45 protein-coding genes and 1 riboswitch are annotated in these 57671 nt (G+C 47.8%); of the genes, 22 read left to right on the forward strand and 23 right to left on the reverse strand.

Annotation, left to right across the window (positions count from 1 at the left end; genetic code table 11):
• The first annotated feature begins 133 nt into the window (after positions 1-133).
• Genes QZ331_RS05330 through QZ331_RS05345 form a run of 4 tightly spaced genes read left to right on the forward strand, consistent with a single transcriptional unit; the run spans position 134 to position 3092 of the window.
• Entirely contained in the window at positions 134-493 is a 360-nt protein-coding gene (locus QZ331_RS05330; protein WP_294628708.1) for a hypothetical protein, read from the forward strand.
• A 53-nt stretch (positions 494-546) separates the two neighbouring features.
• On the forward strand, positions 547-1332 hold the full coding sequence (locus QZ331_RS05335; RefSeq protein ID WP_294628710.1) for a hypothetical protein: 786 nt from the start codon (positions 547-549) through the stop codon (positions 1330-1332).
• A complete protein-coding gene (locus QZ331_RS05340) occupies positions 1322-2572 on the forward strand; it encodes a hypothetical protein (RefSeq protein WP_294628712.1) in 1251 nt (416 codons plus the stop codon). The genes QZ331_RS05335 and QZ331_RS05340 overlap by 11 nt, the downstream gene beginning before the upstream one ends.
• A 16-nt stretch (positions 2573-2588) precedes the next feature.
• Positions 2589-3092, forward strand: coding sequence for a 3'-5' exonuclease (locus tag QZ331_RS05345; RefSeq protein ID WP_294628714.1), 504 nt, complete (start codon positions 2589-2591; stop codon positions 3090-3092).
• A gap of 99 nt (positions 3093-3191) precedes the next feature.
• On the opposite strand, the gene uxuA is transcribed toward QZ331_RS05345, so the two are convergent.
• The 4 genes from uxuA to QZ331_RS05365 all read right to left on the reverse strand — a co-directional run bounded on the left by uxuA (position 3192) and on the right by QZ331_RS05365 (position 6831).
• Positions 3192-4361: a mannonate dehydratase gene (gene uxuA / locus QZ331_RS05350; RefSeq protein ID WP_294628715.1), complete on the reverse strand. Its 1170-nt coding sequence runs from the start codon at positions 4359-4361 to the stop codon at positions 3192-3194.
• Positions 4362-4408: 47 nt separating this feature from the next.
• Positions 4409-5221: an SDR family oxidoreductase gene (locus tag QZ331_RS05355; RefSeq protein WP_294628716.1), complete on the reverse strand. Its 813-nt coding sequence runs from the start codon at positions 5219-5221 to the stop codon at positions 4409-4411.
• A 22-nt stretch (positions 5222-5243) separates the two neighbouring features.
• Positions 5244-6314 carry a substrate-binding domain-containing protein gene (locus tag QZ331_RS05360; RefSeq protein WP_294628718.1) on the reverse strand — a complete coding sequence of 357 codons (1071 nt, stop codon included), beginning with the start codon at positions 6312-6314 and terminating at the stop codon, positions 5244-5246.
• 229 nt (positions 6315-6543) lie between these two features.
• Positions 6544-6831, reverse strand: a complete 288-nt coding sequence (locus QZ331_RS05365) for a YtxH domain-containing protein (RefSeq protein WP_294628720.1) — start codon at positions 6829-6831, stop codon at positions 6544-6546.
• Between the two features lie 219 nt (positions 6832-7050).
• On the opposite strand from QZ331_RS05365, the gene QZ331_RS05370 reads away from it, so the two are divergent.
• The 8 genes from QZ331_RS05370 to QZ331_RS05405 all read left to right on the forward strand — a co-directional run bounded on the left by QZ331_RS05370 (position 7051) and on the right by QZ331_RS05405 (position 16707).
• Positions 7051-8253 carry an MFS transporter gene (locus QZ331_RS05370; protein ID WP_294628721.1) on the forward strand — a complete coding sequence of 401 codons (1203 nt, stop codon included), beginning with the start codon at positions 7051-7053 and terminating at the stop codon, positions 8251-8253.
• Between the two features lie 16 nt (positions 8254-8269).
• Complete coding sequence (locus QZ331_RS05375; protein WP_294628723.1) at positions 8270-9373, forward strand: DUF4421 domain-containing protein; 1104 nt, start codon at positions 8270-8272, stop codon at positions 9371-9373.
• 94 nt (positions 9374-9467) lie between these two features.
• A complete protein-coding gene (bioA, locus tag QZ331_RS05380; protein ID WP_294628725.1) occupies positions 9468-11873 on the forward strand; it encodes an adenosylmethionine--8-amino-7-oxononanoate transaminase in 2406 nt (801 codons plus the stop codon).
• 16 nt (positions 11874-11889) lie between these two features.
• Positions 11890-13044, forward strand: a complete 1155-nt coding sequence (locus QZ331_RS05385; protein WP_294628727.1) for an 8-amino-7-oxononanoate synthase — start codon at positions 11890-11892, stop codon at positions 13042-13044.
• Entirely contained in the window at positions 13041-13700 is a 660-nt protein-coding gene (locus tag QZ331_RS05390) for a pimeloyl-ACP methyl esterase BioG family protein (protein WP_294628729.1), read from the forward strand. Before QZ331_RS05385 ends, QZ331_RS05390 begins: the two co-directional genes overlap by 4 nt.
• A 10-nt stretch (positions 13701-13710) precedes the next feature.
• Complete coding sequence (bioC, locus tag QZ331_RS05395) at positions 13711-14478, forward strand: malonyl-ACP O-methyltransferase BioC (RefSeq protein WP_294628731.1); 768 nt, start codon at positions 13711-13713, stop codon at positions 14476-14478.
• Complete coding sequence (bioD, locus tag QZ331_RS05400) at positions 14475-15119, forward strand: dethiobiotin synthase (RefSeq protein ID WP_294628733.1); 645 nt, start codon at positions 14475-14477, stop codon at positions 15117-15119. The genes bioC and bioD overlap by 4 nt, the downstream gene beginning before the upstream one ends.
• 88 nt (positions 15120-15207) lie before the next feature.
• The gene (locus QZ331_RS05405; protein WP_294628735.1) at positions 15208-16707 is read left to right on the forward strand and encodes an L-lactate permease; all 1500 of its coding nucleotides are present in this window, start codon (positions 15208-15210) and stop codon (positions 16705-16707) included.
• Positions 16708-17095: 388 nt separating this feature from the next.
• On the opposite strand, the gene QZ331_RS05410 is transcribed toward QZ331_RS05405, so the two are convergent.
• From QZ331_RS05410 to QZ331_RS05435, 6 genes are all read right to left on the reverse strand, one after another.
• Positions 17096-17644 (reverse strand): hypothetical protein, encoded by a 549-nt coding sequence (locus tag QZ331_RS05410; RefSeq protein ID WP_294628736.1) that lies wholly within the window; start codon positions 17642-17644, stop codon positions 17096-17098.
• A 289-nt stretch (positions 17645-17933) separates the two neighbouring features.
• Positions 17934-20354, reverse strand: a complete 2421-nt coding sequence (locus tag QZ331_RS05415; protein ID WP_294628738.1) for an ABC transporter permease — start codon at positions 20352-20354, stop codon at positions 17934-17936.
• Positions 20351-21067, reverse strand: coding sequence for an ABC transporter ATP-binding protein (locus QZ331_RS05420; RefSeq protein ID WP_294628740.1), 717 nt, complete (start codon positions 21065-21067; stop codon positions 20351-20353). The genes QZ331_RS05415 and QZ331_RS05420 overlap by 4 nt, the downstream gene beginning before the upstream one ends.
• A gap of 22 nt (positions 21068-21089) precedes the next feature.
• Positions 21090-23495 (reverse strand): ABC transporter permease, encoded by a 2406-nt coding sequence (locus QZ331_RS05425; protein ID WP_294628850.1) that lies wholly within the window; start codon positions 23493-23495, stop codon positions 21090-21092.
• A gap of 12 nt (positions 23496-23507) precedes the next feature.
• Complete coding sequence (locus QZ331_RS05430) at positions 23508-24755, reverse strand: efflux RND transporter periplasmic adaptor subunit (RefSeq protein ID WP_294628742.1); 1248 nt, start codon at positions 24753-24755, stop codon at positions 23508-23510.
• Positions 24756-24957: 202 nt separating this feature from the next.
• Complete coding sequence (locus tag QZ331_RS05435; protein WP_294628744.1) at positions 24958-26259, reverse strand: TolC family protein; 1302 nt, start codon at positions 26257-26259, stop codon at positions 24958-24960.
• 325 nt (positions 26260-26584) lie between these two features.
• Between QZ331_RS05435 and QZ331_RS05440 the strand changes: the two genes are divergently transcribed.
• From QZ331_RS05440 to QZ331_RS05455, 4 genes are read left to right on the forward strand one after another with little or no spacing between them, the layout of a single operon-like run.
• Positions 26585-27943 (forward strand): sigma-54 dependent transcriptional regulator, encoded by a 1359-nt coding sequence (locus QZ331_RS05440; RefSeq protein ID WP_294628746.1) that lies wholly within the window; start codon positions 26585-26587, stop codon positions 27941-27943.
• A gap of 5 nt (positions 27944-27948) precedes the next feature.
• A complete protein-coding gene (locus QZ331_RS05445) occupies positions 27949-29202 on the forward strand; it encodes an ATP-binding protein (RefSeq protein ID WP_294628748.1) in 1254 nt (417 codons plus the stop codon).
• Between the two features lie 59 nt (positions 29203-29261).
• The gene (locus QZ331_RS05450) at positions 29262-30290 is read left to right on the forward strand and encodes an AI-2E family transporter (protein WP_294628749.1); all 1029 of its coding nucleotides are present in this window, start codon (positions 29262-29264) and stop codon (positions 30288-30290) included.
• A 47-nt stretch (positions 30291-30337) separates the two neighbouring features.
• The gene (locus QZ331_RS05455) at positions 30338-31510 is read left to right on the forward strand and encodes a glycosyltransferase (protein ID WP_294628750.1); all 1173 of its coding nucleotides are present in this window, start codon (positions 30338-30340) and stop codon (positions 31508-31510) included.
• Between the two features lie 9 nt (positions 31511-31519).
• On the opposite strand, the gene QZ331_RS05460 is transcribed toward QZ331_RS05455, so the two are convergent.
• Both QZ331_RS05460 and QZ331_RS05465 read right to left on the reverse strand, forming a co-directional pair.
• A complete protein-coding gene (locus QZ331_RS05460; RefSeq protein ID WP_294628752.1) occupies positions 31520-32764 on the reverse strand; it encodes an ABC transporter permease in 1245 nt (414 codons plus the stop codon).
• A gap of 22 nt (positions 32765-32786) precedes the next feature.
• The gene (locus QZ331_RS05465) at positions 32787-33986 is read right to left on the reverse strand and encodes a pyridoxal phosphate-dependent aminotransferase (protein WP_294628754.1); all 1200 of its coding nucleotides are present in this window, start codon (positions 33984-33986) and stop codon (positions 32787-32789) included.
• 179 nt (positions 33987-34165) lie between these two features.
• On the opposite strand from QZ331_RS05465, the gene QZ331_RS05470 reads away from it, so the two are divergent.
• Together QZ331_RS05470 and QZ331_RS05475 are read left to right on the forward strand one after the other, a co-directional pair.
• Complete coding sequence (locus QZ331_RS05470; RefSeq protein ID WP_294628756.1) at positions 34166-35401, forward strand: fucose isomerase; 1236 nt, start codon at positions 34166-34168, stop codon at positions 35399-35401.
• Between the two features lie 382 nt (positions 35402-35783).
• Positions 35784-37805, forward strand: a complete 2022-nt coding sequence (locus QZ331_RS05475) for a polysaccharide lyase family 8 super-sandwich domain-containing protein (RefSeq protein WP_294628758.1) — start codon at positions 35784-35786, stop codon at positions 37803-37805.
• 7 nt (positions 37806-37812) lie between these two features.
• On the opposite strand, the gene QZ331_RS05480 is transcribed toward QZ331_RS05475, so the two are convergent.
• From QZ331_RS05480 to QZ331_RS05495, 4 genes are all read right to left on the reverse strand, one after another.
• Positions 37813-38661: a histidinol-phosphatase gene (locus QZ331_RS05480; protein WP_294628851.1), complete on the reverse strand. Its 849-nt coding sequence runs from the start codon at positions 38659-38661 to the stop codon at positions 37813-37815.
• 49 nt (positions 38662-38710) lie between these two features.
• Positions 38711-40579: an ABC-F family ATP-binding cassette domain-containing protein gene (locus QZ331_RS05485; protein WP_294628760.1), complete on the reverse strand. Its 1869-nt coding sequence runs from the start codon at positions 40577-40579 to the stop codon at positions 38711-38713.
• Positions 40580-40582: 3 nt separating this feature from the next.
• Positions 40583-41383: a DUF3805 domain-containing protein gene (locus QZ331_RS05490; protein WP_294628762.1), complete on the reverse strand. Its 801-nt coding sequence runs from the start codon at positions 41381-41383 to the stop codon at positions 40583-40585.
• Positions 41384-41745: 362 nt separating this feature from the next.
• Positions 41746-42939: a hypothetical protein gene (locus tag QZ331_RS05495; protein ID WP_294628763.1), complete on the reverse strand. Its 1194-nt coding sequence runs from the start codon at positions 42937-42939 to the stop codon at positions 41746-41748.
• A 183-nt stretch (positions 42940-43122) separates the two neighbouring features.
• Here QZ331_RS05495 and QZ331_RS05500 point away from each other — a divergent pair, with 183 nt between their 5' ends.
• The 3 genes from QZ331_RS05500 (at position 43123) to QZ331_RS05510 (ending at position 46642) form a co-directional block, all read left to right on the forward strand.
• Positions 43123-43812 (forward strand): response regulator transcription factor, encoded by a 690-nt coding sequence (locus tag QZ331_RS05500; protein ID WP_294628765.1) that lies wholly within the window; start codon positions 43123-43125, stop codon positions 43810-43812.
• A 10-nt stretch (positions 43813-43822) separates the two neighbouring features.
• Positions 43823-45604, forward strand: a complete 1782-nt coding sequence (locus QZ331_RS05505; RefSeq protein ID WP_294628852.1) for an ATP-binding protein — start codon at positions 43823-43825, stop codon at positions 45602-45604.
• Between the two features lie 90 nt (positions 45605-45694).
• Positions 45695-46642 (forward strand): DUF5106 domain-containing protein, encoded by a 948-nt coding sequence (locus QZ331_RS05510; RefSeq protein ID WP_294628767.1) that lies wholly within the window; start codon positions 45695-45697, stop codon positions 46640-46642.
• Between the two features lie 89 nt (positions 46643-46731).
• Here the strand turns inward: QZ331_RS05510 and QZ331_RS05515 are convergent, their stop codons facing one another.
• Genes QZ331_RS05515 through QZ331_RS05525 form a run of 3 tightly spaced genes read right to left on the reverse strand, consistent with a single transcriptional unit; the run spans position 46732 to position 51555 of the window.
• On the reverse strand, positions 46732-47496 hold the full coding sequence (locus tag QZ331_RS05515; RefSeq protein WP_294628769.1) for a DUF4465 domain-containing protein: 765 nt from the start codon (positions 47494-47496) through the stop codon (positions 46732-46734).
• 23 nt (positions 47497-47519) lie between these two features.
• Positions 47520-49508 (reverse strand): YncE family protein, encoded by a 1989-nt coding sequence (locus QZ331_RS05520; RefSeq protein ID WP_294628771.1) that lies wholly within the window; start codon positions 49506-49508, stop codon positions 47520-47522.
• 4 nt (positions 49509-49512) lie between these two features.
• Positions 49513-51555: a TonB-dependent receptor gene (locus QZ331_RS05525; RefSeq protein WP_294628772.1), complete on the reverse strand. Its 2043-nt coding sequence runs from the start codon at positions 51553-51555 to the stop codon at positions 49513-49515.
• 201 nt (positions 51556-51756) lie between these two features.
• Positions 51757-51970, reverse strand: a riboswitch (cobalamin riboswitch).
• A 367-nt stretch (positions 51971-52337) separates the two neighbouring features.
• Between QZ331_RS05525 and QZ331_RS05530 the strand changes: the two genes are divergently transcribed.
• The gene (locus QZ331_RS05530; protein WP_294628774.1) at positions 52338-53717 is read left to right on the forward strand and encodes a tryptophanase; all 1380 of its coding nucleotides are present in this window, start codon (positions 52338-52340) and stop codon (positions 53715-53717) included.
• Between the two features lie 97 nt (positions 53718-53814).
• Here the strand turns inward: QZ331_RS05530 and QZ331_RS05535 are convergent, their stop codons facing one another.
• The 4 genes from QZ331_RS05535 to mutY form a co-directional block, all read right to left on the reverse strand.
• Positions 53815-54447 (reverse strand): 4'-phosphopantetheinyl transferase family protein, encoded by a 633-nt coding sequence (locus tag QZ331_RS05535; RefSeq protein ID WP_294628776.1) that lies wholly within the window; start codon positions 54445-54447, stop codon positions 53815-53817.
• A 15-nt stretch (positions 54448-54462) separates the two neighbouring features.
• Positions 54463-55815, reverse strand: coding sequence for a gliding motility-associated protein GldE (locus QZ331_RS05540; protein ID WP_294628778.1), 1353 nt, complete (start codon positions 55813-55815; stop codon positions 54463-54465).
• A gap of 77 nt (positions 55816-55892) precedes the next feature.
• The gene (ssb, locus tag QZ331_RS05545) at positions 55893-56345 is read right to left on the reverse strand and encodes a single-stranded DNA-binding protein (RefSeq protein WP_294628780.1); all 453 of its coding nucleotides are present in this window, start codon (positions 56343-56345) and stop codon (positions 55893-55895) included.
• An 85-nt stretch (positions 56346-56430) separates the two neighbouring features.
• A complete protein-coding gene (mutY, locus tag QZ331_RS05550; protein ID WP_294628782.1) occupies positions 56431-57480 on the reverse strand; it encodes an A/G-specific adenine glycosylase in 1050 nt (349 codons plus the stop codon).
• Between the last annotated feature and the right edge of the window lie 191 nt (positions 57481-57671).

The raw sequence follows: 57671 nt of genomic DNA on the forward strand, positions 1-57671 counted from the left end.
TTTGTATGTGAAATATATCAACTGTCTGTGAAGATAGTTGATATATTAGTTTTAGAGGGGGATATCGGCAGAAGTTGATATTTTTTCGTAGTTTTGCGAGTAGAAGATATTTTCACTCAAAGAAAACAACCTTATGGAACATCAAAAGAAGAAATACATTCATTGGCTATGTGCCACGGCGGCAGTAATGTTCGTCTTACCTTTTGCAGTAGCCCGCCTGGCTTCGGAATGTAGCGGTATGGCGTTGTGTATGCTATTGTTCTTAATCCTCAATCCGATGTATTCGCTCCTATTGGGGAGCCATTGCGGAAGCGATATCAAGCGGATGTGGAATCTTCCGTTGATTTCTGCGGTGATGTTCCTGTCCGGAACGTGGTTGTTCTTCGATATCAAAGAGGTGTGGTTCATTATCTATGCGGCAATCTATCTTGTATTAGGCTGGACGGCGATGTTCGTAAGCAAATATCTTGGAGATATCGGACGGAAGCAATAACTTTGCAGAAACCTTAAAACAACAAGCGATTATAGAACATTCAGAATATACCAATGAACAACGACAAGCATCCCGGAGGGATTCATCCGTACAGAGCCTCCCGAAAGGAACAATTCGTACTCGTTACTGAGAACGGCAAAGAACGAACCTCCAACGTCACTGACGAACGGATATTTCAAGCTGTCTATGAAGTAAACTCCCATTCCTTAGTCGGACTGGAGAAATGCGTGCCGGTGGCGATAGGGTCTTCCGCCTATGTGTTTGCCATGTCCTACAACGATGATTCCCTGTTTGCTGTCCATATCGACATCAAGGGGTGCATCTTGCGTGTGTTGCATCCGGAGTGCAGCCCTGAAACGGCGGTCGACCGGCTGTGCGACTTCTTCCATTCATCCCAAGTGCCCGACATACAGAACTGGGAATGCGAAGAACTGACAACTGTTCCGAAAAAGCCCGAAACCCATCTGACCGTTGACGGAGAAGATTTCCGGTTCTTCGATTTTACAGATGTCATGGCAGCACTCGAAAATATCAGGGACGGTAAATCGAAATGGCTATACCTCAACCATACAGGAGAGAATGGCGGATATATGGAAATCCACCGTTGCGACGACAGCGAGCCGCTTGCCTACAAGGTGGAATGGGTAAAGTGGGCAGAAGAGCCTGTAGCAACAGGATGCCGCGCTGTCGTCACCGATTTCAAATCCTTGTACAACTGGCTTTGGGATATTGCCCTCAACCGGAAATATCCCGAACTTTCGTCCACATGGACACAATTTGATGTAAACGATTATTTTCAAAAATTAGTTTTTAGATTTCTCGATAATCATGAAAGGTAAATACAGTCTGCCGGTCGTTAAGGCCGTCGATTTAATTTGGACAAGTTTCGATAAGGAAGAGATGCGCCGAGGGTATGAGATGCTGCTTCAAGCCGGACAGAAAGGCGATGCCGACGCCCTCTGTTTCATTGCTCGTTGCCATATGGGCGAAGAATATGTGTGGAGCGGAGGCGGTTTCGCTACTGACGACGACAATGCTTCGCTGCTAATGCAGAGAAGTGCACTTATGGGTAGTGCCACGGGAGTGTTGTGTGCCGTGCGTAGCGGCAATTTCACCCCTTCGGTGGAACGCGGAATGCCTTTCGCCTCGTTCAAGGAAGCGTATGAAGAGGTATTGGCACAGGCCGAACGCGGCAATGCTTTCTGCCAATACCTGATAGGCAACGTCTACTATTGGGGCGACTACCTGATGGTAGAACCCGAACTTGCCCAGCAATTCAAAAATGTGGAAGCATACAACAAGTTTGCCTACCCCATCGCAAGAAAATACTACGAACAGAGTTTCAGAGGACGCATCACTGCCGGCTGGGGAAACTACCGCAACATCTGGAAATCGGGCTTATCTCCGGAAAATCCGGAACTTTACGAATCCTATTTCATCCAACTTGCCGAAATCTCGCCAATCGTATGCTGTTCCTACGGAATCTATCTCGATACCGAGAAGAACGATAAACAAGGAGCCTTGAGTTATTACATCCGCGCAGCTCACAGAGGAGACATACAGGCCACCTTCAATGCCGGATGTTGCTACGACCAGGGTTCTGGCGTGGAACAGGACGTCGATATGGCTTTCCGTTTCTATGAAATAGCCGCCATCGGAGGAGAAGCAAGCGCCCAATGGCAGGTAGGCTACTATTATTTCGACGGCTGGGGCAGTGTGGAGCAGGATTATGCCAAAGCGGCTTACTGGTTTCAACAGGCTTACGAAAATCCCAATGGCAATTGCGAACTCAGATCGGCAGCCTATCTCGCCATTTGTTATCAGGACGGATTGGGGGTTGTGCAAGACTATGATATAGCGTTTTCCTATCTTGAAGTGGTAGAAGACCAGACAGACGAATTGTGGGACCCTATCAATGCAATGGTACTCAACGCCCTGGGAGTCGCCTATGCCTACGGACTGGGAACAGAGCAGGATATCGAACTGGGACGGGAGAATTTGGAAGCCGCCGCCGAGTTGGGTTCGGAAACAGCGAAAGAGAATCTGCAATACTTGAAGCAGCAAGGTTTTATACAGTAAAAAGATAATAGGATTCATGAGAGACTTTGCAGCAATCGACTTTGAAACAGCCAACGGCAAGCGTACCAGTGTATGCAGTGTCGGTGTCGTCATTGTAAGAGACGGTAAGATTGTGAATAAAATCTACCGTCTTATCCGCCCCGCCCCCAACTATTACACGCAATGGACAACAGCCATTCACGGACTGACCTACAACGACACAGTAGAAGCCGAAGATTTCCCCTATGTATGGGCGGAAATCAAGCCATTGATAGAAGGTTTGCCACTCGTGGCGCACAACAGTTCTTTTGACGAGGGGTGTCTCCGTGCTGTTCACGAATTGTATGGGATGACTTATCCCGGTTATAAGTTCTATTGTACTTGCCGTGCTTCGAGAAAAGTATTTGGAAAAGAACTGCCGAATCATCAGTTGCACACAGTAGCAGAACGATGTGGATACGACCTGACCAACCATCACCACGCACTATCCGATGCAGAGGCGTGCACCGAAATCGCATTGCTCATCATTCCCGAACCATAGGAAACGGAAAAGAGACAAAAACACCCATAGAAAAAGCACTACAGCTATCACTCCAATCGGGAATAGCGTAGTGCTTTTATTACAGAATACCAATTTATATTAAAGAATAGACTTGGCAATACCCATCTCCAAACCACGAAGTTCTGCCAATCCGCGAAGGCGTCCTAAGCAGGAATATCCCGGATTTGTCTTTTTCTTCAAGTCATCAATCATCTGATGTCCGTGGTCGGGACGCATGGCGATAGAGCATTTACGACGTTGTTGCAGCAGAATAAGAGCCTTCATCACGCCATACATATCCACATTTCCTTCCAAGTGATTAGCTTCGTAGAAGTTACCCTCTTCGTCACGCTGTGTACTACGCAGATGAACAAAGTTCACACGGTCTCCAAAGCGTTCCATCATGCCGGCAAGGTCATTATCGGCACGTACACCGAAGGAACCTGTGCACAGGCAAAGACCGTTGGATTCGTTAGGCACGGCTTCTATCAGTTTTCTGAAATCCTCTTCCGTACTTAAGATACGCGGCAGACCCAAGATTGTATAAGGAGGATCGTCTGGATGAATCACCAACTTCACTCCTACTTCATCGGCAACGGGAGCTATCTCCTTCAAAAAGAATATCAAGTTGGCACGAAGTTTTTCGGCGTCGATGTCATTGTAACGGTCGAGTGCTTCCTGGAATTGCTCTACGGTGAAACTTTCTTCAGAACCCGGAAGCCCAGCAATCATATTGCGTACCAAAAGCTGCTTGTCGTCTTCGTTCATCTGCTCAAAACGAGCTTTCGCTTTGGCAATTTCTTCCGGAGTATAGTCTTTTTCCGCATTCGGACGTTTCAAGATGAATAGGTCGAAAGCCACAAAGGCAGCTTTTTCAAAGCGGAGGGCTTTGGAGCCGTCGGGCATGGTATAGGCAAGGTCGGTACGTGTCCAGTCCAATACAGGCATAAAGTTGTAGGTTACTACCATTACGCCGCATTTTGCGAGGTTACGGATGCTTTCCTTGTAGTTTTCGATGTATTTCATAAAGTCACCTGTCTGTGTCCTGATGTGTTCGTGTACAGGTACACTTTCCACAACAGACCATGTCAGACCTACTTCTTCAATCATTTGCTTGCGCTTCATGATTTCTTCCACTGTCCACACTTCCCCATTCGGAATGTGATGAAGCGCGTTTACTATACCGGTAGCACCAGCCTGCTTAATATCCCACAAACTCACCGGATCGTTAGGACCATACCAGCGCCAGGTTTGTTCACATAAATACATAGTATTGTTAAATTAAAAATTGAGAATTAAAAAATAAGAGTTGAGTATTAAATGGAGAATGCGTCGAAACCACCGTCAATAACGGCTACCGTACCTGTCACGAAATTAGAAGCATCACTAATCAGATAATGGATGGTTCCATAAAGGTCTTCCGGTTCGCCGAAACGATTGAACGGAGTATGGGCGAGGATTGTCTTTGAACGGTCAGTCAGAGAACCGTCAGGATTGGTCAGCAGCGTACGGTTTTGTTCGGTCAGGAAGAAGCCCGGAGCGATGGCATTTACACGCAGGCCGTTGCCGAATTTCAGAGCCAGTTCGCCGGCCATATATTTAGTGAAGTTAGCAATAGCTGCTTTTGCCGCACCGTAACCTACCACACGGGTGAGCGGACGGAGTGCCGATTCAGAGCAGAAGTTTACAATAGAGCCTTTCTTCTGTTCTACCATGACTTCGGCAAATACCATCGTAGGCAATACTGTACCAAACAGGTTGAGGTCTACCACCTTCTTGAAAGCGTCAATCTGCAAATCGAAGAAAGTCTTATCCGGCGCGATTGTCGCACCTGCCATATTACCACCGGCAGCGTTCAGCAATACATCAATGCGGCCGTAAGCCCTCATTATTTCTGCCTTGTTGCCCTCCAGGACTTCTTTGTCCATTACATCGGTGTAAAGGAACATCGCTTCGTTTCCTTCGGCCTTGATGCTTTCTACCAATGCTTTTCCCGCCTCTTCGCTTCTGTCGAGCACAACTACTTTTGCACCTTCTTTGGCAAGATATGCAGCAATTCCTTTACCTAAGATTCCGGCTCCACCGGTGATTACGACAACTTTGTCCTTTACGTTAAATAATTCATTCATGGTCTTTAAAAAAATTATATGTTTACAGTTTATTGTTCAGATAATATTTCAGATTCTCCTTCAGAAGAATATCTATCGGCATGAGATTCACCTTTTCAGAATGTTGCTTGAACAGCAGATGGTTGCATAAGGATTTAACTCCTTCATATCCCTGCCATTCGGGACGCTGCGCAACCAATGCGGTAATCACTCCTTCCGAAAGCAACTGCGTATTTCTCCCGATAAGGTCGTAACCGACCAGTTTTACCGTCTGTATGGCTCTTGCCTTGAGGTAATTCCCCAAAATATAGCAGGTAGAGTTAAAAATAACAGCACCTTCGATATTTGGTTTCGTCGCAAAGAGTTCGTCGAGTTTGGAGAAATTATATACCGAATCATTGATTTTCAATTCCACTTCATGCAACTCTCCGGTGAATCCTATTTCTTTCAGGTAACGACAAAATCCTTCCCTTCGGTTTCTTCCCTGGTTGGAGTCATTCTTTCCGCTATGGACAATTCGTGCCATGAGCATATCGGAAGCGGAAGAAATCCGGTCTGCCAACAATCGGGCGGCAATCACTCCGGCGTCATAAGACTCCGTACCGAAATAGGCAAGCTGGTGCTGTCCTTCAATGTTGGAATCGACATAAACATAGGGTATCTCAAATCGGTCAAGTTCCTGCGAAAGCCGAATAACAGAGTCGGTAAACAAGGTGGCAATCAATACACCGTCTACTTTAGCGTCCAGCAGATTGCGGACGATATCATCAAACGTTTTGTTGTTATACTGGTCAAAAAAGAGTTTCGTGACAGTTATGTTATAAGACTCCATCTCGGAAGCAGCCTTATCGATGCCTTCCGAAATGGCTTCCCAATACTCTCCCTGAACAAAAGAAGGAATGATTGCAACCAAACGATATTGTTTCTTGGACGCCAATGAACGTGCCATAAGATTAGGTTGATAATGAACCATCTCTAAAATGGCCTGCACCTTTTTCCTGTTTTCTTCGGATACCCGTCCACGATTATGAATGACTCTATCCACCGTACCGACAGAAACACCCGCCATTTTAGCAATATCTACAATACGAATATTTGAGAACTCTTTGTCCATCCTTAATAAGCATCTTGTTTTTCGGAGGCAAAAGTAGAATGAATTATTGAATTAGGCAATAGTGTGTGCGCACACACATAGAAGTACAAAACAGCTTATTGCATTAATTTATAATAGCTTATACAGAATCAGGGGAAATACACATATGTTGTTAAACATAAGAAAAAGGATAAAAAACAAAGAAATTGGTAATCAATTACATATAACTGATTACCAATTCTCATGGAAACTATTTTTCCCACTTTTCTTTTGCTTTTCCAGCCATCTTATCAGCTTCAGTTGCCACTTTATCAGCAATTTCGGCTCCGGTTTCTACCGCTTTCTGTCCAACATCCTTTACTTTTTCCTTTGCACAAGCAGCAGCCGTCTCCGCACTACTACCGATGCGGTGGATAGCATCACTGATTTTACTTTCCAGTTGTTTGGCTTTTGCGGTACGTGAAAAACGATAAGCAACAGCACCTAGGACAGAACCTACTCCAAGTCCGATCCAGAAATTTCCATTTTTACATCCCATAATTAAGTTCAGTTTTAGATTAAAAAATAAATTATATCATATTTCAAATAAAGCTCTTATCAGCCTTCTTGTTCATTAAAAACAGACGATATGGCAAATGGTTCAACGTAGCGAAAGCGAATTAACTACAATTTGCAATCCTTATGTGTTAGAGAAAAGCAGAAGTTTACGTACCTTTGCAGGCATTTTTTTCAGAAAAATCGTAAAAGAACAGGTATTATGGTACAGAATCAAGAACAACCCGTAAGTAAAATCACATTCTCTATTTTAATTGCATTGAGTCTTTCACATTGTCTCAACGACCTTTTACAGTCGGTAGTTTCGGCAGCTTATCCGATATTTAAAGATGACTTAGGACTTAGTTTCGCTCAAATCGGACTGATAACATTGGTATATCAACTCTCAGCTTCGGTGTTTCAACCGATTACAGGAATTATTTTCGACAAATATCCCGTCGCATGGTCACTGCCCATCGGAATGAGTTTTACCATGATAGGACTGATAAACTTGGCTTTTTCCGACAATCTTTATTGGATATTATTGTCTGTCTTCTTAATCGGAATCGGTTCTTCCGTACTGCATCCGGAAGCCTCACGCATCACATTCCTTGCTTCGGGCGGCAAACGCGGGTTGGCACAGTCACTCTTTCAGGTAGGAGGCAATTTCGGAGGTTCATTAGGCCCTCTGTTGGTAGCTCTGTTAGTGGCACCTTATGGAAGACAGCACCTTATTATATTTGCGTTGGTCGCACTGGCAGCCATTGCCGTCATGTATCCGATATGCAAATGGTACAAGTCTTATCTCAACCGGTTGAAAGCGCAGACCTCCACTATCAAAAAGCCGGTTCATCTCCCACTGCCCATAAATAAAACAGTTCTTTCCATCGGGATATTATTGATATTGATTTTCTCGAAATATATTTATATGGCAAGTCTGACCAGTTATTATACCTTTTATTTGATTCATAAATTCAATGTCACGGTACAGGAATCACAGCTATATTTGTTTATATTCTTGGTTGCTACGGCTATCGGAACATTGGTGGGCGGACCGGTAGGCGACCGCGTTGGGCGGAAATATGTCATCTGGGCTTCAATTTTAGGAACCGCCCCATTCAGTTTACTGATGCCTCACGCCAATCTGGTATGGACCATTATTCTCAGCTTCTGTGTAGGACTGATGCTTTCTTCCGCCTTCCCTGCCATATTGCTTTATGCACAAGAACTGCTCCCTACCAAACTCGGACTCATATCCGGACTCTTCTTTGGATTTGCTTTCGGAGTTGCCGGTGTTGCGTCGGCTGTACTTGGCAACTTAGCAGACAAGACCAGCATTGAGTATGTCTATAACATTTGTGCTTATATGCCGTTGTTAGGACTGGTCACGTTCTTTTTGCCTAATTTGAAGAAACAGAAAGGATAAAATATAAATGGTTCTTATGTTCAAACATATTCTTCTGTTTTTCTTTCTGCTGTCGCTCTCTTTACAGGTTCGTGCCGAGAAAAGAGACAGCCTTATGAACCATACGGTAAAAGCCGATTCGCTCCCGCCCGCCCGTTCGGGGTTCTTTCAAAAGACAATCGGAAAATTATTGAACAACGATTTCGATACGCTTTATATCAGCCCCAACCGATATAACTATGCGCTGATGGTTACCCATTTCAGCAACTTCGAATATTACACAGTCAGCAGCGAACTGCCTCAACCGCAGAAACTCAGTTTCTCGCCCAACCCACATAACAAGATAGGAGTTTACTTTGGCTGGAGATGGATTTTCTTGGGCTGGTCTGTCGATGTGGATGACATTTATCGCAAAACCAACCGGAAGAATAAAGGAACGGAGTTCGACTTGAGCCTTTACAGTTCCAAATTGGGCGTTGACCTCTTTTACCGCCGTACGGGAAATAATTACAAGATTCATAAAATAAAAGGATTCTATGACGAGATTCCGACCGATTATTCCGAAAACTTCAACGGATTGGAAGTAGATATCAAAGGGCTGAATCTATACTATATATTCAACAACCGTAGGTTCTCTTATCCGGCAGCTTTCAGCCAATCGACCAATCAACGATGCAATACGGGCAGTTTTATTACAGGATTCTCCATCTCCAAACATAAACTCGACTTTGACTACCTGCAACTGCCAGAATATATACAGCGAAAGATGAACCCCGGAATGAAAGTAAACAAAATCAAATATACCAACGCTAACATCAGCTTCGGATATGCTTACAACTGGGTGTTTGCCCGCAATTGCCTGGCGTGCCTCTCTCTCACTCCCGCCCTTGCCTTTAAGGCTTCCGAAGTAGATGCCGAAATCCACGAAGGCAAACAGTGGTATAGTAAATTCAATCTTGACTTCCTGCTCCGTGCGGGCGTTGTCTACAATAACGGAAAATACTTTGTAGGTTCCTCTTTTATCGGAAAAAACTATAACTACCACCGAAATAATTTCTCGCTTGACAACGGATTCGGTACCCTCCAGGTATATGCAGGTTTCAACTTTCATCTACGCAAAGAATACAGGAAGAAGAAATAAAAATGCGTACATCAGAAATCGCCCGTCCTGCTTGCTTATCCAAAGAATCTTTGTACATTTGCCGCGTTCTTTACCTTAAGAAAACAAGAACCTGATGAAGAAACAACGCCATATACAGACCACACGTCCCCTTCTCTCCCGTTTCCGCTATTGGGGAAGGAAGAACTATGCTGCTTTTGCAAGTATGGGACGCGAACTCCAAATCGGTCACCTGCACACGAATGTGGTGGACGTTGCCCTTCGCAAGCAGAATGCTGCACAAATTATCCCTTATCATACATTTATGACACTTCAAGAAATCAAAGACCAAGCACTGGCAGGCGTTGATATATCGCCCGACCAAGCCGCTTGGCTGGCCAATACGGCCGACAGCGAGGCGCTCTATGCCGCCGCACACGAGATTACCGCCGCACGTGCTTCGCACGAATTCGATATGTGTTCCATCATCAACGCCAAGTCCGGCAGATGTCCGGAAAATTGTAAATGGTGCGCACAGTCTTCCCACTACAAGACACAAGCCGAGGTTTACGACCTCCTTCCCGCCGAAGAATGTCTGCGGCAGGCAACCTACAATGAAGCCCAAGACGTCAATCGTTTTTCCCTCGTCACCAGTGGACGCAAACCCTCTCCCAAACAGATAACCCAACTTTGTGATACTGTTCGCCACATACGCCGTCACTCGTCAATCCAACTTTGTGCTTCGTTAGGCTTGCTCAATGAAGAAGAACTGCGTTCTTTACACGAAGCCGGCGTAACCCGCTATCACTGTAATCTGGAAACGGCTCCTTCTTACTTTTCAAAACTCTGCTCCACACATACGCAGGAGCAGAAACTTGCCACTCTCCATACTGCCCGCCGGGTAGGAATGGACATTTGTTGCGGTGGAATCATCGGGATGGGTGAAACAATGGAACAACGGATTGAATTCGCTTTTACACTGAAAGAGCTGAATGTACAATCCATTCCTATCAATCTGCTAAGTCCGATACCCGGAACACCGTTGGAAAACGAAAAGCCTTTGAGCGAAGAAGAGATTCTCAGGACGATTTCGATATTCCGCTTCATCAATCCGACAGCGTTTCTACGCTTTGCCGGCGGACGCTCACAACTCTCTTCCGAAGCGATGCACAAGGCTTTGTATATCGGTATTAATTCTGCCATCGTAGGCGATTTGCTGACAACACTCGGTTCCAAAGTGTCGGAAGACAAACAAATGATTCGGGAAGAAGGATATCGTTTTGCAAGTTCCCAGTTCGACCGTGAACATCTGTGGCATCCCTATACTTCGACTACCGACCCGCTACCCGTATATAAAGTGAAACGGGCGGACGGAGCTACCATCACTCTCGAAGACGGGCGGACGCTTATTGAAGGAATGTCTTCCTGGTGGTGCGCAGTGCATGGATACAATCATCCGGTGTTGAATCAGGCCGCTAAAGACCAACTGAATAAAATGTCTCATGTCATGTTCGGCGGACTGACACACGACCCAGCCATTGAGTTGGGCAAGTTGCTGTTGCCGTTGGTTCCACCATCCATGCAGAAAATATTCTATGCAGATTCCGGTTCGGTAGCCGTAGAAGTAGCCTTGAAGATGGCCGTACAATATTGGTATGCCGCCGGAAAACCGGACAAGAATAATTTTGTAACCATCCGCTCGGGATATCACGGCGATACATGGAACGCCATGTCCGTATGCGACCCAGTAACGGGAATGCACAGCCTATTCGGTTCGGCACTTCCTGTCCGTCATTTTGTTCCGGCTCCTTCGTCCCGTTTCGACGGCGAATGGAATCCGCAAGACATAGAACCGTTGCGGAAAACAATCGAAAAACATTCGGAAGAATTGGCTGCGCTCATCCTCGAACCGGTTGTTCAAGGGGCAGGCGGTATGTGGTTTTACCATCCGCAATACCTTCGCGAAGCGGAGAAACTCTGCAAGGAGCACGGACTTCTTTTAATCTTTGACGAGATAGCCACAGGATTCGGACGGACAGGGAAACTCTTTGCATGGGAACACGCCGGAGTGGAACCGGACATCATGTGCATAGGCAAAGCACTGACCGGCGGATACATGACACTTTCTGCCGTGCTTGCCAGCAATTTAGTGGCGGATACTATCTCTAATCATGCGCCGGGAGCTTTCATGCACGGGCCTACTTTCATGGGAAATCCGCTCGCTTGTGCGGTGGCTTGCGCGTCCGTACGTCTGTTGTTGGATTCCGGCTGGCAGGAGAATGTAAAACGCATTGAAGCACAACTGAGAGAAGAGCTTGCGCCTACACGGGAACTTCCGCAAGTGGCCGATGTACGTGTGTTAGGAGCCATCGGAGTTATTGAAATGAAGCAACCGGTAAATATGGCGTATATGCAACAACGGTTTGTGGAAGAAGGTATCTGGGTACGCCCGTTCGGAAAGTTGGTTTATCTGATGCCTCCCTTTATCATCACCTCCGAGCAGCTAAGCAAACTGACAACCGGATTACTGAAAACAATCTGATTTAAAATAGTCATGTATGATTCTAAATAATATAAGTCAAGAACTTCTTATCCTAAAGGAAAAGAAAAATTATCGCTCTCTCCCACCCCTCATCCACGATGGGCGGGATGTTATTCTGAACGGGCAACGGATGTTGAACCTCTCTTCCAACGATTATCTCGGACTGGCTAACGACCTGTCGTTACGCGAGGAATTCCTAAAAACAGTAACTCCCGAAACATTTCTGCCCACCTCTTCCTCTTCCCGGTTGCTTACAGGCAACTTTACGGTTTATCAGGAGTTAGAGCAACAGTTGGCGGCTATGTTCGGAACAGAAGGTGCGCTTATATTCAATAGCGGTTATCATGCCAATACGGGAATTCTTCCCGCCATCAGCAATGCCCGGACATTGATTCTTGCAGACAAATTGGTACACGCCAGCCTGATAGACGGAATCAGACTGTCATCGGCAAAATGTATCCGCTATCGCCACAACGACTTATCTCAACTGCAACGGCTGGTTTCTGAAAATCACCACGCATATGAACAAATCGTTGTTGTCACCGAAAGCATCTTCAGTATGGACGGAGACGAAGCCGACCTTCGCGTGCTTGTCCGATTAAAAAAAAGCCATTCCAACGTGCTTCTTTATGTGGACGAAGCCCATGCTTTCGGCACACGCGGAGAGAGAGGATTGGGATGTGCGGAGGAACAGGGCTGTATCAACGATATAGACTTTTTAGTAGGAACCTTCGGAAAAGCAATAGCCTCGGCAGGCGCTTACATTGTGTGCCGACAGGTTGTCCGGGAATACTTGATTAACAAGATGCGCACGTTTATATTCACAACAGCCCTTCCGCCCATAAATATTCAATGGACTTCGTGGATACTGAAACATCTCTCCGCTCTCCGGCAAAAAAGAACTCATTTGCTGCACATCAGCAACAAACTGAAGAATGTACTTGCCGATAAAGGATATGACTGTCCTTCGGTAAGTCACATTGTCCCCATGATTGTAGGAGCAAGCGAGGATACGATATACAAAGCAGAGGAAATGCAGCGTAAAGGATTCTACGCATTGCCGGTACGCCCGCCTACGGTTCCCGAGGGAACTTCACGCATCCGGTTCTCGCTGACGGCAGATATTACCGAACATGAAATCGACCAACTTATAAAACTGATAAACGGATGAAACAGCATTTTATCATCAAAAACAACCAAAAACATCTGTTGCTTTTCTTCGCAGGCTGGGGAATGGATGAGACTCCGTTCCTGCAACTTCACCCGACCGATAAGGATTGGATGCTCTGTTACGATTACCGCTCGCTGGAATTCGATGCCACCACGCTGCAAGAATATTCCGAAATCACTCTTATTGCCTGGTCGATGGGAGTATGGGTAGCTTCTCAGATAATGAAACAACACCCATCCCTACCCGTTTCGCAAAGTATCGCCATCAATGGCACTCCCTATCCCATACACGAAACGAAAGGAATCAGTCCCGCCATTTTCGCAGGAACCTTGCAAGGGTTGAACGAACAATCCCTGCAAAAGTTCCAAAGAAGGATGTGCGGTTCAGCAGCCGACTACCAGGCTTTTCAGTCAATAGTTCCCCGACGCCCTGTCGAGGAACTCAAAGAAGAACTTGCCGCCATACAAGAACACTACTTATCGACTCCTCCTTCAGACTTTGCCTGGCAAAAAGCCATCATAGGAAAGCACGACCGCATCTTCCTGCCGGACAACCAATGGCTGGCCTGGAGAAACAAAGCGGACTCCCTCGAATATGCGGAAGCCGCCCATTATCAACAAGCACTTTTTGCTAACGTAATCATGCCAACCGACTAATTATTGATTTATGAACAAACAACTCATTGCCGAACGTTTCGCAAAAGCCGTTGCCACCTATCCGCAGGAAGCCAACGTGCAACGGCAGATAGCAGATAAAATGATTCGCCTGCTTACGGAACATCTGTCCGCTCCCTGTTCGAGAGTCATCGAATTCGGATGCGGCACAGGCCTCTATTCACGTATGCTGTTGCAAGCGCTTCGACCGGAGGAGCTGTTACTCAACGACCTTTGCCCGGAAATGGAACACTGCTGTGAGGACTTATTAAGAAAAGAGCAGGTATCTTTTCTTCCGGGAGATGCGGAAACCGTCTCTTTTCCTGCCGAGAGCACACTGATAACATCCTGTTCGGCCTTGCAATGGTTCGAATCGCCCGAAATGTTTTTCAAGAAGTGCCATGCTTTGCTCAGCAACCAGGGGTATCTCGCTTTCAGTACTTTCGGGAAAAAGAATATGAGAGAGATAAGAGAACTGACCGGAAACGGACTTCCTTACCGTTCGCGGGAGGAACTTACGGCAACCCTGTCAGCGTACTTTGACATTCTACATTCGGAAGAGGAACTTATCTCTCTTCCGTTCGACAATCCGATAAAGGTACTTTATCATTTGAAGCAGACGGGCGTGACCGGCGTATCCGGTCTGTCCTCCCGACAACTGCGGACACGCCGCGACTTGCAGCTATTCAGTGAACGTTATACCAAAGAATTTGCTCAGGGCACTTCCGTGTCACTGACCTATCACCCCATTTATATCATCGCAAAAAAGAAAGAAATATGAAACAGAATGTATATTTCGTAAGCGGCATCGACACCGATGCCGGCAAGAGTTACGCCACCGGATTTTTAGCCCGCGAATGGAACGGGAACGGACTACGGACAATTACTCAAAAGTTTATCCAGACAGGCAATGTCGGCCGGTCGGAAGACATAGAGTTGCACCGGAAACTCATGGGAATCTCTTTTACGGAAGAAGATAAAGAAGGATTGACCATGCCGGAAATATTCTCCTATCCCGCCTCTCCGCATCTCGCTTCCCAACTGGACAACCGTCCCATCGACTTCGGCAAAATCAAACGTGCCACGGAAACACTGAGCGAACGCTACGACCGCGTACTGCTTGAAGGAGCAGGCGGGCTGATGGTACCGCTAACGACCGAACTACTGACCATAGACTACATCGCCCAAGAGAATTACCCGCTTATTTTTGTCACCTCGGGCAAATTGGGCAGCATCAACCACACCCTGCTCAGCCTTGAAGCCATACAAAAACGTGGGATTATGCTGGATACGGTACTTTATAATATGTATCCTACCGTAGAGGACAAAACGATTCAGAATGATACTATGGAGTTCATTCAAAACTGGCTGAAGAAGTATTTCCCCGATACGAAGTTTATCCTGATACCCGAAATAAAATAAATCCGCCGGCCGTATTGACCCAAACGAGACGTTTGTTTGTTATACTCATAACAAATGAACGTCTCACTTTTTTAAAACCCAAACCGCTATGACCTTGATTCTTGCCATCATTCCGGTATTGCTATTAATCGTATTAATGGCTTTTTTCAAAATGCCGGGCGACAAAAGTAGTATCATCTCCTTAATTGCAACGATGCTGATTGCGTTTTTCGGCTTTGCCTTTTCGGTAGATAACTTGTTGTATTCTTTTTTATATGGAGCGTTGAAAGCAGTCTCCCCCATTCTAATCATTATACTAATGGCGATTTTCAGCTACAACGTATTACTGAAAACGAAGAAGATGGAGATTATAAAACAACAGTTCGCTTCCATTTCTACGGATAAGAGCATTCAGGTATTGCTGCTGACTTGGGGATTCGGCGGACTGCTGGAAGCAATGGCAGGATTCGGGACGGCAGTTGCCATTCCGGCAGCAATTCTTATCAGCCTGGGCTTCAGACCGGTATTCTCGGCTACTGTGAGCCTGATAGCCAACAGCGTAGCTACCGCTTTCGGAGCTATCGGAACTCCGGTGCTTGTATTGGCGAAAGAGACAAACTTGGATGTGTTGACTCTTAGCACCAATGTCGTACTGCAATTATCAGTCCTCATGTTCCTTGTTCCGCTTGTATTGCTTTTCCTTACCGACCCCAAACTGAAATCACTCCCCAAAAATCTGTTTTTAGCTCTCTTGGTAGGCAGCGTTTCCTTAATCAGCCAATATCTTGCAGCTAAATATATGGGAGCGGAATCTCCCGCCATCATCGGAAGTATCCTGTCTGTCATCGTCATTGTGCTTTATGGCAAACTGACTGCATCGAAAGAAGAAAAGGCACGAAAAAGTTCGTTGAAGGCAAAAGAGATTCTGAATGCATGGAGCATCTACCTGCTCATTCTTTTTCTCATTATTCTCACCAGTCCGTTATTCCCGGGATTGCGGCACACGCTGGAGAGTAACTGGGTGACAAGCATCAGCCTGTCTATCAATGGTTCTACCGTCAGTTACAGCATTTCATGGCTGACTCATGCAGGAGTATTGCTTTTCGTGGGCACTTTCATCGGCGGACTGATACAGGGAGCTAAAATCAGGGAGTTGTTCGCCGTGCTTTGGGATACCGTCAGACAGTTGAAAAAGACTTTCATCACCGTTGTGTGCCTGGTTGGACTGTCTACCGTCATGGACACTTCGGGAATGATTGCCGTTATTGCCACGGTACTCGCCACGGCTACGGGAAGTTTATATCCGTTGTTTGCACCGGCCATCGGTTGTTTAGGTACGTTTATTACCGGAAGCGACACTTCCTCCAACATCCTTTTCGGCAAACTACAGGCAAGTGTAGCCGGACAAATTCATGTCAATCCCGATTGGCTTTCGGCTGCAAACACGGTAGGAGCCACGGGTGGGAAGATTATCTCTCCACAAAGCATTGCCATCGCTACTTCTGCCGGAAACCAGCAAGGCAAAGAAGGGGAAATTCTGAAAACTGCCATTCCGTATGCATTGGCTTATGTGGCAATTACAGGAATTATCGTCTATATTTTCAGTTAATCTCTCCCCCAAATATATCTTTACCGAATACAGAGGTATTGCCTGCCCGAAAACGTTGCATACACACGCATGAGCCTTATATAAAACTAATCTTTTTCCTGCGATGGCCTGTCGGCTGCCATGCGAATGTCTGTCGGTTTTCTTACTAAAATTTATTCGTCTGACTATAGTGACCGTTTCGTCTGACTATAGTCAGACGAAAGAAACACTACAGTCAGACGCAAGTTCAACTATAGTCAGACGAATAAATTTATGCATCCCGACCGTTAGTCTGTAGGCAACGGAAAATTAAATCGTAGGCAATTCTCCACTAACCGATTGGAGAATGGTAGGTATTTCATTTCAGATATAAAAGGTAAAGAGATGATTCGTTAACCCAACCATTCTATCATATACCAAGTCCTTTTGTTATCACCGGAAGTCCGAAGAATCCTCTTTGCAAAGTCAAGGTTCTTGTACCTCCTGTCCGCGTCTTATTATAGACCGACAAGGAAACATGAACATCTTTCTTCATACCATTTTTAAAAGTCACTTGCAAGTAGTACTCTTTACGCACTCCATCTGCCACGTATCTCCCCCGCCCTACCCGGCGGGTTTTCCTATGTGTCTTTTGAAATTTCCGTTGTACCACCACCTCTTCTTCCTGTGTAGAAGAGGGATCGGCCAGGCAATAGTTACCTATAAGGAACAAGGCATAAGAAAGAGTTCCCACACATAACAAATGGCACAGGAGATTCGCCGTTTTATTATCACAAGTAGTCAGCCATACCCACTTCTTGTAAAAAGGGAAGGTAATACCGGCTATCGTCAGCGCCATTCCAACAGGTATCCACCACGCCGACAATGTTTTTTCATAAAGCATATAACCACCGACACCTGCCAAGAGAATAATAAAGAGCGTCAGTCCGCGAAGTATATTAACGAAAGTCTGTTTCATAATAATGTCAACTTGTATCCGCTTGCAAAGATAAGAAAAAGCAAACCATTGTATCTACATATACAGGCATAAAAAAAGGCTATCTATCCCAGACAGCCAATCTTTGTTGTTAACCTTAAATCTAATACTATGAAAAACACATTGCAAAGATACGGACTTTCCGGTTATCTCCAAATTTTCGAAGCAAAGCAGCGTATCTTATAATATGGTTTAACAAAAGCAATAGACTTGTTAACATTTAACACAAATCGCTCGTTCGTTAACACACGAGCGAGCGAATGATTCGGTGTTATTCATATCGTAAGGAACGGGCAGGTTTGGCGATTATAATCTTCATTGTCTGCACAGCTACCGTCACAAACGAAATAAACAGCATCAGTAATACGGGTACTACAAAGAACCATGCTTTCAGTTCCGTATGGAAAGCATAATGGCTCAACCATGCATCCATGCTGAACCATGCTACGGGAAGGGCAATGGCCACCGCTATCAGAATCAGCACGAAGAACCCTTTGACCAACTCATAAAACAGTGCGAACCGCGCAGCACCCAACACTTTGCGTATTCCCATCTCCTTGACCCGTGTGGAACAGGAGAACATCACCAATACCCAAAGTCCCAGACAGGAAATAAATATTGCCAATGCGGTGAAGGCACCCATCATCACGCCGAATATTTCATCCTGGCGATACTGGCGGTCAAAGAATTGGTCGAGGAAGAAATAATCGAAACTGGTGTCGGCAAAATAGCGGTTCCACACCTCTTGCACTTGCGATACCAGTTCGCGAGGGTCGCCGGCTGTCATTACCACAGAGATATAACGCTGCGGCAACCAGTCAATCTTATCTTTATGAATGAGCATGATGGGCGTATATTTCTTGTTCAACGACTGTTGGTGATAGTCTTTTACCACTCCGATAATCTGCATCGGAGCGTCGGTACATTCGACGGTTACCAACTCTCCTATCGCTTCGTCGTTGGATGCAAATCCCAAGTTGCGTGCAGCCGTTTCGTTAATCACCAATTTGTCCACATCTCCACCATAGTCTTCCGAAAAACTTCTGCCCGCCACCACGTGCATCCCGTAGGCTTCGACGTAATCGGGATCGCAAACTAACATTTCATAGAGCCGGTTTTGCTTCAAAGCATCATTCGTGCGGTGATTGGAAAGGAAAGTAGCCACCTCCTCGCCCGGCACAGCACCGGAAAACGTGACACGCTGCACCAAAGGCAGGCGGTTTATCGCCTTCTTCATTGCTTCCAACCTGACATTCATTCCTTCCGTACGTCCGGGAAATTTAACCACCAATGTCCGGTCGGTCCTTACGCCCAACGACTGGCTGCGCATAAAGTTCAATTGCGCAAAGACAATCAAGGTGATGCAAAGTAATATCATGGACGCGGTATATTGGACGACTACCAACATCCGGCGTGTCCGCTCGCCGGAGGCGCTATGCAGAAATTTTCCCTTCAACAGCGTTATGGGCTTCCGTCCCAACAGGGCTTGTGCAGGATAGTAACCGGAGAGGAACACACCTGCCATGAAAACCAGCAGCAACCATACCCACCTATCATTCACCAGCCAGACAGAAAACATAACGGCACGCCCTACCAACCGGCTGAAAGAGGGCAACACCAATTCGATTAACCCTACGGAGAGAACGAAAGCCATCAGATTCATGACGAACGATTCAAACAAAAACTGATGAATCAACTGCCTGCGGAAAGCTCCTATCACCTGCCGCACTCCCACCTCTTTGGCACGCTCCATCGAACGGGCTACGGTGAGATTTATATAGTTAATCCAGGCAATCGCCAAAATGGCAAACGCAGCGAAAACCAATGCAATCATCGCCGAGCGGTTACCTTTGGTCTCTGCTTCGTATCCGAGTTGCGGCGTCAGGTGCACATCGGTCAAAGGAACCAATGAGACTCCCCACCGTTTGTTTTTCAATGCTTCTTCCGTCTTGTATTTCTCTGCCATCGCAGGAAATTCCCTCTCTATTTCTGCTTTCCGTTCGGGCGATTCGAGCAACACGTATGTATAGGCTTCGTGCTTATACCAGTACTCATGCATATATAGAGGCAGAGATTGATAAGATATCAGAAAACTGTAATGTATATGCGAATTGGAAGGCATCTCTTTCATCACTCCGGTCACTTCGCACGAAACCTTATCGTATGTTCCGGTAAACACGAGTATCTTGCCGAGAGGGTCTTCGTCTTTGAAATACTTACGGGCGATACGTTCGGTGATGACCACCTGCCCCGGCATGGAAAGGCAGGTATTCCTGTCGCCTTTGAGAAGTTCAAAATCGAAAAGGCGGAAAAAGCCCGGATCGGCATAAGCTATCTGATTCTCACGTAAGGTCAGATTGCCGTATTTCACTAACTGTTCCGGTTGCCACAGGGAAGCGATGCGGGTATAGTCTTCGATTCCGGCAAGGTGTTCCTTCATTGCCGAACCGTATCCGAAGGAGCTGCTTGCCCAATAGTCGGTAAGCACCTCTCCTTCGTGGAAAGTACTTTGCACACGGTATATATTGGCGTGCTTTGTGTGCATTTTATCGTAGCTGAACTCAAAAATGACATAAGTAAGAATCAGCAGTGCCGACGCCATACCAATCGCTAAACCGGCTATATTGATAAAACTGAACCGTTTCCGCTTCATCAGGTTCCGCCAGGTGCTATTCCAGTAGTTTCCTATCATACGGTTTCACTTTTAGAGGTCGTGTTCCTGTCCAATGGGCGGTTGATGTTTTCGGCGATGATTTGTCCGTCCAGCAGTTGGATGACCCGATGGGCGTACATGGCATCCCGTTGGGAGTGGGTGACGATGATAATGGTAGTCCCTTGCCGGTTCAGTTGGCTCAGCAGTTCCATTACTTCCACACCGTTTGTCGAGTCGAGATTGCCGGTGGGTTCATCGGCAAAAAGCAGTTTGCAGTCCGTCACTACGGCGCGGGCAATGGCTACGCGCTGTTGCTGCCCGCCGGAGAGTTGTTGGGGGTAATGGTTGGCACGATGTTGCAGATTCACCTTTTCAAGTATCTCCGTTACCTTTTCTTTGCGCTTGCCCGCCTTGACGCCTGTATAGACGAGGGGCAACTCCACGTTCTCATACACGGTCAGCTCGTCGATGAGGTTAAAGCTCTGGAAGATAAAGCCGATGTTGCCCTTCCGGAGAGCGGTGAGCTGGTTCTCGTTCATGGTATCCACTCGTTTTCCTTCAAAGAAATAAGTACCCGAACTGGGTGAATCGAGCGTACCCAAGATATTCAGCAAAGTTGATTTGCCGCATCCCGAAGGCCCCATAATGGCTACAAATTCTCCCTGTTCCACCTGTAAGGTGACTTCGTTCAATGCTTTTGTCTGCACCTCTTCGGTAGTGAAGAGCTTCGTCAGTTTTTCAGTCTTAATCATAATCTATTCTATAGTTGTTTAGTTATTCATATTTCAAAATACGCATCGGTTTCAGGCAGATGATACGCCGTACCTGGCGAAAGACGGTAAGAAACGCAATCAGCATGAGCAACGCGAAAGCCACCGAATATATCCACCACGGCAGCGAAATGTGGAAAGCATAGGTTTGCAGCCAACCGTTCATCAGCACTGCCGATACAGGGATGCCGATGGCAGAGGCAAGTACCGTAAGCATCATCAGTTCTTTCGTCAGAATAAAGAACAAGCTGCTTTTGCCGGCACCGAGCACTTTGCGGATGCCCACCTCCTTCAAGCGCGACAAAGTGGAAAACAGTGTCACAATCCACAAACCGAGACACGCCACAAACACGGCGAGCAACGAAGCACTGACAAATATCCAGCCAAAATTACGGTCGGATTTATACAAGAAAGTATTCAAGTCGCTCAAGAAGAAATAAGAGAACAGCGAGGTCGGGAAGTATTCGCGATACATCTCTTCGATTTCCGCCAATGCACTGTCTCCCTCCTCGCCTGTCAGCCGGATAGAGATGTAAGGAGTGGCGATGAACGGTACGCGTTCTTTCAGGAAGAAGATAATCGGTTTGTAAGCAACGGAAAGCGACTGCTGGTGATAGTTTCTCACGACTCCGATTATCTCGAGAGGGTCATTCACCACCTCCATTTTCACCTGCTGCCCTACGGCAGCTTCGGGCGAGTCGTAGCCCAACAGTCTGACGGCTTCCTCGTTAAGTACTATCCGGTTGAAGTCGCCTCCAAACTCCTCGGAGAATCCCCGTCCGCAAACCATATCAGGCATATAGGCGGAGAGATAATCATAATCGACGGCAAACATCTGTATGAGTTTCACTTGCGAAGGGTCGCTTCCATAAGGACGATTGGTGAAATAGTTGGCTACCTCCACCCCGGGGACAGCTCCCGAAACGGTAACGTGGCTCACGTCTGCCCGCTGCTTCAGACGTCTGGTGAAACTTTCGAGACGCAGCGCCAACCCTTCGGTAAATGAAGGGTACTTAACAACTAACATACGCGAATGGGCTTCGGCAGCATTCTCACGCTGCATATAACGCACCTGCCCAACCACCGTAAACGTGCCGGCAATCAAGACAAACGACGCCGCAAACTGAACCACAATCAGTATCTTTCTTATCCGGTTGCCACGTTTGCCGTGCAACAGTTTTCCCCTCATTATCTCCGACGGACGTATCGTAACCATCAGATAGGAAGGATAAAGCCCCACGACAAATGTACCAACAATCACTATTCCGACCACCATTCCTCCAAAGAGCGGAGACATCAGTATGTCTGCCCCGAAGTTCTGCCCCACCCAGCGATAGACAAAAGGCAACAGGAGTTCCAGCCAGCCGAGAGCTATCAGCGTAGCCAACAGATTCATGAAGCCTGATTCGAGAAGTCCCTGAATAATAATCTGACGGCGCGAAGCACCGAACACCTTGCGCAGCCCGAACTCACGGCCGCGTTCCAGGAAGCGCGCCACGGTCAGGTTCAAAGCGTTTGCCCAACCTATCAGCAGCAGGGCAACTGCCATCACCAACAGGATAAAGACTGCCGTGCGGCTTCCTTTCACCTCTTTTTCGTAGGCTTTTTGCGGCGTAAGGTGAATGTCTTTCAAAGGTATCAGCTCTACTGCCCACTTCTTATGTTTCAAAGCCTCGGTCCTATATTTGTCGGAGATGGCGAGGAAAGCCTCCTCAACCTCTGCGGGCTGCTTACCGGACGCGAGGCGGACGTAGGTATAGACTCCGTGAATGTACCAGATGTCTTGCCGCTCTTTAGGAATCGTACTGTAAGAAAGCAGAAAATCATAATGCAGGTGGGAGCGGACGGGCATATCCGCTATCACGCCGGTGACTTCGAAGTTCTGCTGCGAAGAAGAGGTACTGAAGGTGAGCACCTTGCCTATCGGGTCTTCGCCGTCAAAATAACGGCTTGCCGCACGCTCGGTAAGCACCACCGTATTGGGACGCACCAATTGTCCGGTCTTTTCTCCTTTCAGAATCGGGAAATTAAATATCTCGAAGAAAGCAGGTTCGGCATAGCAGTAATGCTCCTCGGCAAACCTTCTGTCGAAGTAGTTCACCACCTGTTCGCGGTCTTGCGCCGTCACGCGGACATACTTCTCGATACCGGCTATCTCACGCGCCATTGCCGGCGCGTGCCCGTAGGCTGTGGTCGCCCAGTTGTCTGTCAGCGTCTCGCCTTCGTACAGCCGGCTCTCGACACGATATACACATTCACCGGAGTGGAACGAATCGTAGCTCAATTCCGACCATACGTAAAGTATGATAAGCAGTGCCGTTGCAACACATACGGACAATCCCGTTATATTTATCAGCGTCAGGGATTTCTTCACCCGCTGACTACGCATCACTTGTGAAAGGTAATTAATCATCTTACAAAATTATTTCAGTATCAGTTTTTCGTTATCGCCAAATAATTCATAGCCGGACACAATCACCCGGTCGCCTGGTTTCAACCCTTCGGTCACTTCATAGTACTGCGGGTTTTGCCGCCCGATGCGGATGGGGCGGCGGATAGCAAATTTACCACTTTCGTCGACAACATACATCCATCTCCCGCCGCTAATTTGGAAAAATCCGCCTCGCGGCACCAAAATAGCCTGTGCAGGGTCGCCCAACTGAAGGTTGATGTGATAGGTTTGTCCAGCACGTATATTCTCCGGCCGTCCGGCAGTGAACTGCAGGTCGGTGCGAAACTGCCCTTCTTTCACTTCGGGATAGGCTTTGGTCACTTTCAGCCGGTAGGTATTTCCGTCGCGGACAAAATCGGCCGGAAGTCCGGGCAGCACACGTTCCACGTAATGTTCGTCTATCTGCGCCTGTACCTTCAAATCGGAGGTGATAATCTGACCGATGTGTTCGCCTGCCGAGATGGATTGCCCCACCTGCGCATTGAGGTTTCCCACCTGTCCGTCAATCGGCGCTTTGATTTTCAGGTTTTCCAGCCGTTCGCGCACCAACGTAAGGCTACGCTTCATATTCCGGATGTTCTCGTCGAGACTGCTTATCTGACTTTCGCGAAAGATATCCTCCTGCCGGATGCGCTCGTCGATGATGCGGAGTTGCTCTTTGGCTGCTTCGTACTCTTCCTCCGCTTGCAGGAAGTCTTCACGGGCTATCAGTTGTTCTTCCACCAGGCGTTTGTATTGCCCGTAACGGCGTTTCTTCGCAGTGAGTTCCTTGTTCAGCCCGATGCGTTCCTGCCTGAGTTGCAGGCGTACCTGCTCCATGCTGATGCGGGTATTGCGCAATTCGTTCTCCTGGTAGGCAAGGTCTGCTTCGCTTTGCATGATGCCGATATTCAGCAACGGATTGCTGAGACGCAGAATCACGTCGCCGGCCTTTACCACTGCACCTTCTTCTTTGAGGCGTTCTTCCACACGTCCGCCTTCGATGGCGTCCATATAGATGATGCGGTTGGGCGTCACCTCGCCGATGACACGGATGTAGTCATTAAATTCCGCTTGCCGAACGGTGGCAATCGTCAGCCGCTCCTTCTCTACGGTCATGGCAGAGGAGGTATCTCTGAAAACAAGATATAGCACCGTGGCAACGGCAAAGAGTGCGCCACCTATTATATATAGGTGTTTGCGTTTGAAGCCGGAGGTAGGTTCGATGAGTGTATCCATAAAGAGTTTATTAAGTTATATGATTATCTGCTATTTTTCCTTGCCGTATGGCTGGTTTGCAATATATATAGATGCTACTTCCAGCGCATATATGTCCTGTTTCCAGCATCCATATGCGCTGCGTCCAGCATCTATATGTCTTGCACGCAGCGCATATATACGCTGTAACAGGCTGATTATTACGTTGTAATAAGTTCATTTATTACAGAAAAGTTCCTTCGCGGTAATATTTCTCCAGTTTCAGGGTCATTTCCACCTGCAGGCGCACGCGTATCAACTCCGCCCTGGCAGAGATAAACCGGTTGCGTGCTTCCATCAACTGAAAGACGGAGATAAGTCCCTCCTCCCACTTCCGTTCGGACTCTTTGAGCACCCGTGTTTCCGCACTCAACTGCTGCAACGCCTGCTGATGTTCGGCATAACCGGCACGCAAGGAAAGGAGTGTCTGCTCGATGTCGGTGTACAACTGCTGCTTCTCCAACGCCTCTTCCTGTTTGAGACGATGCAGGTTCAGTTTCAGTTTGCGTTGATTCGCCAGCCGTTCGAAACCGCTCAGCAACGGAAAGGAGATACCGAAGCCGACATATCGCCCCATATGTTCGCGCAGTTGGCGGGCAGAGAACAGAGTATGGCTGAAATTGGAACCGACCGTCAGACGGGCATAGAAGGAAGGGGCAAAAGCACCGCCCGCCACGGCATATTCCTTGCGGGCAGCCTGTTGCTTCAAATCCATCAGACGCACGACGGGCATCACCTCCAACGACTGCCCGTAGAGCGTCTCGGCCGACGGACACGGAAGCAACGGAAGCCTGCCTGGGTCGGCAATGGTATCCATAATGACCAATGTATCTCCCTGCGGGAAGTTCACCAACTGTTGCAGATGCAATCCTGCCAACCGGCAACTCTTGGCACGCGACCGGTAACGGTATATATCCCCCTCTCTGCGGGCTTTCACCTCCTGCATATCGGACATGGATTTCAGACCCAATTCCACAAATGCTTCGGTCTGCTTCAGGTAGCGTTCGCTCAGGCGGCTTTGCTCCAAAGCAAGTTGCAACAGTTTTCTCTCCAACAGCAGTTTGTAGTATGCATCCGTCACTTGATAAGCAAGTTCGTTCCGTCGGTTTTTCAATTCCCATTCGGCGTGTTCCCTGTTTATCTTGCGGAAGCGTACCCGATTGATGCGCGAAAAGCCTTCAAACAGAGACAAGGTCATGTCCAGCCCCACGGTTCCTTCTTCAAACGTCTTGTCCGTGTAGCCGTTGGTGTCCGGGTCTATCGAACGCCCGAACCGCTTTCCCGTCTCTGCATGAGCGGTGATGCGGGGAAGGAAATTGCCGATAGCGGCCACATATTCCGTCTGCGCCTCCTTTATACCGATTACACCGCTTTGTATGGAGGGATGTTGCTCCCACGCCAGGCGGATGCATTCGTCCAGGCTCAAGGCAGGCTGGGCAAGTGCTACCGAAGGCCATAGCAAGCATAAAAAGAAAATGTTTCTCATCTTTTATAATATATGTTTGGTGCAGTCAGTAGAGCAAACACAATGCCAAAACAGATAAGCATCTGATTTAAAAGCCAATGGCAAATGAGCGGTTATCGCCGGCGTCCAATTATTGGACGGCACAGTGTGTAATAATTGGACGTTATCCGACAACGATGCCCGCAAACGGCCGTTGTATGGCGTACAAGCCCCGGATAGCTCGAAAACAGAAGCACCGCTACAAGAAATTCCTTTCAAAACGTCTAATTATTGGACACTCGCTTGCAGAGAAAGGCGAAAACGGATATCTTTACCCAAAAACTTTAAGAACGCTATTCCTCCCTGTATGGAAAACGGAACGATTTTAATAGTAGATGACAATAAAAGTGTGCTGGCTTCGCTCGAGCTCTTGTTGGAAAACGAGTTCAGCACCATTCGTATCGCCACCCATCCCAACCAGATATCGACGCTGCTTGCCACCTCTTCCATCGATGTGGTCATTCTTGACATGAATTTCTCGGCAGGTATCAACAACGGCAACGAAGGGCTGTACTGGCTGAAACGTATTCATGAGATGCGCCCTTCGCTTCCCGTGGTGATGCTGACTGCCTATGGGGATGTGGAGCTTGCCGTAAAAGCCTTGAAGAACGGTGCTTCGGACTTCTTGCTCAAACCGTGGGACAACCGGACGCTGGTTCGGAAGATAAAAGAAGCCTTTCAGCCTCAACCGAACAGCAAAGGCACTTCAAAAGCCAAAAAACAACCCGCCGACGCGGGCAACCCTTCTAAAACGGAGATGCTGACAGGACACTCGCCCGCCATGCTGCAACTGATAAAGGTGGTGAACAAGGTAGCCAAAACCGACGCCAACATCCTGATAACCGGAGAGAACGGAACCGGAAAGGAGATGCTGGCAAGGGAGATTCACCGCCTTTCGTCGCGCAACGCCCGCCCGATGCTGAGCATCGATATGGGTGCCATCAGCGAATCTCTTTTTGAAAGCGAGCTTTTCGGGCACGAACGCGGAGCGTTTACGGATGCCTACGAAAGCCGTCCAGGAAAATTCGAGGCTGCCAACGGCAGTTCGCTCTTTATGGACGAAATCGGGAACCTCCCCCTTGCCCTGCAAGCCAAGCTACTGACCGTACTGCAAAACAGAAACATCACCCGCATCGGAAGCAATAAGGTGGTCCCCGTCGATATCCGCCTGATTTCCGCCACCAACAAGGACATTCCGGAAATGGTGAAAGAGGGATTGTTTCGCGAAGACCTGTTCTACCGCATCAACACCATCCATCTGGAAATCCCTCCCTTGCGGGAACGGGGAAACGACATCCTTCTGTTTGCCGAAACCTTTCTCCGCCGTTTCGCTTCCAAGTATCAGCGTCCGGAACTGCGGATGCATGAGCAGACGATGGAGAAGCTGCGCTCTTATCATTGGCCGGGCAACATCCGCGAATTGCAGCACGCCATCGAGAAAGCCGTCATCTTGTGTGAAGGCAGCGTGATACGCCCCAAAGATATTTTGGTCAAACAGACCTGGAAACCGCAAACTACCCATACCGTACCCAACTTGGAGGAGGTGGAAAGGCAAGCCATCGAAACCGCCATCCTGCAAAACAACGGCAATCTGACTGCCGCCGCCGAACAACTGCGAATCAGCCGGCAGACACTCTACAACAAACTGAAACGCTTTAAACCCTGAACCGCATGATATTCAGCCGACACCTCTATTGGATGATATTGCTACACATCGTATTGATTCTTGTCACTTCGGGAACCGGGAGTTGGCTCATCATTTCACAACGCGGATTTGTGATAGGCACACTACTCGTTGTCTGCTCTCTCTTCCAGATAGGCGCACTGGTGGACAAGCTCAACTCTTTCAACCAAAAGCTGCGCATCTTCTTCGATGCCATAGAGGACAAGGACAATATGCTTTACTTTCCCGAACATCACGTCAACAAAGACCAGGAAAGGCTCAACCGTTCGCTCAACCGCATCAATCTCCTGCTTGCCAAAACCCAAGCCGAATATGCCAAGCAGGAACATTTCTACCGCTCGCTCCTGGAAGAGGTACCCAACGGTGTATTGGCGTGGGACTCTACGGGAAAAATAATCCTGGCAAACAGCGCCGCCCACTCTCTCTTAGCGTGCAAGCAACTGACGCACCACGGGCAACTGCAATCGCTCTTGTACGAAAAAGGCAGAAAGGAGCATCTCAGCCTTTCGAAAAGGGATATGAAACTGCAAGAGGAAACTATCACTCTTCTCTCTATCAAGGACATTGGCGACGAGCTAAGCGACAAGGAAAGCGAATCGTGGAACAAGCTGAGCCACGTGCTCACGCATGAAATCATGAATACTATCGCTCCCATCATCTCGCTGTCGCAAACCTTATCCGCCTACCCGGACATCAACGAGAAAGCCATTCGTGGCCTGCGCATCATCCAGGCACAGAGCGAACGCCTGTTGCAATTCACCGAATCGTTCCGCCATCTCTCCTACCTGCCACAACCCGACAAAAAACGCTTCTCGCTCACTGCAACTTTGGAAAATCTGCGTGAACTGCTGTCGGGCGACTTCCAAGCGAACAGCATCGCCTTCTCGCTCACCTGTCTGCCTGAGACGATTTATATGGAAGGAGACGAAAACCAGCTCTCGCAAGTCTTGCTCAACCTGCTGAAAAACTCCATGCAGGCGTTGGAAGGAAAAGAGAACGGAAGCATCCGCATAGACGTGCGACAAAGCGAACGGATAACCATTGACATCGAAGACAACGGCACAGGCATCCCGCCCGAATTGCAAGAAAAAGTATTCATCCCTTTCTACACGACCAAAACGGAGGGTAGCGGCATCGGACTTACCCTCTGCAAACAGATTGTCCGTCTGCACAACGGACATCTCACCATCCACGAAAGCAGCCCGGGCAAAACGGTTTTTCACATTGATATACCGCTATAGACAAACCTTTCCATGCTTTTGTGTGTTATTGCGTAAAGAACTTATCACATCCGAAAAGCATGAAAGAAAAATACTGGAAATATTCGCTCATTGCCATTATCCTGTTAATGGGAGTTATCATCTTCCGGCAAATCACTCCTTTTATGGGAGGATTGTTGGGCGCACTCACCATCTATATCCTCGTACGCGGGCAGATGGAGTATCTGACCGGCAAAAGACATCTGAAACGATACGTCGCTGCCTTGCTGATTATCGCCGAAACCGTCCTTCTCTTCTTAGTTCCCGCAGGACTGACGGTATGGTTGCTCATCGACCTGCTGCAACACATCAATCTCGACCCTCAAACTTTCATCGGGCCTATCCAGCAGGCGGCGGAAGCTATCAAGAACAAGACCGGATACGATGTGTTGGGCAACGACACACTTTCGTACCTCATCTCCTTGACACCGCGTGTCGGACAGCTAATCATGGGTAGCATCAGCAGCCTTGCCGTCAATCTGTTTGTCATGATATTCATCCTGTACTTCATGCTGTTGGGAGGTAAAAAAATGGAAGCGTATGTTGACGACCTGCTCCCCTTCAACGACAAGAACACACAAGAGGTAACGAATGAAATCGCGATGACTGTGCGCTCCAACGCCATTGGTATCCCATTGTTGGCAATCATCCAGGGAGCTGTGGCGATGATAGGTTATCTCATCTTCGGTGCTCCCAATGTATGGATTTTAGGGTTCTTCACCTGCTTTGCCACGATTATCCCGATGGTAGGCACGGCGTTGGTATGGTTTCCGGTATGTGTCTATTTCGCACTGACGGGCAACTGGTTCGGTGCCATCGGCCTGTTTGCATACGGTGCCATTGTCATCTCACAATCCGACAACCTGATACGGTTTATCCTCCAGAAGAAAATGGCCGACATCCATCCGCTCATCACCATCTTCGGTGTTGTTATCGGACTGCCGATTTTCGGATTTATGGGCGTAATCTTCGGCCCGTTGTTGCTTTCTCTGTTCTTTCTCTTTGTGGATATGTTTAAAAAAGAATACTTAGGTTCGCGAAATAAGCTCCTCCCTAAAGAACCGGACTAACAAAAAAATGCGTACTTTTGCAGCGTAAAAAACGACACTGAATTTCAATGGAAGCACTTACATTCAATACTGCCGAACTGATTGCATTATCGATGGCAGGAGTTCTTTTAGTTATCCAACTTATTTACTATTTCGGTTTGTACAACCGGATACACCTGCGTAACAAAACAATACGTAACGAAGAAGCGCATTTCTCGCGCGAACTGCCGCCGGTTTCCGTCATCATCTGTACGCGCAACGAAGCCGACAACCTGCGCAAAGTCCTTCCCGCCATATTGGAACAGGACTATCCGCAGTTTGAAGTAGTCGTCATCAACGATGATTCTACCGACGAGACGGAGGATGTATTGGGACACTTGGAAGAGAAATATCCCAATCTTTATCATAGCTTTACGCCGGACAGTGCCCGCTATATCAGCCACAAGAAATTGGCTCTGACTTTAGGCATCAAAGCCAGCAAATACGACTGGCTGGTGTTTACGGAAACAAACTGCCTTCCTGCCAGCAACCAATGGCTGAGACTGATGGCACGCAACTTCACCCCGCAGACCCAAATCGTATTGGGATACAGCGGATACAACCGCACCAAAGACTGGTTGCACAAACGTGTGGCGTTCGACACGCTGTTCCAGTCGTTGCGATACTTGGGCTTTGCCCTGGCGGGCAAGCCTTATATGGGTATCGGCCGCAATATGGCCTACCGCAAAGAGTTGTTCTTCAAGCAAAAAGGATATTCCAAATACCTGAACCTGCAACGCGGGGAGGACGACTTGTTTGTCAACCAAATGGGAAACAGCAGCAACACCCGTGTAGAAACGGACTTTCATGCATCCATGCGGATACAACCCGTTTACCGTTACAAAGACTGGAAAGAAGAAAAAGTAAGTTATGTAGCCACCTCGCGCTTCTACAACGGGACGCAACGCTATCTGTTAGGTTTTGAAACCTGTTCGCGCTTGTTGCTGTACGTTGCCTGCATCGCAGGTTTTGTGTCGGGTATCCTCAGTTTTCATTGGTTGGCGGCGGGAACGGCACTATTGCTTTGGCTCATTCGCTACACCGTGCAGGCGGTCATTATCAACCGTACTGCCAAAGAGATGGGCGGCAACAGGAAGTATTACTTCTCATTGCCGGTATTCGACATTCTGCAACCGATGCAATCGCTTCATTTCAAGCTATGCCGTCTGTTACGGGGGAAAGGTGAGTTTATGAGAAAATAAGAGAATCCGTTATTCGTATCTCATCGAGGTTGCCGGATTGATTTTGGTAATCAAAAACGAAGGGCCTATCAGCATCAACACGGCAGACAGCAATGTGCCGATATTGATGAGCAGGAAAAGCAGAACATTGAAAGAGACCGGAACGGTATCCACATAATAGTTTTCCGGGTCGAGTTTGAAAAGGCCGAACTGCGACTGAAGAAGGCAGAACGCCAAGCCGATAACATTTCCCCAAAGCATCCCTTTGCCAATCAGGAAAACAGCAAACCAAAGGAAGGTTTTGCGGATGGTGAGGTTGGTAGCTCCCAATGCTTTCAGAATACCAATCATATTCGTGCGTTCGATAATGATAATGAGCAGGCCGGAAATCATGGTAAATCCGGCAACAGCTATCATCAGGAACAGTATCACCCACACATTCATATCCAACAGGCCGAGCCATTCAAATATCTGCGGATTCAACTGTTCGATATGGCGCACATAGTACACCCCTCCAAATTCATCCTGTCTGTTGTCGGTGTCGAGTGCTATTTCATACGTCGTATCTTCGAGCTTATCGTAGTCTTTCACTTGAAGTTCCACGCCGGTCACCTGTTCGGGTTGCCAACCATTGAGGCGGTTCACCAAATAAAGGTCGGTCAGCAGGAAGAGATTATCGTATTCGGAGAAGTTAGTCTGATAGATTCCGGCAATAGTCAGCCGGCGCGCACGGACATTGTCCTGTATGTAATAGGTATAAATCTTATCCCCCAACTTCAACTTCATCTTTGTTGCCAAAGACTTGGAGATAAGTACCCGGTTGCCAGATACCGAATCGCTGAAAGCAGGAGTCTCGCCTTCCAACAGATACTCTTGCATGAAACGAGGGTCGAACTCCGGCCCGACGCCTTTGAGCACCATTCCCTGAAAAGCATCTTCCGTCTTAATCATGCCCGGCTTGGTGGAAAAACGCTGCACATGAGCCACCTCCGGATAATCGGAAAGGGCGGTCATCAGGCTATCTCCTGCTACAATGGGATGGGTCTCATAAGAACTTGCGGCGTCCAAATTGGCAATCTGGATATGCGAGCCGAAGCCTATGACCTTATTCCGTACTTCGCTCTTAAACCCGATAACCACCGCCACGGCAATAATCATCACCGCCAATCCGAGCGCAATACCCGTCATGGCAATGAGGACCGCAGGACGTGAGGCCTGCTTTCCACCATCGCTTTCACGATAAATACGCCGGGCTATGAAAAGTGACAGAGACAAGTTTCCTTCGGTGATTTAGTGATTAATCCACTCTTCCCGGATACGCTTCCAGAGCCTTCTGCAAGACGAACAGCGCACGGGTCAAATCTTCTTTGTTCAGCACGTAAGCGATACGGACTTCATTGACACCCGAACCGGGAGTGGTGTAGAAACCAGAAGCCGGAGCCATGAATACCGTCTGCCCTTCGTATTCGAAATCGGAGAGACACCAGGCGCAGAACTTGTCCGAATCATCCACCGGAAGTTTCGCCACGGTGTAGAAGGCGCCCATCGGAATGGGAGAATAGACGCCCGGGATACGGTTCAATCCGTCAATGAGGCACTTACGGCGTTCCACATATTCGTCATACGTCTCGCGCGAATACTCTTCGGGGGCGTCCAACGAGGCTTCGGCAGCAATCTGTCCAATCAAAGGAGGGCTCAGACGTGCCTGGCAGAACTTCATCACTGCATCGCGAATCTCTTTGTTTTTCGTAATCAGCGCGCCGATACGGATACCGCATTCCGAGTAACGCTTGGATACGGAGTCAATCAGCACCACATTGTTCTCAATACCTTCCAAATGGCAGGCGGAGATATAGGGAGAACCGGTGTAGATAAACTCGCGATACACTTCGTCGGAAAAGAGGAACAAATCATATTTCTTTACCAAGTCGCGAATCTGATTCATCTCGCGGCGGGTGTACAAGTATCCCGTCGGGTTGTTGGGGTTGCAAATCAGAATGGCTTTGGTGCGTTCGTTTATCAGTTCTTCGAACTTCTCCACTTTCGGCAACGAGAAGCCCTCTTCGATGGTAGTGGCAATGGTGCGTATCTTTGCTCCGGCCGAGATGGCAAACGCCATGTAGTTGGCATACGCCGGCTCCGGAACAATAATCTCGTCGCCCGGATTGAGACAGGAGAGGAAGGAGAACAGTACCGCTTCCGAACCGCCTGCCGTAATGATGATATCGTCGGCCGTAAGGTTAATATTGTACTTTGCATAATATCCCACTAACTTCTCGCGATAGCTACGGTAGCCTGCACTGGGACTGTATTCCAGCACTTTGCGGTCGATGTTGCGTATCGCGTCAATCGCGGCCTGAGGGGTGGGCAGGTCGGGCTGTCCGATGTTCAGGTGAAACACGTGTACTCCGCGTTGCTTGGCGGCATCCGCCAAAGGAGCCAGTTTTCTGATAGGAGATGCAGGCATCTCGTTTCCGCGAATGGATATAGTTGGCATAATTTTAACTACAAATTACTTAATTAGTATTTACTTTATCTGCTTGAATGTGCAAATGTACGCAATAATTTGAATACAGAGACATAAAAACTTTAAAAACCTTAGCAAGGTTAAATTCGTTACGGTAATATGAAAAGAAAACGATACATTTGTTGTGCATAACTTAAAACAATATCACAATGACCGTACACCTTATCTCCTTTGCATCATTCCTTCATAAACAAGCCACGATGCGCAGTTCGCACGAAGCGGTTTTAAGCGAGCTCGAAAAATATTATACCGTCCACTTGGTCGATTATCGGGATATGGACAAGCTGACAAGCGATGATTTCAAAATTATCTTTATCGCCACCGGCGGAGTGGAAAAGTTGGTCGTCCAACAATTCGAAAAACTCCCCCGTCCTGCCATTCTGTTGGCAGACGGGATGCAGAACTCTCTGGCCGCCGCTCTGGAGATATCGACATGGCTGCGCAGCAAGGGGATGAAAAGTGAGATACTTCACGGCGAATTGCCGTCCATCATACAGCGTGTACATACGCTTTATCACAATTACCAGGCACAACGTTCCCTGTTCGGCAAGCGCATCGGGGTCATCGGTGCTCCTTCGTCGTGGTTGGTTGCTAGCAATGTTGACTATCTGTTGGCGAAACGGCGCTGGGGCATCGACTACCTTGACATTCCGTTGGAACGGGTCTACGAGCATTTCCACCGAATCGCGGACAACGAAGTGGGTGCTTCGTGTGCCGCAGTCGCTTCGCAAGCCCTTGCCTGCCGCGAGGGAACGCCCGAAGATATCATCAAATCCATGCGACTGTACCGGGCAATCAAGAAGGTATGCGAAGAGGAGCAGTTGGAAGCACTCACCCTAAGCTGTTTCAAACTGATTGAACAAATCGACACTACCGGCTGCCTGGCGTTGTCTCTTCTGAACGACGACGGAATCATAGCCGGATGCGAAGGCGACCTCCAATCGGTATTCACCCTGCTTGCCGTAAAAGCATTGACCGGAAAGGGCGGATTCATGGCAAACCCTTCGATGATTAACACGCGCACCAACGAACTTGTCTTAGCACACTGCACCGTGGGGCTCAAACAAACGGACAGGTATGTGATACGCAACCACTTTGAAACAGAAAAGAGCATCGCCATCCAGGGAATGCTCCCGACGGGAGACGTGACCATCGTCAAGTGCGGCGGCGAATGTCTGGACGAATATTATTTATCGACGGGAACGCTCTCCGAAAATACAAATTACATCAATATGTGCCGCACACAAGTGCGTGTCCGCATGAATACTCCGGCCGAATATTTCCTGAAGAATCCGTTGGGCAATCATCACATCCTCGTGCAAGGAAACTACGAAGATGCATTGCACGAGTTTTTTCAGGCAAACGCCTGTAAACGGACTGAATGATGTATTGTGACATTTTTGTATGATTCTTAGTTATAAGGGGGAAAAACAACCTGTTTTTAAGATAAGTTTGCAAAAAAGAGCGGGATGTTTTCACCTTTTTCCGGAAGAGAACTGCACTTTCAAGTTTATAAATGGACAAGTACAAGTGCAATTACACTTGTCCATTCAGTCAGTTATACAGGTGCATTTGGATAACTCATTGGGATGATTTGCCTAACAGATAAGGAAGAAATGACTAACAGATTAGGAAGAAGTCATTAAATCTTACGGTTGTTTTCGCCCAATCGACAGCAAGATATGGAGTCATGTTACATATTATCTTTATAAATAAAGCATATTCAAACAAAAAAGTTATATTTGCAACCTAATCAACAGATACCGAATGAAAAAGCAACTACTATTATTTCTCTTTATCACGTGCTGTACAGTCCGCGCGCAACAATCATTCAGCGATTCAATAGCACTGCTTAAGAACAATTATATAAAGGCCACTTTGGGAGAGGATGAAGGAAAGAAGGCTCTTCTCAAACAACTTGCAACCATCCCCCGCGAACAGGAAGTGTCCGACCAGAATGTAATCGAGTTGCAACAGCTATATCCCATCTCCTCTCAGGAAATCAAGCATCTCACAAAGGCGCTTTGTGCAGACGGTTCGTGGAGAGATATCAATTACAAAGACACCAAACGTTCCGGCTGGGAACCCAAAATCCATGCGGAACGAATCTTGAAACTGACCAAGTATTATCACCAACAACAGCAACAACTGAAACCCGCCCAGCGCTCCCGACTGACCGACGCCATCCACCGGGCAATGTATTTTTGGTTCAAACAGGAACCGGTATGCCTCAACTGGTGGTACAACCAAATCGGGATACCACGCACACTTGGACCGGCTTTCTTACTCTTCGAAGGGGAAATGAACGAAGTGGAAAAGCAGGCAGCCGTAAAAGTAATGAAGAAGTCGGCTTTCGGAATGACCGGACAGAATAAAGTATGGTTGGCAGGCAATGTACTTATCAGAGCCTTGCTGCAAAACGACTGGAGACTGGCGAAAGAAGCACGAAACGTTATCACCTCCGAAATACTGCTCGGACAAAAGGAAGGAATCAAGGCCGACTGGAGTTTCCACCAACATGGGGCGCAACAACAATTCGGCAATTACGGATTGTCCTATCTATGCAATATGAGTTTCTATGCAGAGATGTTTGCCGGCACTTCCCTTGCTTTTTCCAACGAGCATCAGCAAATACTCACCTCACTCCTGCTCGACGGCTATCAATGGATTATCTGGAAGGGGTATTGGGATGTAAACGGGCTAAACAGGCAACTATTCCGGAATGCGGATATCGACAAAGGATTCAGATTGTTTTTTGCAGCATATTCACTCATGAAAAGTTGCGGACCGGAAACTGCCGGGAAAATAGGTAAAATGCTCAACCGGAATTCCATCTCTTCACAAAGTTCCAATGCATTTGTCGGTAACAAGCATTTCTGGGAGTCGGATTATACCATTCACCGTACTCCGCGATGGATGGCTTCCGTACGGATGGCTTCCGAACGGGTCATCGGTACGGAACTGGTGAACGAAGATAACCTGAAAGGATATTACATGGCCGACGGCGCATTGTACACTTATGTCCGTGGAGACGAATACCACAACATTTTTCCTTTTTGGGATTGGAGAAAAATCCCCGGAATTACTACCTATGAAAGCAATGTGCCCATCCCAAGTCCCAACAAAACCGATTCACGTAACCACAGTTACCACGTCGGCGGAGCCACGTATCAGCATACGGGTATCACCGCCATGCAACTGAAACGCAATAAGCTGAAAGCCAACAAAGCGTGGATATTTACCGATGATTATGTATTGTGCATGGGGAGCGACATCCATGCTGACAGCGCAGCTACCGTCACTACATCCATCGACCAACGGTTTCATAAAGGCAAGGTATGGTCTTCCGGCAACAAACGGTTCTTCCACGACAACACTGGATACATCATACTGCAAGCAGACACCTGCATCGCTCTGACCGAACGTAAAGAGGGGCAATGGAAAGACTTCATGGGAATGTATAAACCGGCAATCCTAAAAAACAAATTATTCTCCATTTATCTGAAACACCGTAAAGACGTTCCTGCGTCTTACGTCTATCTGATACTGCCGGGCGCTACACAGGAGGAGGTACGCAACTTCGACCCTCGCTCCATCCGTATTCTACGCAACGACGAAGAAGCCCAGGCGGTGGTTATTAATGATTTATGTTATGCAACGGTTTATCATCCCACCGATATAGCAGTGGAGGGCCGCCGCCCGATAACGATACGGGAACCGGGAACTTATATCATTCACACGGAAAAGGGGGAGTTCGTTGCCCGGAAACCTTTCATCGGCAAAGAATAAGCAAAAATTACAATTCCGACATAACAGCTCTCTCTTCCCACCTTCCGCCGTGCCACTCCGCTACCGACGTGAAGCCTGCTTTCTTCAAAGCCGCCAAGCCTTCGCGACGGGCATTATTGATTCTTTCGGGATAGTGGGCGTCACTGTTCACCTGCACGCGGACGCCTAACTCTTTCAGCAAAGTGAAATAACGTTCATTGGGATAGAACGTGCCTAATTCGTGATAAGCCTTCGTATTGATTTCGACAATATATCCACGGCGGGCTATCGCCGCGAAATAATCGCGGACCAAAGCGTCGTACCACGGTTCGTCCAGCAATCCGGGACGGTAACAGGAAGCATTGTAATGCATCTTGTCCGCATGACCGACAATATCGAATCCGCCCAATTCGACCATGCGAAGCAGGCTCTTGTAATAAAGACGGACAACGGAATTCAAATCGCCGCCGAAATGCTTGTCTACCAACCCACGGAAAGTATCTGCCGAAGTATCGATATCCACGACAGTCCCTTCCGGAGAATAGAGCATATGCACGGAACCTATCCGGTAATCGAGCGGCAACTCCCGGAAACGGGGTGAAGCGGGATTGCTCTCTTCGTTCAGATAATCGATTTCAAGACCGATGGCAAGCTCTATCTTATCCGCGTATTTCTCTTTGAGGCGGGCGAATTCGGCAAGATAATCTTCCATCCTGTCCCACTCCATTGTCCATGCAGTAGCAAACGGCAACGGGGCATGGGAAGAGATACCATAGGAAGTAAAGCCTTCGTTGATAGCAAAACGGATAAAATCTTCCATGTTGGCACGCCCGTCGCAATAGAGGCAGTGGCTATGATAGTTGGTAAGGTTTGTCATCATATCAAGGTTTTGCAATCGGAGTTCTTTGGATGATTCGGTTTGCCGGTCAGCCCTCTATTTCGCTGAGTTCGAGCCAGCGCATGGTCTTCTCGTCAATCAAGTCGTTCACTTCGGGCAGGCGTTTCGACTTCTCGGTCAGCTCGTCAACAGAGAGTGTGCCGCTACAAAGAAGCTCTTCGATTCGGGCTTTTTCGGCTTCGAGTTCGGCTATCTCCTTTTCCAACTGTTCGAATTCGCGCTTCTCCTTGAAACTCATCTTCCGTTTGTCGTTCAGGCGGACGCGGGCTGTCTTTTCTTCCTGCGGCTTTTCGGCCTCTTTCTCCTTTTGGGCTTTCGCGTCTTTCCAGTCGCGGTAGTTGCTGTAATTTCCAGGAAAGTCGCGGATGTCTCCCTGCCCGTTGAATACCATGAGATGGTCTACCACCTTATCCATAAAGTAGCGGTCGTGCGATACGACAATGACACAGCCTTTGAAGTTCTGGAGATACTCCTCGAGCACGTTCAACGTGATGATGTCGAGGTCGTTGGTAGGCTCGTCCAGTACGAGGAAGTTCGGATTGCGCATCAGGACGGTACACAGGTAAAGACGACGGCGCTCGCCCCCACTCAGTTTGTAGACATAGCTATGCTGGGTTTCGGGGGTGAAGAGGAAATGTTGCAGGAATTGCGAAGCGGTCAGTTTCTTTCCGTTGCCCAATTCGATGACTTCGGCAATGTCTTGCACGACGTCAATCACCTTCATCTGTTCGTCAAACCGGAGTCCGTCTTGCGAGTAATAGCCGAAGCGGACTGTTTCACCGATATCCAGCGTGCCACTGTCGGGTTGCACCTGCCCCATGAGTATCTTGATGAAAGTCGATTTTCCGGTTCCGTTGTTTCCTACGATTCCCATCTTCTCATAGCGGGAGAAGATATAAGAGAAGTCTTCGAGTATTTTCAGGTCGCCGAAGCTCTTGTAGAGGTGGTCGGCTTCGAATATCTTGCTGCCGATGTAGGATGCTTTTACTTCCAACTTCACATTGTCATTGCGTATGTGCTGCTTTGCCACCTTCTCCAGTTCGTAGAAAGCCTCTTCGCGGTAGCGCGCTTTGTGTCCGCGTGCTTGCGGCATCCGGCGCATCCAGTCAAGTTCGGTGCGGTAGAGGTTGTTGGCACGTTCTATTTCTACGGTTTTGGCTTCGATGCGCTCCTGCCGTTTTTCGAGGTAATAGCTGTAGTTGCCTTTGTACTGGTAGACTTGCCGGTTGTCTATCTCGATGATTTCGGAGCAGACACGGTCGAGGAAGTAGCGGTCGTGCGTCACCATCAGCAGGCTGACGTTGGTACGGCGCAGGTAGTCCTCAAGCCATTCGGTCATATCGAGGTCGAGGTGGTTGGTAGGCTCGTCAAGAATGAGAAGTTCGGGTTCGGTAATCAAGGCGTTGGCGAGGGCGACACGTTTCAACTGTCCGCCGGAGAGCTGTTTCACCTGCTGGTCGAAGTTGCGGATTTTGAGTTGCGAAAGGATTTGCTTGGCTTTCTGTTCATATTCCCAGGCTTTTTCCTGATCCATACGTGCCAGAAGGTCTTCCAGTCCGGGATGTCCTTCGGTTTCCATGCAGCGTTCGTACTCCTTTATAAGTTCTACGGTGCTGTTGCCATGATGGAAACAGGCTTCGAGCACGGTCAGTTCTTCGGGATATTGCGGGTCTTGTTCGAGATAATCCACACGGAGGTCGCGGCGGAAAACGATGCTGCCGCTATCGTAACCCTCTTTTCCGGCGATGATGTTCAATAAGGTGGTTTTCCCGCTACCGTTCTTCGCTATCAGTCCCACACGCTGGCCTTCGGCAAGGCCGAAAGAGATGTTCTCAAAAAGCACCAGATCGCCGAACGACTTGGTCAGGTTATCTATCTGTAAATAAGGTACAGCCATTTTTCAATCCAAACACTTCTTATATTCTTCTACTACGTTGCAAGATTCTCCTGCCTTTATTTTGCTCCAGGCCAATTTCATCGGGTCGATGATGCGGCCTTTGTATTGGAGCACAGGGGCTTCACGGTTGCCGTCGACCAATGTTTTCCATTCCATGCCCTCTACTTCGTTGGCAAGAATCGCGCAGACGGTGAGACCGACAGCCAGCCATTCGTCTCTCTTCTTCAATCCTATCTTGCCACTGTCCACCACTTGTTGAAGTTTCTCAAGGTCTTCTTCCAGGCCTTGAAAATCTTTCTTCAATTCCTGCTTTACGGTCGATACGACCCACTCGTATCCTTCGTTTATCTGGAATATTTCCGAAAGGCGGACAGGTATCAGTTCGGCGGGATACTTCTCTCCCTCTTTGCGTATCTCCAAAGTGCCAATGACGTATTCGGCTTCCTGCACGCTTCCGCCTTTGGGGACGGTGAAGGAGCATTCGAACGCAATGTCGCCGATGCCCGTAATCCATACATGGGAGGTGTAATAGGTTCCTTCTTCCTGAAACATCTCTTTGCTGTATGCACACTCCAGGGTTCCGACTCTTACCAACGAGGCGGAATCGTTCTCACTCAGTTCTTGGGCGACAGCCTGTTTGCCATAGCCGGCTTTGCCTTTAAATGCGGAAATACGAAAGTTGCCCGACCATACATCGGGATTGTAGAAAAGAAAAGAGCCTTCGCCATCTTCAAACTCATTCCAGTCTGATGGATAGTTCATTGAAAACCATGCTCCGGGAGAGATAAATTTCTTGCCTTGCATCCTTTTTCATTAATAATGATTACTTGGCAAAAGTAGTAATTAAATACGAACTACAAAAATTTCACCACAGAGGACACAGAGTCTCACAGAGTTTTTCTTTGACGATAATGCGCTGTTTGTGCTTGCCGTATGGCCGATTTGCAGTGCATATATGAGCTATTTTCACCGCATATATGTCCTACACGTAGCATCTATATATCCTGCGGCCAGCATCCATATGTCCTGCACGCAGCGCATATAGATGCTGTAACCAATTGATTATAAGGTCAAATCCACTACCTTTGGCAAATAAAGAAAGATAGCAGACAATCATCAAAAAACTCTGTGAGACTCTGTGTCCTCTGTGGTGAATCCCTGTATTATCATTTACCTATCGGCTGTATTTTTCGGCGCACCTCTTTGGAAATCTCCAAAAACATATAGTTCAGTTTGCCCGAATGGATGCCTTCTTCATTCTCTTCGTACTTCTTGTTGGCGTATTGTTTGGATTTCTCGAAGGTGAGCCATGACATTTCGTTCTGCGACTTACCCACCATCGTGGAGTCCAGTTGCTCGTCGGGAAAGAAGTCGTCGAGGTCGATATCGCCAATCATTGTTGTTTCGAGGAAGTTCTTGCCGGTATGCGAATGGTCTGTGTAGTAGCCTACAAACATATGCCCCGGTGTACGCACCAGGATAGGGTCGATATTGATGGCACGAAGCAAGGATGCGAACAACACGCTGCCGTCCACGCAGTTGATTTGCGAGGATTCCAACGCATCGTCGAACGTACGGACGCGCTGCGAGAATACGACATTGCTCGAAAGGCTGGTATTGGAGACGGAACTGTAACGGAACTTGCGTTTCTGCAACGCATTCCAAAGAGCATACACCTGCTTGTCTACCGCTCCTTTGACGTTGCTCTGATAACCGAGAAAGCGATTGACAATGCGGGTATTCAACGCTTCGCGGAGCAGGCGGTCAATCATCGGGTTCTCTTCGTTGACATAGGCGGCAAAGAAGATGCTTGTATCGTGGAAATCAGTCCCGTTGGCCACATACCCCAACAGACATTCGTTGATGCTGCGCACGGAGAACGTACGCACGTGCTGCCCCAACTCCTTCCCGTTCACCTCCACCGTGACGGCTACACTTATCGGTTCGGGCTGCACATTGCCTTTCAACGCTTCGTAATTCCAAATGATGTCCGGATAAACCGTATATTCCGTACGTGGCTTGTTGAGCACAAACTCCGATACGGAACGGGAGAAGAAGGGAGTTTCAGCCACTTCAATGCGCACACGGCTGTATGCAGTCTGGGATTTCAGCCGGATGGCAATGCACGATTTCGAGTTTCCCAAGTAAGCGGAATCCGAAGGTACAATCACTTGTGCATCGGTAGTGGCAACGGAGAGGATGGCCGACGGGAAAATGTTTCCACCCAAATCGTCGGTTATCTCAAATCCGCTGCTAAAAGAGGTATATTTAAAGAGAGACACACCGCCAAGCAGGAGCAGCACTGCAACCACCGCACCTGTCACTTCGCGTTTATGCCGTTTCCAGTCAATTCTTATCATCGCTTGTAGTTTCTGTAATCAAACATCTGTATCATTTCTCGCTAACAAAGATAACAAATAGCCGCCGTTTTTTCCTCTTACGACCCCTAAAAACTTTCCTATCCCCTTTCAAAGTCTTTTCATTCTTGCATCGAATCAAATAAAAACGTAACTTTGTCCTATCACATTAACAGATATAGCTATATGAACGAAAACCGCATTTTAGTTGTCGATGACGAAGAGGACCTCTGCGAGATTCTGAAGTTCAACCTTGAGAACGAAGGTTATGAGGTGGATACCGCAAACTCTGCCGAAGAAGCACTGAGAACGGACATCGGCAGCTACCATCTGATTCTTCTTGATGTGATGATGGGAGAAATCTCCGGATTCAAAATGGCAAGCATCCTGAAAAAAGACAAAAAGACAGCCAAAGTACCCATCATCTTTATCACAGCGAAGGATACCGAGAACGACACTGTGACGGGATTCAACCTGGGAGCCGACGATTATATCTCGAAACCTTTCTCCCTGCGCGAAGTCATTGCCCGCGTGAAGGCCGTGCTGAGACGTACGACGGCTGCCGACACGGAAAAAGCACCCGAACAGCTTATCTATCAGACGCTCGTCATCGACATCACAAAAAAGAAAGCGAGCGTCGACAACCAAGAAGTGTCGTTGACCAAGAAAGAATTTGAAATATTGCTTCTATTGCTACAGAACAAAGGACGCGTCTTTTCGCGTGAAGACATCCTGGCACGTATATGGAGCGACGAAGTGTATGTACTGGACCGCACCGTCGACGTCAACATCACCCGGCTGCGCAAAAAGATAGGAGCCTACGGCAAATGCATTGTCACACGCCTCGGATACGGATACTATTTTGAAGCCGAATAACCCTTTCATCATGAGACAGCCTGTCAGTCAAAGACATTTTCTCTCTTTCAGCCGAAAACTGTTCCTTTCGGTCATCTCCTTGTTTTTAGTATTCGTAGTCTGCTTTATCGCCTATCAGTACCAACGCGAACGGGAGTATAAAATAACACTGCTGCATACCAAATTGCAGGATTACAACAGCCGGCTCTACGAACGGCTGGAGAAGCAACCGCTCGACAACAGAATTATTGACGATTACATCCACAAGCATATTTTGGAAGACTTGCGCGTTACGCTCATCAACCTGAACGGAAATGTCATCTACGACAGCTATCCGAACCACGACGAGCAGATGGTAAACCACCTGAACCGCCCCGAAGTACAGAAAGCGATGAAACGCGGCAACGGATACGACCTGCGCCGCACTTCCGAAACCACCGGAGTCCCCTATTTCTATTCGGCTACATGCTATAAGGATTATATCCTCCGTTCGGCCTTGCCCTACAACGTCAGGCTTATCAACAACCTGCAAGCAGACTCACATTACCTGTGGTTTACCGTCATCGTGACTTTACTACTCATGGCACTTTTCTATAAGTTCACGAATAAGTTGGGCACTTCCATCAGCCAGCTCCGCGAATTTGCCATGCGCGCCGACCGGAACGAACCTATCGAGATGGAGATGCAGTCAGCTTTTCCGCACAACGAATTAGGAGAAATATCACAGCATATTATCCAAATCTACAAACGGCTGCACAAAACGAAAGAAGCTCTCTACATCGAACGCGAGAAGCTGATTACCCATCTTCAAATTTCGCACGAAGGGCTGGGCGTCTTTACAAAAGATAAAAAGGAGATTCTTGTCAATAACCTCTTCACCCAATACAGTAACCTGATTTCAGACACCAACCTGGAAACGACGGAAGAGGTCTTTGCCATCAGCGAACTGAAAGAGATTATACAGTTCATCAACAAAAACCGGGAACAGCGTTCGAGAGAAAAGAATGAACAGCGGATGTCTGTCACCATCCACAAGAACGGGCGTACGTTTATCGTGGAATGTATCATCTTTCAGGATGCGAGCTTTGAGATTTCAATCAACGATGTCACCCAGGAAGAAGAACAGATGAATCTGAAACGGCAGTTGACACAAAACATCGCACATGAGTTGAAAACACCGGTCAGCAGTATCCAGGGGTATCTGGAGACAATCGTCAACAATAAAAACATACCACGCGAAAAGAGTGACGTGTTTATCGAACGCTGTTATGCGCAAAGCAACCGGTTGAGCAGGCTGTTGCGTGATATCTCCGTACTTACCCGCATGGACGAGGCTGCCAATCTGATTGATATGGAGCAGGTGGATATCAGTGTATTGGTGGAAAACATCATCAATGAGGTTGCACTGGAACTGGACGAGAAACATATCGCGGTGGTCAATTCCTTGAAGAAGAACATACAGGTGAAAGGAAACTATTCTCTGCTTTATTCCATCTTCCGCAATCTGACGGATAATACCATTGCGTATGCCGGAACGAATATTGAGATTCACATCCATTGTTTCCGCGAAGACGAGGCTTTCTATTATTTCAGCTTTGCCGATACGGGAGTGGGTGTATCTCCCGAACATCTGAACCGTCTCTTCGAACGTTTTTACCGGGTAGACAAAGGGCGTTCGCGAAAGTTAGGCGGAACAGGACTGGGGTTGGCCATTGTGAAGAATGCGGTAATTATTCATGGAGGCAGCATTTCCGCCAAGAATTACCAGGGCGGTGGACTTGAGTTTGTATTTACATTGGCAAAGGAGAGGTAAAATTCGTCTAAAAACAAGGTTCTTTGAAAAGAAGGTCTTATCTTTGCCGTCTATGTAATTCATAGAAGTTCAATCTAATAACGTTCCATTATGAAAACGAACATAAATACGCTTTCCATCGTATGTCTCTTTTGTCTTTGTGCCTGCAAAAGCGGCCATGCTTCCAGCCTGAACAACGCCGAAGCAGCACAGGATACCATTAAGACTTTCACCTTGCCCGCCATCCCGCCCACACTGACCGTCCCGGCTTTACGAGCCGACTTCCTCGTCAAGCATTATTGGGATAATGTGAACTTTGCCGATACGAACTACATCCATCATCCCGAAATCACCGAACAGGCCTGGGCGGATTATTGCGACATACTGAACCATGTCCCTTTAGAGACTGCACAGCAAGCCATGCGGAAAACAATCGAACTGACTTATGTGGATAAGAAAGTATTTGCTTACATCACCGACTTGGCAGACAAATATCTCTATGATCCCAATTCCCCGATGCGCAACGAAGAGTTCTATATTCCCGTATTAGACGCCATATTGGCCGCTCCCGTATTGGAAGAAATAGAGAAGGTACGCCCCAAAGCCCGTCGCGAACTGGCTCAGAAAAACCGTATCGGAACCCAAGCGTTAAATTTCAGTTATACACTGGCTTCCGGCACGCAAGGTTCTCTTTACCAGCATCAATCGGACTATACTCTATTGTTCATCAATAACCCCGGCTGCCACGCCTGCGCAGAGACTATCGAAGCATTAAAAAATGCACCCGTCATCAATCAACTTTTGGTACAAAAGAAACTGACCGTTCTTTCTATCTATCCCGACGAGGAAGTGGATGAATGGCGAAAACACCTGAATGATTTCCCGAAAGAATGGACGAACGGATATGACAAGACATTCGCTATCAAAGAACAACAGTTGTATGACTTGAAAGCCATTCCTACCCTCTATCTTCTGAACAAGGATAAAAACGTGCTTTTAAAAGATGCGACAACGCAAGCTATCGAAGAGTATCTACTAATGAATGGAAATTCGATATAAGTCGGAAAGGGCAATGTATCAAAACCCGCCACAGAAGCCTTAGAATTCTGTGGCGGGTCTTGATACTCCTTTTGTACAATGTGGATTAATTACTTTTCTTCAATGGTGATGGCGTCGATACTAAAGTAAGCAGGTGTATTCATTCCATATTCTCCATTGTCGGTTGAACTTAGCTCAAACTCGATATATTCGGCCTCCTCAAGAGCACTCCAGTCGAACCATTCCCAAGTATTTACGATTTTTCTTTTACCGTCTCTGTAGTCGGCAAGGTAATGTTCCGCTTTTCCTATTTCGGTGCCATCGGCTTTATAGCCAATTACTGTCAGTTTAAACCAGTCGCCTTCAGCAAATTCTTTCACAGCTCCCACACCGGCATCATCCTGGTTTTTAATTGCAAGATAAGCATACGTACTGTTTGTTACCCATGCACCTTTGAATCTGTATTTATCGGAATGGAGATTGGTAAGTTGTGCTTTGGTGAAACTATTGGTATGGGATGTCAGATAAACTTTTCCGTTCTTTCCCTTGCCGGTGATGGCGCTGTTGTTAGTGTATCCGGGAGTGGTAACATCAGTTTTGTTTGTATAGGTGAAACCACCGCCGAATCCCAAATCACCATACCAGTGAAGAAACTTTATCAGACTCTTGGAGTCCTTGAAATTACTCTTATAGTAATAATCAGCAGGATTATCTTTTTCTCCGTCTTCTGTTTTGAATTCGGTTTCCGCTTCGGTCAGCAAGTCTTCAAAACTAACGATCACCTCTTTGCCTTCGTTTTTAACCTCGTCATTTTCATTACTGCATCCGCAAAAAGCGAATGCGAACATCAATAAAAATAAAGATAACTTTTTCATGTTTTTTGTTTTGATTTAAATTATTAATTGGTTGATTTATCTTCGTAATGCAAATTCTCTACGGCAACGATTTCAGTGGAAATCTCTCCCGTCCACCCGACATCCTGATTGACGGCGGTATGGATTCTTACAAAGTCGATGCGGTCTAATGAAACGGGCTGTCCGTCGCTGTCTACCGCCCAGTCTATTTTAAACTGGCTGTATTCGCTGCTGTTGGGATGGTTGTCTGCATACCCCCAGGGATAACAGTATCCCACCCATACCCCGTTTTCTTCCACTGCGTTGTCTTTCAGGCATGTGCCACGGAAGGTCATTTCGTCTTCTGCTATCCACATAGGGTAATAGGAATCCTGCTGATGGAAGGTGTTGCGTCTGATGGCTCCCTCCCCGCCCTGATTGTCCTTCCAACGGACATCGCCGCCGGAAGGTTGCGGGCGGTAGTAGGTGATTTCATAGCCACGCGTTTCCGTATCTTTTCCGAACTCGCTTCCTGCCAGTTCGTACCATTCATCGTCGGGTATTCCGTTGTTGTTTGCGTCTTTGGATACGAATACGATGCCCGGTTCGGCACTTCCTCCAAGTGCGCCTGTGGCTGTATAGCGGTTGTAAGTGGCGTTACCCCATATCTTGAAGTCGTATTCTCCTTCGCGGTTGACGACGGGTTGGGGGAATCCTACGGTGATTGTACCACCGAATCCGCCCAATGAGATAAGCAACTTCTTCTTCAACCTTTCGGTGGCACACGCCAGTACTTGTTCGGCGGTGAATCCGGCTTCGTAGGCCGAGGTGCTTGTATTGATAAACTGTCCGGGAGCCGGTCTGTATTCCCACACTTTATGGGCGAAAGCGGGCGAGTTTCCTGCTTCATCTTCGTTGCCGCCGACGTTGCCTTGCGAAGCGATGTCACTAAATGCAATCGTGTTGGGATTCAGTCCGATGCTGTTCAGCCGGAATTGCAATTGCCCCTGCTGGTTGAAGCAGAGTATGTCGCCGTAGAGGGTGTAGTCGTACGCATTGGTGATATACACGTTGCCGCTATAAGGATTCACGTTGATGCCATAAGGAGTATCGATGCCTGTTCCATCCGTAATGAAATTCTCGCGAAGGGTTTTCCCTGTTTTCAGATTGAATGTCTTGATGGAAGCCGCCTGCGTACCATAATTATAATGGTAGAGATAGGCAATCTCGCCGTCAACGGCAAAGTTCTGCACCTTCTCGTTGTAGTGGGTGACTTTGCCTGTTGCGCAGTCAATTTTCGCAAAATCATAGTTGCCCGCCTCCACGTTTTCGCCACGGAGGGCTACGTAGACGCTATTGCCATCCGCACCGGCCACGATTTTACCCGGATTGGGGCCGACGGTGATTTTGGCGGTTTCTTTGAATGTAGCAATATCCACCACGGACACCGTATTGTCTACTCCCAAGCCGGAAGCATAGTCCAGCCCACCGGAGTTGGAAACATATAGCTTCTCGTTCTGTACGCAGATTCCGTCCGGATTCCGTCCTACGGTAGTAACGGCGTCGACGGCAAGCGAGGCGATGTCAATGCGTGTCACCGTGCCATCGTACGAACATACATAGGCCTTGTCTTTATGAAAGGCGATGCAACGCGGTTCGCGCGGAGTGCCGTTTTCCGTACGTATCTGAATCTGTTTGAGCGAACGTCCCGTATGGAAGTCCATCACTTCCACCGTGCCGGATACGTTGACCACAATGTATATGTTGTCGCCGTAGATAGCCAGGTCGTTTGCCGTGTCGCCCAGTCCGCGACGGTTGACGGAGGTGAAATAATTGCGTGTCATCTGCCCATTACCGAAGGAGAAACGCATCAGCGAGCTGTTGTTCTGATTGAACAGTCCTTCGCACAGCACATACAGTTCGGCAGTGTCCGTCTCGGTCGGGTCGCCCGCGATGTCTGAGGTGAAAGGCTTGTCCTCCATATCGTCGCAAGCGGCGAACAGCAGCAGCACCGACAGGCAGAACCACATCCTATGTATCCATTTTCTTTTCATATTCTCAATATGTTATTTTTAGCGTTGCCCTTACCGAGCGTCCCGGCATGGGGAAGTATCGCACAATCTCGTAATTCTTATCCATCAGATTCAGCACCTCCAGGGTGAGCGAACTGTTGACCGTGCTTATCCGGAGGTCGCGGCTTGCCGAAATGCTATGGTCGCTGTAACTGTCGAGCCGGTTTGCAGCGATGTTCTGCCCCACTGCGTAGCGTTTGCCCGAATGGAGGAACGAGTAAGACAGGTTTATCCAGGGCGTTTCAAGACCTGCCTGCCCCGAAGCGGAGACGCGGGGAGTATAGGCTATCTGATGCTTGTAGGTCGATTTATCCGGATTTGAACCGGAGCCGGCGACGGTGACATCAAGCGCCCGCTGGTAGGTATAATTGCCGGAGAGGTTGATACGGACTTTCGCGCACGGCTGAAGAGAGAGAGTTCCTGCGATATCAACGCCTTTGATGTCCACACTTCCCAAGTTGCGCATACTCCATATGGCGAGGTTCTTGGTGGGATAAGCGATGATTTTATCAGTTACTTTGTTGTGATATGCGTCAACGGTTGCCGAAAGATAAGGCACGGATGCGCATATGTTTCTGCTGTATGTAAGACCGATGTTGTATTGTTCGGCCTTTTCGGGGCGCAGTTTCGTGTTTCCCACTTCTTGGTAATACAGGTCGTTGAAACTCGGCAGGCGGAAAATGTCCTTGTAGAAGAAACGGATACGGAACTCTTCGTGGCGAAACGGCTTGAATGAAGCGCTGACATAAGGGGTAAACCGGCGGTGATTACCGGCACTGCCGCCTTCTCTGACATCCTCGTTGATGAGGGTTGCCAAGACGGAGGCCGAGATTGTGAGCCAGTCGTTCATGTATTTTCCGGCAAAGGCGGTGAGCCACGAGTAGCGTGCGGGCTGTACGAAATCGGTAAGGTTGGCGTTCATCGTGTGGACGCTTCCATCCGTCGAAAGAGAGAGCGAGAGATTGCTCCATATTCTGTACAGTACCGAGGCGGAAAGATAATATTCCTGCTGGTAGTAGCTGTTTTCGGTCTTTCCCAAAGCGTTTTTCGTATCGGGGTCCAAGTAACGCTGGTAGCTCCAGTTCCATTTGGCGGAGGTCTGCCATACCCATTGCCGGCTGAACTCTTTCTTGTATTGGCTTTGTACGAATGCATTCTTGTCCCACAGGTGTTGGGCGGAATGGTCGTTATAAAACGTAGTGGCTTTCGGCAATCCACGGGACGACTGGAAATAGTATGCTTTCAATCGCCATTGCTCGTTGTCGGAAAAGTTGCCGTAAAGCCCGGTTTCGGCACGGAAGGTCTGTACGCCGGTATTCTTCCGTTTCTCTCGCGATGACAGGTCGCCGTCCGCATTTCCGTAGTGCAGGGTGTACGGATATCGGCCGTCCGAAGACATCCATTCGCCGTTGGCTGTGACGGCCCATCGCTTGCCGAGTTGCTGTTCGAGGAGAACGGAGGGATTGACCAATCCCCACGAACCTGTTTTGAAAGCTGCACTGATGTTCGTGCGTTTTCCTTCCCGGAAGCGAGGGGTGAGCGTCTGTATATTCAAGATTCCTGCCGAAGCGAAGAAGCGTGCGGGCTGGAAGATGTTGTCGCTCTGCCCGTTGCTCAACGACAGTTGGTCAACATTGTCGAGCGAGAAACGTCCGATGTCAATCTGCCCCGTCTGGCAGTCGGTGAGGGTGATTCCGTCGTAGCCCACGGCTGTGTACTGTGCGCCCAGGCTGCGTATGGAGACGGTTTTCAGTCCGCCGATACCGCCGTAGTCTTTCACGGTCACTCCGGCAAAATGTTTCACCGCGTCGGAAACTTGCAGGGCGTGCAAATTCTTCAGCGCTTCTTTGGAAAATATCTGCAACGGGGCGGCAGAACGTATCTCCCGTGTCTGATACCTGTCGGAGACTGTTATTTCAGGGATGGAATAGGTACGCGCAGTGTCGACCTTTTGCTGCTGTTGTGCAAAAAGCGTGGCGGAGAGCAGCAGACAGCCGAATGCCGCACAAATTCCTTTATGTAACTTCATATCTTTCATCCTTGTCTTACAGGTCTGTTCTTTTTTTGTTGTTAAAAGTGTCCGGGCGAAATCCCTTCGACCGGACACGCATGAATAAACTTTGGCAGAGTTTATTTACAAAACATACTTTCTCTGAATCAGAGTGATGAATGAAATGATAGACAGAAAGGTGTCCGGTTCATTAGATTCAACGCTTTTTCCTCGAAAGCAGTGAAATGAGAAGTGCATGGCAGGTCTTCTGACTTGTTCCTGTTGCGGGCGCCTTCCCGGAAGTTGCCTTCCAGTGGCTAAAGAGTGGATTGCTCGCAACATATTGCACGGAACTTACAGCAGCGGGACTGTTCAGGATTTACACCTGATTCCCTTTTAATCGCTTTCCCCGTATGTAGTCGGAGGATTGCGAACCGATGCGCGGCAAAGATAGGGAGTTTATTTGGCTTTTGCAATAATGGCGTCCTTTTTCTTATTCCAATCGTTTCTGCAACTGAACAAGATATAATTATCCGCCATTTGCACGCGCCACACGACCGGTTTGCACGGTGTCTGTACCCAATTTCCACCATCTATATATCCTATTTCCAGCATATATATGTCCTATCTCCAGCGCATATATATCCTGCGCGCAACATCTATATCTCCTGCACGCAGCACATATATGCGCTGTAACACCCTGAATATGAGAGTATAAATCGCACAAAAACAAGCCATAAAAGCAGGAAGGCAGCCCTTCTCTTGTTATTCTGCAATATTTTCCCTACATTCGTCGCTATAAACCTTTAAATAATACCACAATGGAATTACCTTTTGCCGAATCATGGAAAATCAAGATGGTAGAACCCATCCGCAAAAGCACCCGCGAAGAACGCGAACAATGGATTAAAGAAGCACATTACAACGTATTCCAACTCAAATCGGAACAAGTTTACATCGACCTTATCACCGACTCGGGCACAGGAGCCATGAGCGACCGCCAATGGGCGGGAATCATGCTGGGCGACGAAAGTTATGCCGGTGCCAGTTCTTTCTTCAAGCTGAAAGAGATGATTACCAAACTGACCGGATTTGAGTACGTCATCCCTACGCATCAGGGACGCGCCGCCGAAAACGTGCTCTTCTCCTACCTGGTGCACGAAGGAGACATCGTGCCGGGCAACTCGCACTTCGACACCACCAAAGGACATATCGAAGGACGGCACGCCACCGCATTGGACTGCACCGTCGACGCCGCCAAAGAGACGCAACTCGAACTGCCCTTCAAAGGAAACGTAGACCCCGACAAACTACAGAAAGCCTTGACGGAACACGCTGAACGCATCCCCTTCATCCTCATAACCATCACCAACAACACTGCCGGCGGACAGCCTGTATCCATGCAAAACCTGCGCGAAGTAAGGGCCATTGCCGACAAATATGGCAAACCGGTACTTTTCGACTCCGCGCGCTTTGCCGAAAACGCTTACTTCATCAAAATGCGTGAGGAGGGCTATCGCGACAAGTCTATCAAGGAAATCACCAAAGAGATGTTTGCCCTTGCCGACGGTATGACGATGAGTGCCAAGAAAGACGGAATCGTCAATATGGGCGGATTCATCGCCACACGCCGCGAGGAGTGGTACGAAGGAGCCAAAGGATATTGCGTACAGTACGAAGGATACCTCACCTATGGCGGAATGAATGGACGAGACATGAACGCACTCGCCATCGGACTGGATGAAAACACGGAGTTCGACAACCTCGAAACACGCATCAGGCAGGTGGAGTATCTGGCAAAGAAGTTGGACGAATACGGAATTCCTTATCAGCGCCCTGCCGGCGGTCATGCTATTTTCATCGATGCTCCCAAAGTGCTGACACACGTACCGAAAGAGGAGTTTCCGGCACAGACTCTTACCATCGAACTCTATCTGGAAGCGGGTATCCGGGGATGTGAAATAGGTTATATCCTCGCCGACCGCGACCCGGTAACGCACGAGAACCGGTTCGGCGGACTCGACCTGCTGCGCCTTGCCATCCCCCGCAGGGTGTACACAGACAATCATATGAATGTGATAGCCGCCGCTCTCAAAAATGTGTACGACCGCAGGGAAAGCATCACGCGAGGGGTAAGCATTGCCTGGGAAGCTCCGCTAATGCGGCATTTCACAGTCAAACTCGAAAGACTGTCGGTATAAATAAAGAAGAGACTGATAAAAAAACGGTGAATCACAGAGGAGATTCTACTCCCTCTCTGTGATTCACCGTTCTTTTTGAATTATCATCTATTTTGCATCAATTCAAAGTCCACGTCAACACAAAGTCCGGATGGACGCGATAACCAATCTCATATGTTCTTTGCAATTCCGTGGCAAACTCCCGGACTTGAAACGTACCCTCCTCTTGAGGAACAAAATGCGTCAGACGAAGTTTGCGCAAGTCAGCATCTGCATCTTCCATACGTTTAAATACCGCTTCCTTTGCCGACCAATGCAGCAACAGACTCCAAGTCGTATCTCCCCGATAAGCCGCCGCCTGCTCGTCGGAACGCATATACCGGTCAGCCACCCGATGAACCCGTTGACCGTATTGCTCTATATCAATGCCGACGGCACTCCGCGTACTGAGAATCACAGCAACGTATTCTTTGGTATGAGAAATACTGATAAAGAAAGAACAATCAGACAGATAAGGCTTGTTCTCAGAAGAGTAAGTAATCTCCTTCTCTTCCCGAAGCATCGTATAAAGCAAGACACGGACAGACGTCCACTCCAGTTTCCGCCGTTCGGAAACAAAACGGTTCAATTCCCGCTCGCAAGCGATTCTCCATCCCTCAGGTAGAAGAGACAACAATGCATTCAAAGGCTCTTCCATCTTCCAGACAGCCCACTGTACACCTTCCGTCTTATGTTGCAGATATAGCGCCATCTTACGTCTGACCGATTACTCCTTCTCTTCGAAGCCTTCCGCCTCCTTAGGCAGAATCGTAAACTTTACCTTCAAAATACGGCGGCTATCCATCTCCAACACTTCAAACTCGTAATTATGATAAGTCACCTTCTCGTGCAAAGTCGGGAATTCTCCCTTTATCTCAAGCAGCATACCGGCCAAAGTATCGGCATCGCCCACCACTTTCTCAAACTCATCCTCGTCTACCTTCGCAATCTTATAGAAATCAGTCAACTGCGTCTTTGCCTCAAACACCCAAGTGCGGTCATTCAACACGACATACGTACGCTCTTCGTCGTCATATTCATCATGAATTTCTCCCACTATCTCTTCGATGATATCCTCCATCGTCACCAATCCGGAAGTTCCTCCGAACTCGTCCACAACAATGGCGATATGAATCTTATTTGCTTGAAAATCGCGAAGCAAATCATCAATCATCTTCGTCTCTGGCACAAAATAAGCAGGACGAATCAACGACTGCCAACGGAAGTTATCCCCTTTGCTCACATGAGGCAGGAGGTCTTTGATATACAACACGCCCTTGATATCATCCCGCGAACCGGAAAAGACAGGAATGCGCGAATAAGCATTCTCAATGATGCAATGCATCACCTCCTTGAAAGGTGTGCGAATATCCAAATCAACCATATCCAAACGGGAGGTCATGACCTCCTTCACAGTCTCCCCACCGAAACGGATAATACCTTCAAGAATATTATTCTCTTCGGTCAGCTCCGCCTTGTCCGTAAGTTCCAGCGCATGAGACAACTCGTCAACGGAAATATTATGGCTTTTCTTGGAAATATGTTTGTTGAGAAACGTGGTAGAACGCACGAGCACGGTAGCCACCGGATGAAATATTTTTTCCAAATAATAGATACCCGGTGCGGAGAAGCGGCAAAACGCCAGTGTCTTCTGCGCCGAATAAATCTTCGGCATAATCTCACCGAACAGCAACAACAGGAAAGTCAATATGACTGTCAGTATCAAAAACTCTGCCAGCGGAGAATGAAACACAAAGACATTCATAAAGAAGAAGTTGCAGAGCATGATAATGGTTACGTTCACAAAATTGTTGGTAATCAAAATCGTAGCCAAAAGACGCTCGGTATCACCGAGAAGAGCACTTATTTTGTCATCGGAGGGATGATTGCGTTCGTCAATGTCATTCCGGTCTGAAGGGGAAAGCGAGAAAAAGGCAATTTCAGAAGCCGAAGCAAATCCCGAAGCAAGCAGGAGCACGCCTGCCAATACTATGGCAATAATAGCAGAAATAGAAGGAGTGTTTACGGTAATACCGTTGAAAATGTCAGCCAATTGGCTTAAATAACCATCTGATTCCAAAGAGTATATGTTTTAGTTTAACAAAAGACAATGTGCCAATCTGCTCACGAAAACCTATTGGCACACTATCACATTATTTAGAATGGCAGGTCGTCTGCCAAATTATCTTGCACAGGTTTCGACTGTGATTGCTGCGCTTGTTGCGGCTGTCCGGCACCGGGTTGTTGTGCAGCAGTGGAAGTTCCCTGATTACCCCCTTTCGGAGACAGCATTTCCATATTGTCTACATAAATCTCGGTGATATAGCGCAAAGCACCCGACTGGTCGCTGTAAGAACGTGTGCGAATCTTCCCTTCGAGATACAGTTTGTCACCCTTGTGCACATACTTGTCCACAATCTCTGCCAAGCGGTTGGATGCAACAATATTATGCCACTCCGTCCGTTCGGGAATTTGGGTACCGTTCTGCAACGTATAGGCACGGTCTGTCGTAGCCAACGGAAAAGTTGCCACAGCCGAACCCGTATCAAAATATTTCACCCGCGGGTCTTGTCCTACGTTCCCTATCAATATCACTTTGTTTATCGACATATATGTATCAAGTTTATAATACTTCGTTCAAATTTGTGCCAAAATTAAACAGAATAACAATAGGATGCAAGGATTGTTATAACTTTTATTTTGAATCGACATACTTCTCAACAAAAGCGTGCACCAATTTGGAAACGGCATATTGCCCCAATTCTTCTACCTTTATTTTCTGAAACTTACTGAAAGAAGTGGTTGCTTCGGGCAACGTCACTTCATAGAAATTGGCGTAAATCACCCGGTGAGACAGCACGTGCTTCACCTCTCTGCACACTGAGCGAACTACCGGATGTTCACCCGGCGCAAAGAACGACCGAAAATCGGGTAAAGCCAAAAACTCTTTTTCGGGCAAAGCCACCGACGTTTCTATCAAAGGCAGCTCGAACAGGTTTTTCCAAATATCGTCTGCCGTCCGTTTATTAATAAAGGTATGCGCGCCCGCACGTACATAAATATAATTCAAATAACGGTTGGTGGTTTTCGTTTTATGCCGTTTCACTGGCAGTTTTGACACGCTTCCTTTCGAGAGTGCCGCACAGCCGTCAGCCAACGGACAAAACAGGCAATCAGGCGACTGCGGGGTACACTGAACCGCACCGAAATCCATTATCGCCTGATTGTAAACAGCTGGACGTTTTTTATCCAGCAACTCATCCGCCAAAGCCGCAAAGAGTTTCTTCCCTTCGGTCGAATCAATCGGGGTGCCAATATCGAAATAGCGCGAAAGCACACGATACACATTTCCGTCCACCACCGCATAGGGCATACCATAGGCAAACGAGCAGATAGCTGCAGCCGTGTACTCCCCTACTCCTTTCAAAGTCCGTACGCCCGAATACGTTTGCGGGAAAACCCCGTCCATGCTTTTAGCAGCGGCATGAAGATTTCGGGCACGCGAGTAATAGCCTAACCCCTGCCAGTACTTCATCACCTCATCCTCGTCCGCATCTGCCAATGTACGTACATCGGGAAAACGCTCAACGAAACGAAGAAAATAATCATATCCCTGCGCCACACGCGTCTGCTGGAGGATGATTTCTGAAATCCATATCAGATACGGATCGGAAGATTCCCGCCAGGGCAACTCACGTTTATTCTCTTCATACCACCTTATAATTACTTCAGTAAACTCACTCATACTAATGTATCATCTAACATTTATCTTGTATATGCTATTCAAAAGAGACACAAAAGTAACTCTTTTGCCTATAAGAAACCCCAAAGCCACTATTTTTTTAGAAAAATGTGCATAATATATTTTTTTAGGAGATGAAAAAGCTATATATTTGCAGTCCAAAAAATTAGCAATAACATAGTAATAATATTTTT

Origin of the sequence: uncultured Bacteroides sp. (genome assembly GCF_910586915.1) — a bacterium.
In the GTDB taxonomy this organism is placed as follows: domain Bacteria; phylum Bacteroidota; class Bacteroidia; order Bacteroidales; family Bacteroidaceae; genus Bacteroides.

Bases quoted from the DNA above. Each gene is read 5' to 3' on its own strand.
- QZ331_RS05330 (WP_294628708.1), top strand. From the start codon at position 134: ATGGAACATCAAAAGAAGAAATACATTCATTGGCTATGTGCCACGGCG.
- QZ331_RS05360 (WP_294628718.1), bottom strand. From the start codon at position 6,314: ATGGACAAAGAGTTCTCAAATATTCGTATTGTAGATATTGCTAAAATG.
- QZ331_RS05340 (WP_294628712.1), top strand. From the start codon at position 1,322: ATGAAAGGTAAATACAGTCTGCCGGTCGTTAAGGCCGTCGATTTAATT.
- QZ331_RS05505 (WP_294628852.1), top strand. From the start codon at position 43,823: ATGAGACAGCCTGTCAGTCAAAGACATTTTCTCTCTTTCAGCCGAAAA.
- bioC (WP_294628731.1), top strand. From the start codon at position 13,711: ATGAACAAACAACTCATTGCCGAACGTTTCGCAAAAGCCGTTGCCACC.
- QZ331_RS05370 (WP_294628721.1), top strand. From the start codon at position 7,051: ATGGTACAGAATCAAGAACAACCCGTAAGTAAAATCACATTCTCTATT.
- QZ331_RS05465 (WP_294628754.1), bottom strand. From the start codon at position 33,986: ATGCCAACTATATCCATTCGCGGAAACGAGATGCCTGCATCTCCTATC.
- QZ331_RS05335 (WP_294628710.1), top strand. From the start codon at position 547: ATGAACAACGACAAGCATCCCGGAGGGATTCATCCGTACAGAGCCTCC.
- QZ331_RS05405 (WP_294628735.1), top strand. From the start codon at position 15,208: ATGACCTTGATTCTTGCCATCATTCCGGTATTGCTATTAATCGTATTA.
- QZ331_RS05475 (WP_294628758.1), top strand. From the start codon at position 35,784: ATGAAAAAGCAACTACTATTATTTCTCTTTATCACGTGCTGTACAGTC.
- QZ331_RS05485 (WP_294628760.1), bottom strand. From the start codon at position 40,579: ATGGCTGTACCTTATTTACAGATAGATAACCTGACCAAGTCGTTCGGC.
- uxuA (WP_294628715.1), bottom strand. From the start codon at position 4,361: ATGTATTTATGTGAACAAACCTGGCGCTGGTATGGTCCTAACGATCCG.
- ssb (WP_294628780.1), bottom strand. From the start codon at position 56,345: ATGTCGATAAACAAAGTGATATTGATAGGGAACGTAGGACAAGACCCG.
- QZ331_RS05420 (WP_294628740.1), bottom strand. From the start codon at position 21,067: ATGATTAAGACTGAAAAACTGACGAAGCTCTTCACTACCGAAGAGGTG.
- QZ331_RS05390 (WP_294628729.1), top strand. From the start codon at position 13,041: ATGAAACAGCATTTTATCATCAAAAACAACCAAAAACATCTGTTGCTT.
- QZ331_RS05515 (WP_294628769.1), bottom strand. From the start codon at position 47,496: ATGAAAAAGTTATCTTTATTTTTATTGATGTTCGCATTCGCTTTTTGC.
- QZ331_RS05440 (WP_294628746.1), top strand. From the start codon at position 26,585: ATGGAAAACGGAACGATTTTAATAGTAGATGACAATAAAAGTGTGCTG.
- bioA (WP_294628725.1), top strand. From the start codon at position 9,468: ATGAAGAAACAACGCCATATACAGACCACACGTCCCCTTCTCTCCCGT.
- QZ331_RS05510 (WP_294628767.1), top strand. From the start codon at position 45,695: ATGAAAACGAACATAAATACGCTTTCCATCGTATGTCTCTTTTGTCTT.
- mutY (WP_294628782.1), bottom strand. From the start codon at position 57,480: ATGAGTGAGTTTACTGAAGTAATTATAAGGTGGTATGAAGAGAATAAA.
- QZ331_RS05445 (WP_294628748.1), top strand. From the start codon at position 27,949: ATGATATTCAGCCGACACCTCTATTGGATGATATTGCTACACATCGTA.
- QZ331_RS05430 (WP_294628742.1), bottom strand. From the start codon at position 24,755: ATGGATACACTCATCGAACCTACCTCCGGCTTCAAACGCAAACACCTA.
- QZ331_RS05410 (WP_294628736.1), bottom strand. From the start codon at position 17,644: ATGAAACAGACTTTCGTTAATATACTTCGCGGACTGACGCTCTTTATT.
- QZ331_RS05345 (WP_294628714.1), top strand. From the start codon at position 2,589: ATGAGAGACTTTGCAGCAATCGACTTTGAAACAGCCAACGGCAAGCGT.
- QZ331_RS05480 (WP_294628851.1), bottom strand. From the start codon at position 38,661: ATGACAAACCTTACCAACTATCATAGCCACTGCCTCTATTGCGACGGG.
- QZ331_RS05415 (WP_294628738.1), bottom strand. From the start codon at position 20,354: ATGATAGGAAACTACTGGAATAGCACCTGGCGGAACCTGATGAAGCGG.
- QZ331_RS05500 (WP_294628765.1), top strand. From the start codon at position 43,123: ATGAACGAAAACCGCATTTTAGTTGTCGATGACGAAGAGGACCTCTGC.
- QZ331_RS05455 (WP_294628750.1), top strand. From the start codon at position 30,338: ATGGAAGCACTTACATTCAATACTGCCGAACTGATTGCATTATCGATG.
- QZ331_RS05535 (WP_294628776.1), bottom strand. From the start codon at position 54,447: ATGGCGCTATATCTGCAACATAAGACGGAAGGTGTACAGTGGGCTGTC.
- QZ331_RS05435 (WP_294628744.1), bottom strand. From the start codon at position 26,259: ATGAGAAACATTTTCTTTTTATGCTTGCTATGGCCTTCGGTAGCACTT.
- QZ331_RS05355 (WP_294628716.1), bottom strand. From the start codon at position 5,221: ATGAATGAATTATTTAACGTAAAGGACAAAGTTGTCGTAATCACCGGT.
- QZ331_RS05520 (WP_294628771.1), bottom strand. From the start codon at position 49,508: ATGAAAAGAAAATGGATACATAGGATGTGGTTCTGCCTGTCGGTGCTG.
- QZ331_RS05525 (WP_294628772.1), bottom strand. From the start codon at position 51,555: ATGAAGTTACATAAAGGAATTTGTGCGGCATTCGGCTGTCTGCTGCTC.
- QZ331_RS05375 (WP_294628723.1), top strand. From the start codon at position 8,270: ATGTTCAAACATATTCTTCTGTTTTTCTTTCTGCTGTCGCTCTCTTTA.
- QZ331_RS05530 (WP_294628774.1), top strand. From the start codon at position 52,338: ATGGAATTACCTTTTGCCGAATCATGGAAAATCAAGATGGTAGAACCC.
- QZ331_RS05490 (WP_294628762.1), bottom strand. From the start codon at position 41,383: ATGCAAGGCAAGAAATTTATCTCTCCCGGAGCATGGTTTTCAATGAAC.
- QZ331_RS05385 (WP_294628727.1), top strand. From the start codon at position 11,890: ATGATTCTAAATAATATAAGTCAAGAACTTCTTATCCTAAAGGAAAAG.
- QZ331_RS05450 (WP_294628749.1), top strand. From the start codon at position 29,262: ATGAAAGAAAAATACTGGAAATATTCGCTCATTGCCATTATCCTGTTA.
- QZ331_RS05365 (WP_294628720.1), bottom strand. From the start codon at position 6,831: ATGGGATGTAAAAATGGAAATTTCTGGATCGGACTTGGAGTAGGTTCT.
- QZ331_RS05495 (WP_294628763.1), bottom strand. From the start codon at position 42,939: ATGATAAGAATTGACTGGAAACGGCATAAACGCGAAGTGACAGGTGCG.
- bioD (WP_294628733.1), top strand. From the start codon at position 14,475: ATGAAACAGAATGTATATTTCGTAAGCGGCATCGACACCGATGCCGGC.
- QZ331_RS05470 (WP_294628756.1), top strand. From the start codon at position 34,166: ATGACCGTACACCTTATCTCCTTTGCATCATTCCTTCATAAACAAGCC.